This window comes from Arthrobacter bambusae (assembly GCF_030812595.1).
GTDB lineage: Bacteria > Actinomycetota > Actinomycetes > Actinomycetales > Micrococcaceae > Arthrobacter > Arthrobacter bambusae_B.
The window spans coordinates 1-57,671 of sequence record NZ_JAUSSZ010000006.1; the positions used below are offsets into that span (position 1 = coordinate 1).

The following is a 57,671-nucleotide window of genomic DNA, read 5'->3' on the forward strand; positions in this document are numbered from 1 at the left end:
CCGTTGGTTTACCGGCTCCTTCTTTAAAGACGACACGGTCGTTGCAACTCCCAAAAAATTCTGGGTGTTGCAACGACCGCTAGAACCAGCCGTGGAAGGTGACCGGCCGTCGTCGTACTTAAGGCCGTGCGGTTTTGACTTAGATGTTGAAGCCGAGAGCCCGCATCTGGTCTTTGCCGTCGTCCGTGATCCGCTCGGGACCCCATGGCGGCATCCATACCCAGTTGAGGCGCCAGTCGTCCACAATGCCGTCGAGGGACTGGCCGACCTGCTCCTCAAGGACGTCGGTCAGCGGACAGGCCGCCGTCGTCAACGTCATGTCGATGAGCAGAGCGCCGTCATCCTCGGAGTACTTCAGGCCGTAGAGCAGGCCAAGGTCCACCACGTTGACTCCGAGTTCGGGGTCGATGACATCCTTGAGCGCCTCCTCGACGTCCTCGAGGCTGGTGCGAGCCGCGTTGATTTCGGTCATGGCGGGAGTCCTAACTAGGCCTGTGCTGCTGCGGCAGCAGCGATGGTGGCTGCCCCGGCGCCCTTGGCGTAACGGTCGTAGCCTTCTTCTTCGAGGCGGTCGGCCAATTCAGGGCCGCCCTCTTCGACAACCTGGCCATCAACAAACACGTGGACGAAGTCCGGCTTGATGTAGCGCAGGATGCGGGTGTAGTGGGTGATGAGCAAGGTACCCATGTTTCCCGTGGCGTGGGCGCGGTTGACGCCTTCGGAGACGACCTTGAGCGCGTCGACGTCCAGGCCGGAGTCGGTCTCGTCAAGCACGGCGAACTTCGGCTTGAAGAGTTCGAGCTGGAGGATCTCCACGCGCTTCTTCTCGCCACCCGAGAAGCCCTCGTTGACGTTGCGCTGTGCGAAGTCGGCATCGATGCGCAACTGCTGCATGGCAGCCTTGACGTCCTTGGTCCAGGTACGCAGGGCAGGTGCTTCGCCGTCGATTGCCGTTTTGGCCGTGCGCAAGAAGTTGGTCATGGTGACGCCCGGAACCTCTACGGGGTACTGCATGGCCAGGAAGACGCCTGCACGGGCGCGCTGGTCAACGCTCATGGCCAGCACGTCTTCGCCGTCGAGGGTGATGGTGCCCCTCGTGACGTTGTAGCGCGGGTGGCCGGCAATGGTGGACGCCAAGGTGGACTTTCCCGAACCGTTGGGGCCCATGATTGCGTGGGTCTCGCCGGTCTTGATGGTCAGGCTGACGCCCTTCAGGATCTCCTTGGTGCCCTGCTCCGTCTCGATGCTGACGTGCAGGTCCTTGATCTCAAGAGTAGACATGCTCTTCTTTCTTTCGTAAGTCTTTAGGCACTTGGCGCTCAGTAGTTCTGTACTGAGGCACCGTTCACAACGTTGGTCACGTCCACGTAGACGTCGTCGCCGTCGATGGTGACGGCGAAGACGGGGACGGGGTCATAGGCAGGGAGCTGCAAAGGCTGTCCGGTGCGCAGATCGAACTGGGAACCGTGGCCCCAGCATTCGATCGCGCAGCCTTCAACTTCGCCCTCGGCGAGCGAGATGTCCGCATGCGAGCAGGTGTCGCCGATGGCATGAATCTGTCCCATCGAGTCCTTGACGATGGCTACCGGGTAGTCATCGATCAGGATGCGCAGCGCCTGCTTGACCTGGATCTCGTTGGCGTTGCATACCAGTTCGCCTTGTGGCTGATCGCTCATAGTCTGCTTTCCCTGCTTGGCTTGTATTAGTTGTCGCTCGCGGCGAGCTCACGCTCAACAGCTTCGGTGAGGCGCTCTTCGAGCGCCGGTACCTTGATCTGCTGGATGATCTCGTTGAGGAAGCCGCGGACCACCAAACGGCGGGCTACGTCTTCCGGGATGCCACGTGCCATGAGGTAGAACAGGTGCTCATCGTCGAAGCGGCCGGTGGCGCTGGCGTGGCCGGCACCCTCGATCAGGCCGGTCTCGATTTCCAGGTTCGGAACCGAGTCGGCGCGTGCACCGTCCGTGAGGACCAGGTTGCGGTTGGCCTCGTAGGTATCGGTGCCTTCGGCTTCCTTGCGGATCAGGACGTCGCCAACCCACACGGTGTGCGCGTTGCGGCCTTGCAGGGCACCCTTGTACAAGACGTTGGACTTGCAGTTGGCCACGGCGTGGTCAACGAACAAGCGCTGCTCAAGGTGCTGGCCGGCGTCGGCGAAGTACAAGCCGAACATCTCGGCTTCCGCGCCCGGCGCAGTGAAGCGCGTGGACGGAGTCATGCGCACGACGTCGCCGCCGAGGCTGACCACGATGTGCTTGAACTTGGCGTCACGGCCCAGCTTGGCCTGCTGCGACGACGCGTGGACGGCGTCGTCGTTCCATTCCTGGAGCGAGATGACCGTCAGCTCGGCACCGTCCTCGACGAGGATTTCGACATTCTCCGAAACAATCGCGCTGCCCTGGTGGTCAAGGACGATCCGCGACTTGGAGAAGCGCTCTGCCACGATCACGATGTGCTGGGCGGAGGCTTCCGTGGAGGTGCCTGTCAGCAGGACGGACACTTCCCCGTCGAGCTGAAGTTCGGCGGCCACCGTGATGACGGTGGCCTCGGTGAAGTTCTCCCAGGCATTGGCGGACACCCGGTCCTCCGGAATGGCCGCCGAGCCGATGCGGCGGTCATCCCGTCCAACGGTTTCGACGACGACGCCGGCGGGAGCGGTGACGTCCACGGACGGCGCCGTACCGGAGAGGACCTCGGTGTGCAGGCCGCGAAGCCGCTTGAGCGGGGTGAAGCGCCAGTCTTCCTCGAGTCCCGTCAAGGGCTTGAAGTCAGCGAGCTTGTACGAGGTCAGGCGACCTGCGCGCGAGCTGTCGGGGATGCCGACACCGCCGCCGTGCGAGTGGCTCTTGGCTGAGGCCCCGGCAAGGGGGCCGGCCGACGGCGCCTTTTCCGGGGCCGTCGACGTTGCGGTTCCGGAATTAAGCGGCGAGAGGTTCTCGCCCTCCTCAGTGAAGCCGTCGATAAATGGCTGTGCCGAGGGCGCGCCGATGCGCGCCTTTTCAGTAGTGATTTCAGTCATTGCTAACCGACGGATCCTTCCATCTGCAGTTCAATCAGGCGGTTCAGTTCAAGGGCGTATTCCATGGGCAGTTCACGCGCGATCGGCTCAATGAAGCCGCGCACGATCATGGCCATGGCCTCGTCCTCGGGCATACCGCGGGACATCAGATAGAAGAGCTGCTCTTCGCTGACCCGGGATACGGTGGCCTCGTGACCCATCACGACGTCGTCCTCGCGGATGTCGATGTACGGATAGGTGTCGGAACGGGAAATCGTGTCCACGAGCAACGCATCGCAGCGCACGGTGTTGGCCGAGTGCTTGGCGCCCTCGCGGACCTGGACCAAGCCACGATAGGCCGCACGTCCGCCGCCGCGCGCCACGGACTTCGAGATGATCGAGCTCTTCGTGTTCGGAGCGATGTGCACCATCTTGGAACCGGTGTCCTGGTGCTGGCCTTCGCCGGCAAAAGCGATGGACAGGGTCTCACCCTTGGCGTGCTCGCCAACGAGGTAGACAGCCGGGTACTTCATGGTCACCTTGGAGCCGATATTGCCATCGATCCACTCCATGGTGCCGCCCTCTTCGCAGACGGCGCGCTTCGTGACCAGGTTGTACACGTTGGTGGACCAGTTCTGGATGGTCGTGTAGCGGACGCGGGCGCCCTTCTTCACGACGATTTCCACTACGGCCGAGTGCAGCGAGTCCGAAGTGTAGATCGGAGCGGTGCAGCCCTCGATGTAGTGGACGTAGGAGTCCTCGTCCGCGATGATCAGGGTGCGCTCGAACTGGCCCATGTTTTCCGTGTTGATACGGAAGTATGCCTGCAGCGGAATGTCCACGTGGACGCCCTTCGGGACGTACACGAACGAACCGCCGGACCATACAGCAGTGTTCAGCGAGGCGAACTTGTTGTCGCCCACCGGAATGATGGTGCCGAAGTACTCCTGGAAGATCTCCGGGTGTTCGCGGAGCGCGGTGTCGGTGTCGAGGAAGATAACGCCCTGCTTCTCCAGGTCCTCGCGGATCTGGTGGTACACGACCTCGGACTCGTATTGCGCTGCGACGCCTGAAACAAGGCGGCTGCGCTCGGCTTCCGGGATGCCCAGTTTCTCGTAGGTGTTGCGGATGTCCTCGGGCAGGTCTTCCCACGTGGCAGCCTGCTTCTCGGTGGAGCGCACGAAGTACTTGATGTTGTCGAAGTCGATGCCGGAGAGGTCTGCACCCCAGGTGGGCATGGGCTTGCGATCGAAGTACTTCAGGCCCTTCAGGCGCAGGTCGAGCATCCATTCCGGCTCATTTTTCTTGGCCGAAATGTCGCGGACTACCTCTTCGTTGAGACCACGGCGTGCGTTGGCGCCGACGTCGTTCTTGTCAGCCCATCCGTACTCGTAGTTGCCGATACCGTGCAGCTCGGGATTCTTCTCCAGAATCTCCGAGATCACAGCACCGTCAGCTAGCGCTTTCTCTGCTGTTCCTTCAGCTAATTGACCCGTCATCACGGCCTTTCTTACTGATTGTTGGATTCGACATGGGGCGCGACCGGCACCTTCGGAAGCCCAAGGGCCTCCTTGGTGGATGGCCTGCCGGTAGGAATGTGGGTGGTGCAGACATGTCCGCCCTGCGCGAGGGTGGAGAGCCTGCGGACGTCGACGCCGACCAAACGGGAAAACAGTTCGGTCTCAGTGTCGCAAAAAACGGGAAATTCCGCGGCGAGCTGCTGGATGGGGCAATGCCCTTGGCACAGCTGGACGCTCGAGAGGGAAGCGGGCAAGGGCGCCTTGGTCTCTATCGACGCAGCCGAGGCGACGTATCCATCCCTGCTCAGGGCCCTGGAAAGTGCCACAGCGCGAGCCGCGATGTCGGATCCCGCTTGGTCGATTTCGGGCGCGTAGCGCTGTTCCATCTCAGCGAAGCGCTCCGCCGCGTAGTCCCTGACAGCTTCTTCGCCTGCGACGTCCCTCAGCCGCCGCAACGCGGAACTGGCGATGTTCAGGTAGTCATCCCCGAGCTTCGACTGCCCTTGGGAGCTCAGGACGTAGCGACGGGCCGGCCGGCCTGCGCCGGCACCCGCTTTCGCGACGCGCTTTACCTCTATGACTCCGGCGCGCTGAAGGTGATCAAGATGCCGTCGGACAGCTGCGGGGGTGAAACCCAGCATGTCGCCAAGCTCAGCCGCACTGACGGGTCCGTGCTCCAATACCGCGTTGAGAACACGGTTCCGAGTGCGGTCTTCCGCATCAGCCACGCCGACGGCTGTGCCACCGGGCACAGGCAAGACCGCGCTGGACCTTGCAGGCATGGAAACAGAACTCCTCATGGAATACACAACACAATCATGTCGTAATTTAGTCCGGGCATCCAGTAAGGCAAGGCTGGCCTGCCAGCACCCTGCCCGCCGCACCCCTACTACTTCACGTAGAATACTTTGGTGCGATCCCCCGAATCCCCTGTCCTCACCATCGATGGACTCATCAAGGACGTTGGCCCGCTGGCCTCCCTTGACGGCAAGATGCTCCGGGTAGTCAGCGGCCTGTCCATGTTCGCAGAACGCGGCCAGATCACCGCCTTGCTCGGCGCCAACGGCGCTGGCAAGACAACGACGCTCGAATGCGCGCAAGGCCTCCAAAAGCGTACCGGCGGCCGTATCGGCCTCCTCGGCGAGGACCCGGACACGGCCGGCGCGAGCCTTCGTTCACGGGTCGGCGTGATGCTCCAGGACGGCGGCCTCCCGCCGTCGGCCCGTCCCATCCCGTTGTTGCGGCACATTGCGGGCATGTACCGGAACCCGCTTCCCTTGGACGGGCTGGTAGAGCGTTTAGGCATCGACACCTTCAGCCGCACCGGCGTCCGGCGCTTGTCCGGTGGCCAGAAGCAACGGCTCTCTCTTGCCGCAGCCCTGATCGGCAACCCCGAAGTCCTGTTCCTGGACGAGCCCAGCGCAGGGCTAGATCCACAGTCCCGCCAAATCGTCTTTGAACTCATCGCCGAGCTGCGGGATGCCGGCATGGGCATCATCCTCACCACGCACCTCATGGATGATGCCCAAAGGCTTGCGGACTATGTCTACATCATCGACGCTGGTCACAATGTCGCAGAAGGCACCGTCGCCGAACTGTTGAGCCACGGTCACGATGCAGTGGACGGGGTGGCTGAACGCACCCTGTTCTTTGATGCCCCGGCAGGCCTGGACATTGCCGCGGCCATCGGCGACGGACTGACCATCACCGAGAGCCGGGCGGGGAGCTACTCCATCGCGGGCACCCTGACACCGCAGCATCTGGCCAAGCTGACGGCCTGGTGGGCAGAGAAGGGCATCATGCCGGCCTCCCTCCGCTTGGAGGCGCGCAGCTTGGAAGATGTTTTCCTGGACATTTCCGGAAGGGATATCCGATGACCAGTACAACCCCCGCGCTCACCGCACCCCATGCCGGACCGGCACCCTTGGTGCGAAGGATCCTGCTGCAGGGCCGCTATGAAACTTTGACCATGGTCCGGAACGGCGAACAGCTGATCCTCGCGGTGATCATGCCTTTGCTGGCCTTGGTGGGGCTCACCGTCACACCTTTGCTCGATGGCTTGGGCGCCAGTCGGGTGGACATCGCGACCCCGGGCGTCCTCGCGCTGTGTGCCATGTCCACGGCGTTCACCGGCCAAGGCATCGCCACCGGCTTCGACCGCCGCTACGGGGTGCTCCGCTTCCTCTCGACCACTCCCCTGGGCCGGACTGGCCTCATTGCAGGCAAGATCATTGCCGTCCTGGCCGTCTTGGTCCTTCAGGTCCTGGTCATCGGCGCCGTCGCCGCGTTGCTCGGCTGGCATCCGCGTCCCGAAGGGTGGCTTCCCGGCCTGGGACTTCTGGTTCTCGGTGCTGCAGCCTTCACTGCGCTCGGGCTGCTGGTCGCCGGCACCGTGCGGCCGGAGGCAACCCTCGCCATTACGAACCTCCTCTGGATCCTGCTGGGCGCCCTCGGCGGAATCGTGGTCCCTGCCGAGCGCTTGCCGGAATTGGCGCAAAGCATCGTGCACTTCCTGCCCTCGGGCGCCCTGGGACAGTCACTCAGGGACGCTTTCCTCCACGGCAGCGTCTCTCCGCAATACGTGCTTGTGCTGTTGCTGTGGACCATCGTCCCTGGCGCGGCCGCCGTCCGATGGTTCAAATGGAACTGAGCGTCCCCGCCGTGGAACCGAACCGTCAGCGTGAAATTGAGTACCGAGAATTGAGAAAACTGTGAGCACGGCTTCCCGCCTCCCGAAGTCCATCCAGCAGTTGACCGCCAAGCTCCCTACGGAAGTCAACAGCACCATCCGCAGGCTGGCGATGTTGTCACTGATCGGCCAGGTGGTCCTCGTTGTCACCGGCGGCGCGGTCCGGCTGACATCCTCGGGGCTGGGCTGCCCGACATGGCCGCGCTGTACCAGCGGTTCCCTGGTGAATACGCCGGAGATGGGTATCCACGGCTTCATCGAATTCGGCAACCGCACACTGACGTTCGCCTTGGCCGCCGTCGCCGTCCTGATGCTGGTGTACTTGTGGAACCTCCGCAACGATCGTCGCGACCTCTTCCTCCTGGCTGTGGGCCTGCTGGCCAGCATTCCCGCACAGGCCATCATTGGCGGAATCACTGTGCTGTCCAATCTGAACCCCTGGGTTGTCGGACTGCATTTCCTGGTTTCCATGGCCCTGGTTGTCTTCTCCACGCTGCTGGTAAACCGCGCATACGGCCGGACCGGCCGCTTCATGAAGCGGCCGTTGGCAGCGATTCCTGGCGCAATGAGTCCCGTCATGACCGCCGTGGCGTTCTTTTCGGCAATCGCCGTTTGCCTCGGCGTCGTCGTCACCGGCGCCGGACCGCATGCCGGGGACGCTAACGCTCCGCGGAATGATCTCGACTGGGACCTCTTTTCGCACATCCACGCAGTTCCGGCGTACCTCATCACCGCGGGGGCCGTCTTCGCCGTCTACTTCGTCCTCCGCAAGGGAATCACCGGACTGTTCCGCTCAGCGACCCTCCTGCTGCTTGCCGTAACGGTCCTGCAGGCGGTCATCGGCTTTACCCAGTACTACAACGGCATCCCTGCCCTCCTGGTGGGCGCGCACATGTTGGGTGCCGCCCTGCTCATGAGTGCCGCCACGAACGCGGCGGATGTGGCCCGGTTCAGCCCGAAGCTCTAGGCGTTCCTCCTTCGACGACTGCCGCCGTCGTACCTCAGCAGGTGTGGGAATAACCGCACATCAGGCTTCGGCGGGGTGGAGGACTACCTTGGTCCACGGTTCACGGTCAGGTTGGGATGTTCGGTTCCGCCAGGGTCGTGGGCCCGGTAGCCGACGCATTCGCAGCCCCGGTCTGCCCCGAACCCCATGGTCTTGTCCTTGACGAATTCAACAGGGCCCACCTCGGCATCGTTAACAGGGATGGCACCGATCTGTTCCGCCCGTAAGGCGGTACCGGATCACCGGAGCCTGAAGCGTAAGGTCTGGTTTGATCGTGCAGCACCACGAAAAAGACCCTCCTCCACATCATGGGACGTGAAGGAGGGTCTTTCGTTTTCCCGCTAAAGCTGCGCGGGCGTTTGCGGATGAGCCCCTATAAGTGACCGGGCGTTTGCCGATGAGCCCGTACGTCAGCCGCCGACGATCGGGGAACCGATGAACGGGTCCACCGCGAGGGCAATGAAGAGAAGCGTCAGGTAGCTGATGGAGCCGTGGAAGACCTTCATGGCTCCCTTGTTCGAGACGTCGCCGCCCTGCGCCCGGTTGTAGAGGGCGTGGGACTCGTACAGGAACCAGCCGCCCGCAAGGACGGCGGCAATGGTGTACACCCAGCCCGCGCGGCCCACCGGCACCAAAAGCAGCGAACACGCAACCATGGCCCAGGCGTACAGGACCACCTGGACGGAAACCACCTTGGCGCCGGCGATGGCGCCCAGCATGGGGACGTTGGCGTTGCGGTAGTCCTCGCCGTACCGCATGGACAGCGGCCAGTAATGCGGAGGAGTCCACAGGAAGATGACCATGAAGAGTACGACGGCGGGCCACTCGACAGTGTTTGTCACCGCCGCCCAGGCGATCAGCACCGGGAAGCAGCCGGCCGCGCCGCCCCAGACGATGTTCTGTGCCGTGCGGCGCTTGAGGATCATCGTGTAGATGACAACGTAGAAAACAATCGCACCGAGCCCGAGCCACGCCGAAAGCGGGTTGGCCCCGAACCACAGGATGGCGATGGAGGCAGCACCAAGGATCCACGCAAAGACGAGGGCTTCGCGTGGGGTGACTTCGCCCGTCACGAGGGGCCGCTTTTCGGTGCGGTGCATCAACTTGTCGATGTCGCGGTCGATGTAACAGTTGAAGACCCCCGCGCTGCCGGCGGCGAAGGCGCCGCCAACCAGCGTGGCCAGGATCAGCCCGATCGAGGGAAAGCCCCGCTGAGCGAAGATCATGGTGGGCAAGGTGCTGACGAGGAGCAGCTCGATCACGCGGGGTTTGGTCAGAGCCAGGTACGCCTTGAACTTACGGGACATTCCATGCTTCCCCACAGCCGGGGAAGCATTGATGGGCGTATCTGTTGTGCTCACGTTGGCAGTCACTCTGTTCTTTGCTCTGGTGTTCTCGCAGCGGCGGCGCCTGTCGAACCTGGCACCCCTGCATCCGGGCACGGGTGAACGTGCATTCGATCGGCGCATCCGATCCGCTTTGGCTCAATGCATTCAATCGATGGCGCACTCGCCGCTGGTGGCCTCCAGATATCATACCGTGGCCTGTCCGACGCCACGGCACCCGGAACTTTCCCCTGTTTCCGAAAGTTCACCGGCACTTTGGCGTCGCGGTGATTCATAAAACGGAATTTGCGTCCATTTTTTGAGATTCCCACCGTTTCGCCCCGGGAACCGGGCTAAGCTGTCTGGAGATCAGTTCACGCAGGTTTTCGAGAAAGCGTATTCTCAGACGTGCATGTCTGGATGATAGATCAACGTTTCAATGGTGAACGGCTGGTAAAACTTCGCAGCGGGCGCCATCCTGTGCCCAGCGCTTGCCATGTCCGCATCACCAGCCGTCAGCACAGAGAGGGGCTCGGTTTACGTGCCACATTTGGAAGAGCAAGAACTGACTTGGACAAGCCTGGACCAGCGCGCCGTGGACACCGTCCGCGTTTTGGCCGCTGACGCCGTCGAGAAGGTCGGCAATGGTCACCCCGGCACGGCCATGAGCCTTGCACCGGCCGCATACCTTCTCTTCCAGAAGCTGATGCGCCACGACCCGAAGCACCCGGACTGGATCGGCCGCGACCGGTTCATCCTTTCCCCCGGGCACACCTCGCTGACCCTGTACATCCAGTTGTTCCTCTCCGGCTACGGCCTGGAACTGAAGGACCTTGAGGCCCTGCGCACCTGGGGATCGCTGACCCCCGGCCACCCGGAGTACAAGCACACTGCCGGCGTCGAAATCACCACCGGTCCGCTGGGCCAGGGCCTGGCCTCCTCGGTAGGCTTCGCCTACTCCCAGCGCCGCCAGCGCGGCCTGTTCGACGCCGATGCCCCCGCCGGCGAGAGCCCGTTCGACCACACCATTTGGGTCATTGCCTCCGACGGCGACCTCCAGGAAGGCGTCACCTCCGAGGCATCTTCGCTGGCCGGGCACCAGGAACTGGGCAACCTCGTGGTGATCTACGACGAGAACCACATCTCCATCGAAGACGACACCGATGTGGCATTCACCGAAGACGTGCTGAAGCGCTACGAGGCCTACGGCTGGCACACCCAGCGGGTCGACTGGACCAAGACCGGCGAATATGTCGAAGACGTCCAGGAACTGTACGCCGCACTGCTCGCCGCCAAGGCCGAGACCTCCAAGCCGTCGATCATCTCGCTGCGCACTATCATCGGCTACCCGGCCCCCAAGAAGCAGAACACCGGCAAGATCCACGGTTCCGCCCTCGGCACCGAGGAAGTCGCGGCCCTCAAGGAAGTCCTGGGCTTTGACCCCGAGCGTTCCTTCCAGGTTGACGAGGACGTCCTTGCACATGCCCGTGCAGTCGTCGAACGCGGCGCAGCCGAGCGCAGCGAATGGCAGGCCTCCTTCGAAGCGTGGCAGACCGCCAACCCTGAGGGCGCGGCACTGCTTGAGCGCATCGAGGCCAAGAAGCTTCCTGTTGAGCTCGACGCCGCGCTGCCGGTGTTCGAAGCAGGCAAGGAAGTCTCCACGCGTGCAGCGTCGGGCAAGGTCCTGAACGCGATCGGGCCGGTCCTTCCGGAACTGTGGGGCGGCTCCGCCGACCTCGCCGAGTCCAACAACACCACCATCGAAGGCTCGCCGTCGTTCATTCCGGCCTCGCGCTCCACAGGCGCCTGGAAGGGAAACCCGTACGGCAGGGTCCTGCACTTCGGTATCCGCGAGCACGCCGCCGCGTCGATCGTGAACGGCATCTCGCTGCACGGCCGGACCCGGGCGTTTTCCGGCACCTTCCTGATCTTCAGCGACTACCAGCGTCCTGCGATCCGGCTCGGCGCCCTCATGGGTGTGCCGTCGCTGTACGTCTGGACCCACGACTCCATCGGCCTGGGCGAAGACGGCCCCACCCACCAGCCGGTAGAACAGCTGTCCACCCTGCGCGCCATCCCGGGCCTGGACGTTGTCCGCCCCGGCGACGCCAACGAGGTCTCCGCAGCATGGAAGACCATGCTCGAAAACCACGAGAACCCGGCCGGCATCGTACTGACCCGCCAGAACATCCCGACCTATGCACGCGGCGAGGGCGTCGCCGAGGGCGATACCTTCGGCTCCACCGCAGGCGTCGCAAAGGGCGGCTACGTCCTGGCAGAGGCTTCGAAGGACGGCGCCACGGTTCCGGCCGACGTGATCCTGATCGGCACCGGTTCCGAGGTGCAGCTCGCTGTGAACGCCCGCGAAGCGCTCCAGGCCGAAGGAATCGCCACCCGCGTTGTCTCCATGCCGTGCGTCGAGTGGTTCAACAAGCAGGACTCCGCGTACCGCGAGTCCGTACTCCCGGCCGCCGTCAAGGCCCGCGTCTCGGTGGAAGCCGGCCTGGCGCTGGGTTGGAAGGACTTCGTCGGCGACGCAGGACGTTCCATCAGCCTCGAGCACTTCGGCGCCTCGGCAGACTACAAGCGCCTCTTCAAGGAGTTCGGCATCACGGCAGAAGCAGTCGCCGCCGCCGCAAAGGACTCCCTCGCGGGTCTCAGTAGCTGACAACGCGCCTGAGACGAATCCGACTGCAAGCAATAGATTTCCAAGGAGATTAAAGAAATGACTACGACTCCCACTCAGCAGCTTTCCGACGCCGGCGTATCCATCTGGCTTGACGACCTTTCCCGCCAACGCCTTTCCAGCGGGGGCCTGCGCAAGCTCATCGAAGAGAAGAACGTCGTTGGTGTCACCACCAACCCGTCCATCTTCCACGCCGCCATCACCGCCGGCAGCGACTACGACGCCGTCATCGCCGAAAAGGCCGCCCAGGGCGCATCCGTCGAAGAGACGGTCTTCGAGATCACCACCACCGACGTCGCGGATGCCTGCGACCTCTTCGCCCCGGTCGCAGCAGCGACCAAGGGTGTGGACGGCCGCGTCTCCATCGAGGTTGACCCCCGCCTGGCGTGGGACACCGAAGGAACCATCGCCGAGGCCAAGCACCTGTACAAGAAGGTCAACAAGGACAACGTCCACATCAAGATCCCGGCAACCCTTGAGGGCCTCGCCGCCATCACGGCAACCCTGGCCGAAGGCATCAGCGTCAACGTGACCCTGATCTTCTCCCTTGAGCGCTACCGGGCCGTCATCAACGCCTTCCAGTCCGGCCTTGAGCTGGCCAAGGAAAACGGCCACGACCTCTCCAAGATCCACTCGGTCGCCTCGTTCTTCGTCTCCCGCGTGGACACCGAGATCGACAAGCGCCTGGACGCGATCGGCACCGACGAAGCCAAGGCCCTCAAGGGCAAGGCCGGCGTGGCCAACGCCCGCTTGGCCTACCAGGTCTACGAAGAGCTCTTCTCCACCGAGCGTTGGGCAGTCCTGGCCGAGGCCGGCGCGCTCCCGCAGCGCCCGCTGTGGGCTTCCACGGGCGTCAAGGACCCGTCCTACCCTGACACGCTTTACGTGACCGAACTGGTCGCCGCCGGCGTCGTCAACACCATGCCGGAAAAGACCCTCGACGCCACCTTCGACCACGCCGTGGTCACGGGCGACACCATCTCCGGCACCTACGAGGAAGCAAACGGCGTCCTCAACGCTCTTGAGGGCCTCGGTATCTCCTACAACGACGTCGTCGCAATCCTCGAATCCGAAGGCTTGGACAAGTTCGTCGCCAGCTGGAAGGAACTTCTGGCCGACGTCGAAGGTGCCCTCGCCTCTGCACGGAAGGCTTCCTAACCCACATGAGCACTCTCAGCTACGACGCCAGCGGTGCTGCGCAGCAGGCCATTGAGCAGCACATCCCGGCACTTGTCGAGGACCGTATTGCCACCAGGATTTTCGCGAAGGACCACACCTTGTGGGGTCCGGATGCCGAATCCGAGGCCGCGATCCGTCTCGGATGGGTGGAAGCGGCAACGGTTTCCCAGCCTTTGGTCGGGGAGATCCTGGAACTCCGGGACGCTCTCCGCGCCGAAGGTGTCTCCCGCATTGTGCTGTGTGGCATGGGCGGCTCTTCGCTCGCTCCCGAGGTCATTGCCGGTACCGCTGGCGTCGAGCTGACCGTGCTGGACAGCACCGACCCCGAACAGGTCGGTGCTGCCCTCGCGGACCGCCTGGCCGAGACCGCGATCGTGGTCTCGTCCAAGTCGGGGTCCACCGTGGAGACCGACTCGCAGCGACGGGTATTCGAGCAGGCCTTCACTGAGGCCGGCATCGATGCCAAGAGCCGCATTGTCATCGTGACCGATCCCGGTTCCCCGTTGGACAAGGCGTCCCGTGAAGCCGGCTACCGTGCCGTCTTCAACGCCGACCCGAACGTCGGCGGCCGTTTTTCGGCGCTGACGGCTTTCGGGTTGGTCCCCAGCGGCCTCGCCGGAGTCGACATCCAGGCATTCCTGGATGAGGCCGAGGAAGCTGCGGAGATCCTCAACGAAGACTCACCCGAAAACATCGCGCTCCGGCTCGGCGCCGCACTTGGCGGCACGAGCCCGCTGCGCAACAAGATCGTCATCGTCGAGGACGGTTCCGGCATCGTCGGCTTCGCCGATTGGGCCGAACAGCTCATTGCCGAGTCCACCGGCAAGCTCGGCACGGGCCTCCTGCCGGTAGTTGCAGGTCCTTCCGCACCCGAAGTCAGCAGCGGTGCGCAAGACGTCCTGGTGATCCGCCTCGTCGGGGCCGAGGCCGACGTCGAGCTCGGCGAAAACGAAGCGGCCATCGCCGGTGGCCTCCCCACCCAGATGTTTGTCTGGGAGTTCGCCACCGCCGTCGCAGGGCGCCTCCTGGGCATCAACCCCTTCGACCAGCCCGACGTCGAAGCGGCCAAGGTTGCCGCGCGCGGCCTCCTTGACGCTCGTCCCGAGCCGACCCCGGCGAACTTCGTCGACGGCGCGATCGAGGTCCGCGGGGGCGCGTGGCTGGGAGACGCGGCAACGGCCGCCGACGCCGTTCAGGCGCTCCTCGGTGAACTCGGCACGGATGGCTACCTGAGCGTCCAAGCCTATTTCGACCGGATCGCCTTCGCGCAGCTGGAAGGCATCCGCGACGAACTTGCCGCTATCAGTGGCCGTCCGGTCACTTTCGGCTGGGGTCCGCGCTTCCTGCACTCCACGGGACAATTCCACAAGGGCGGACCGGCCATCGGTTCGTTCCTGCAGGTTACGGCTGCCGCGACCGGCGACATCGCAATCCCGGAACGGCCGTTCACTTTTGGTCAGCTGATTGCCGCCCAGGCGGCCGGAGATGCCCAGGTTCTGGAGGACCACGGCCGTCCGGTCCTGCGGCTGCACCTCACGGATCGAGGAGCCGGCGTTGCCCAGCTCCAGGAAATCGTCGCCGCATTGGCCGACCAGGCCAGCGCGCTCGAAAGCTAAGGCACAAACGCAAACATGCCAGAAACTGAAATCGCATACAGGTCAACGGCAAAGGCAGGCCACCGCAATCCCCTCCGGGATCCTCGGGACCGTCGCCTGAACCGCATCGCAGGGCCTTCGTCATTGGTGTTCTTCGGAGTCACCGGTGACCTTGCCCGCAAGAAGCTCATGCCGGCGGTCTACGACCTCGCCAACCGCGGACTGTTGCCGCCGAGCTTCGCGCTCGTCGGCTTCGGCCGGCGGGACTGGAGCAACGAGGACTTCGCGGACGAGGTCAAGGAGAGCGTCAAGGCACACTCCCGCACCCCGTTCGACGACACGGTCTGGAAGCAGTTGTCCGAAGGCATCCGCTTCGTCCAGGGCGAGTTCGATGACGACCAGGCATTCAAGCGCCTCGGCGCCACGCTTGACGAACTCGACGAGAACCGCGGCACCCGCGGAAACCATGGTTTCTACCTGTCCATTCCGCCCAAGGCCTTTGAGCAGGTCTGCCGCCAGCTGTCCAAGCACGGACTGGCTCAGGCCGGCGAGGGCCAGTGGCGCCGGGTGGTCATCGAGAAGCCGTTCGGCCACGACCTGGAGTCCGCGCGCAAGCTCAACGACATCGTGGAGTCCGTATTCCCGCAGGACGCGGTTTTCCGAATCGATCATTACCTGGGCAAGGAGACGGTGCAGAACATCCTGGCGCTGCGCTTCGCCAACCAGCTGTTCGAGCCTTTGTGGAACGCCAACTACGTTGACCACGTCCAGATCACCATGGCAGAGGATATCGGCACCGGTGGCCGCGCCGGGTATTACGACGGCGTCGGCGCGGCACGCGATGTCATTCAGAACCACCTGCTGCAGTTGCTGGCACTGACCGCCATGGAGGAGCCCATCTCCTTCAACGCCGACGACCTGCGTGCCGAGAAGGAAAAGGTCCTCGCGGCGGTCAGGCTCCCCGAGGACTTGTCCACCCACTCGGCCCGCGGCCAGTTCACCGGCGGTTGGCAGGGAGGCGAGCTGGTGCAGGGATACCTTGAGGAAGACGGCATTCCGCCCAACTCCAAGACCGAAACATATGCGGCGATCCGTCTGGACATCAACACCCGGCGTTGGGCCGGGGCGCCGTTCTACCTCCGGGCCGGAAAGCGGCTGGGCCGCCGGGTCACGGAAATCGCCGTGGTGTTCAAAAGGGCGCCCAATCTGCTCTTCCGCGGCCACGGCGAGGACGACTTCGGCCAGAACGCCGTGGTCATCCGCGTCCAACCCGACGAGGGCGCAACCATCCGCTTCGGTTCCAAGGTTCCGGGCACCCAGATGGAAGTCCGCGACGTCACCATGGACTTCGGCTATGGACACTCCTTCACCGAGTCCAGCCCGGAGGCCTACGAACGGCTCATCCTGGACGTGCTGCTGGGCGAACCTCCGCTCTTCCCCCGGCACCAGGAAGTCGAAGAGTCCTGGAAGATATTGGACCCCTTCGAAGAATACTGGGCCGGACTCGACGAACAGCCCGAACCCTATGCTCCCGGCAGCTGGGGACCAGCCTCGGCCGACGAGCTGCTTGCCCGCGACGGACGAACCTGGAGAAGGCCATGATCGTAGATCTTCCCAACACCACCACCTCCAAAATCTCGAAGAAGCTCACGTCCCTGCGTGAGCAGGGAGGCGTGATCGCCCTCGGACGGGTTCTGACCCTTGTGGTCGTCACCAAGTCCGGCCTCGAGGAAGAAGCCATTGAGGCAGCCAATGAGGCCAGCCGGGAACACCCTTGCCGCATCATCGTCCTCGCGGACGCCGGCAGCGAGGCGCCGACCCACCTCGACGCCCAGATCCGGGTGGGCGGGGACGCCGGAGCATCTGAGGTCATCGTTCTGCGCGGCTACGGTGAACTCGCGACGGAGAGCGAATCCCTCGTTGCGGCACTGCTCCTGCCCGACGCGCCAATCGTGGCCTGGTGGCCGCACGGAGCCCCCGAGAACGCTTGCGAGACCTCGATCGGAAGCATCGCGCACCGCCGTATCACGGATTCCGCCAACGAGGCCGACCCTGCTGCGGCACTCGCCCGGATCCGGGAAACCTACCGGGCCGGCGACACCGACCTCGCCTGGACACGCCTGACCAAGTGGCGCCTGCAGCTCGCGGCAGCACTGGACCAGGTAGACGAATCACCCGTCACGGCCATCGTCGTCGAGGGTGCTTCGGACTCGCCCAGCACCCTGTTATTGGCCGCATGGCTCGCGCTGGACCTCGACGCTCCCGTGCAGATTGTCGCCGACCCGGCAGGGACAGGCATCCGCAGGGTACTGCTGAGCCGCGCCACCGGCGACGTCCAACTGTTCCGTCCTGGCCTCACCGTTGCGGAACTGACCCAGCCGGGCCAGCCTGCCCAGCGGATTTCACTGCCGCGCCGGAGCCTGCGGGATTGCCTTGCCGAAGAATTGCGTCGCCTGGATCCGGACGATGTCTTCGGAGAAGTGATTACTATGGGACTGCCCCGAACCAATAGCAAGGAGTGACCGTCCCAGTGAGCGCTGACCCCAGAGTAAGCATCCATCCCGACTCCGCCGTCCTTATGGCCGCGATCGCAGCAAGGCTCATCACGAAGCTGGTGGACGTCCAGGACAAGCACGGCGAAGCTACGGTGGTCCTCACTGGCGGAACCGTAGGCATCGGCACCCTGAAAGCGGTTGCCGACTCGCCCGCGGCCCCGGCCGTGGACTGGTCCCGGGTGAACTTCTGGTGGGGTGACGAGCGCTTCGTTAGCAAAGACAACCCCGACCGCAACACGGTGCAAGCGCGCGAGGCACTGCTTTCCAGCCTGCCGGTGGACCCGGCCCGCGTTCATGAACCGGGATCTTCGGACGAGTTCGCCACCGCGGAGGAGGCGGCCGCGGACTACGCGGCCCGGCTTAAGGCCGCAGCCGTTGCCGAGCACGCCGCCGACACTTCGGACAGGCGACCCGAGGAGGCCGCCGAGTTGCCTCGTTTCGACATCCTGCTGCTCGGTGTGGGTCCGGATGCGCACATTGCATCGCTCTTTCCCGAGCAGGCCGGTATCCGTGTGAAGGACCGTACGGTCGTGGGGGTCGAGAACTCCCCCAAGCCGCCGCCGTCGAGGATTTCGCTGACCTTGCCCGCCATCAACTCCGCTGAGGAAATCTGGATGGTTGTGGCAGGCGAGGACAAGGCCGGGGCAGTGGGACTCGCCCTTGCCGGGGCCAACCCGGTCCAGGTTCCCGCCGCCGGTCCCAGCGGCCGTTCGAGGACCCTGTGGCTCATCGACGAGAATGCAGCCTCACGTGTCCCCCAGCAGCTCGTCCGCAAGGACCCCGCGGGCGCGTAGCCGCTTGAGCGCTCCAGCCAGGACCACTTCCGCGTCCTGGCTGGAGCGTCTTTCTTTAACGTAGTCCAGGTGGCTCTTGAAGACTTCTTCGTCCGCACGTTCCATCGTGGCCTCGCCCTGTTCGCGGACGGCAACCAGGCCGCATTTCGGGCAGTCCCATCGGATCGGGATTTGATCTTCCGGGAGCTTAACGAAAACAAGCCGCGTTTCGTGTCCCTTGGCGCACCAATAGGGAACACAAATACGCGGCAAGCTTTCACCGGCTGCAGATTCGGTCTGGTTTCCCGGGGCCGATCCGACTGTCACGCCGGCCCGTGTGCCCCGGAATCCTGAAGTACCATGAACCATCGTCGATCCCCCTGAGAGTTCGGCTGCATGGCGCTGAAGGCCACGCACCCCATTCTAGTGAGCGGATCCGCCCAGCGCGAGGATCCGACAGCGGCGATGTGCACTCCGGGCGGGCAGGCTCCGCCCGAAACGCAAAGGCGGGACTTTAGTGGTCTCCGCCGGCTGTGAAGCGCATGATGAGGCCGAGTCCGATGATCACGACGCCCCAAGTGCAGCCCAAGACGATGGTGAAGCGGTTGAGGTTTCGCTCTGCGACACCTGAAGAACTCAATCCTGAGCTCATTCCGCCGCCGAACATATCGGACAATCCGCCACCACGCCCCTTGTGGAGGAGGATGAGCAGTGTCAGCAGAAGGCTGGTGATGCCCAGCAGGATCTGCAGAATGACTTGAAGAACGTCCACGACGGCCTTTCAGAAGAACGGATAACGGGAGCGGAACCTAAACCGGACTAAGCCGCGCTGAGGTGGCTCTCGAACCTGACAATGTTAGCAAACTCGGCGGGGTCCAGGCTCGCGCCACCCACCAGCAGTCCGTCGACGTCGTTTTCGGCCATGATCGCCGCCGCGTTGTTGGCCTTGACCGAGCCGCCGTAGAGGAGGCGGGTCTTGGCTGCCACAGCCTCGTCGAACAAGGATGCAAGCTCTGAACGGATCGCGGCGCACATCTCCTGTGCGTCTTCGGGACCTGCCACTTCGCCCGTCCCGATGGCCCAGACCGGCTCGTAGGCGACAACCAGTTCGCCTGCCTGGTCCGCAGAAAGGCCTTCGACGCCGGCGCGCAGCTGGGCCAGCGTGTGCTCCACGTGGTTGCCGGCCTGGCGGACCTCGAGGCCCTCTCCGACGCACAGCACCGGCGTGAGCTCGTGCCGGAAAGCCGCCTTGACCTTCGCGTTGAGGAGCTGGTCGTCCTCGTTGTGGATGGTGCGGCGTTCGCTGTGTCCCACCAGGACATAGGTGCAACCGAGCTTGTTGAGGAACTGGCCGGAGATATCCCCGGTGTACGCTCCGGAGTCGAACTGCGAAAGGTCTTGTCCGCCGTAGACGACCTCCAACTCGTCACCCTGAACGAGGGTCTGCACACCGCGCAGGTCGGTGAACGGCGGGAAGACCGAAACCTCGACCCGGCTGTAGTCGTGCTTGGCGTCAGACAGCGTCCAAGCCAGCTTCTGCAGCAGGGTGATGCCTTGGACGTGGTCCATGTTCATCTTCCAGTTGCCGGCAATGAAGGGCTTGCGGACGAAGTTTCCGTTGGCAGAAGTTGTCACGAGTGCTCCAAAGATGCGTTGAGAGAGGGAAGCCGGCGGGACGCATGCCTTCCAGGCAGGGCGTCCCGCCGGCCGTGTGGCCTTAGCGGTCCAGAACGCTCAGGCCAGGAAGGTCCTTGCCTTCAAGGTATTCCAGGCTGGCGCCGCCGCCGGTGGAAATGTGGCCGAACTGGGAGTCCTCAAAGCCGAGGGTCCGAACGGCTGCCGCGGAGTCGCCGCCGCCCACCACGGTGAACGCCGGCGTCTCGGTCAAAGCCTGGGCAATGGCACGGGTACCGCCGGAGAAGGCTTCGAATTCAAAGACGCCCATCGGGCCGTTCCAGAACACGGTCTTGGCTGCCTTGATCTGCTCCGCAAAAGCCGCTGCCGATACCGGTCCGATGTCCAGGCCAATGCCCGAGGCACCAAATGAGCTGTCTTCGATGGCGTCCGCGGCGACCACTTCGTGTTCGGCGTCGGCGGCGAAGCGGCTGGCCACCACCACGTCGGTGGGAATGACGAAGGCGGTACCGGCATCGGAGGCACGCTTGAGGTAGTCCTGGACGACGGAGATTTGATCAGCTTCGAGCAAGCTGCCCGCGACCTTGTGGCCAACCGCGGCAAGGAATGTAAAGAGCATTCCGCCACCGACGAGGATGGTGTCGGCCTTGCCCAGGAGGTTGTCGATCACAGCGAGCTTGTCAGAGACCTTGGAGCCGCCGAGAACGACGACGTACGGGCGCTGGGTATCCGTGGTGAGTTTGCGCAGGACCTCCACCTCGGTGCGCACGAGGTCCCCCTGGTAGGAAGGAAGTTTGGTGGCCACGTCGTAAACGCTGGCGTGCTTGCGGTGGACAGCGCCGAAGGCGTCATCCACGTATGCACCGTTGTCACCGGTCAGCGCTACGAGCTCATCCGCGAAGGCGCCCCGCTCGGCGTCGTCCTTGCTGGTCTCGCGGGCGTCGAAGCGGACGTTCTCCAGGACCAGGACGTCTCCTTCGCCCAAGGACCTGGCCAGCTCCTTGGCGGACTCCCCTACGGTGTCTTCCGCGAGCTGGACTTTGAATGGCGCGAGCTCCGCAAGCCGCGCTACTGCGGGCTTGAGCGAGTACTTTGCCTCGGGAGCGCCCTTGGGGCGTCCCAGGTGGGCCGTGACGAGCACGCGGGCACCGGCGTCCGAGAGCTTTTCGATGACCGGGAGGGAGGCCTTGATGCGGCCGTCATCGGTCACTGTAGAGCCGTCGAGCGGCACATTCAGGTCACTTCTGACAAGAATGTACCGCCCGCGGACACCTTCAGCGATCAGTTCGTTGAGGGTGTGAAATGTCATGTGTCTACCCTAGCCCAGCTTGGATGCGACGAGCTCCGTGAGGTCAACGAGGCGGTTGGAGTAGCCCCATTCGTTGTCATACCAGGAAACAACCTTGACTTGGTTGCCGATGACCTTGGTGAGGCCGGAGTCGAAGATCGAAGAAGAGGAATCACCGACGATGTCCGAAGAGACGATCGGGTCCGCCGTGTAGCTGAGGATGCCCTTGAACTGCTCGGTCTCGGAAGCTGCCTTGAGTGCGGCGTTGACTTCCTCAACGGTCACTTCGCGGGAAACCGTGACGGTCAGGTCGGTGGCGGAACCAGTGGGCACCGGGACGCGGATGGCGTAGCCGTCGAGCTTGCCCTTGAGTTCCGGAAGGACGAGGCCGATCGCCTTGGCAGCACCCGTGGAGGTGGGAACCATGTTGATCGCTGCGGCGCGGGCACGGCGAAGGTCGCTGTGGGGGCCGTCCTGCAGGTTCTGGTCTGCCGTGTAGGCGTGCACCGTGGTCATGAGGCCGCGCTCGATGCCGAAGGCGTCGTTGACGACCTTGGCCAGCGGGCCGAGGCAGTTGGTTGTGCATGAAGCGTTCGAAATGATGTGGTGGGCAGCGGGGTCGTAGAGCTCGTGGTTGACGCCCATGACGATGGTGATGTCTTCGTCCGAGGCGGGAGCGGAGATCAGGACCTTCTTGGCACCGGCGTCGATGTGCTTCTGTGCCGCGGCGGCCTTGGTGAAGAAGCCCGTGGACTCGATGACGATGTCAACGCCCAGTTCGCCCCAAGGGAGGTTCGCGGGATCGCGCTCTGCGAGGACCTTGATGATGCTGCCGTCGACAATGAGGTTGCCCTCCTTGACTTCAACCGACTGGGTCAGGCGACCGCCGACGGAGTCGTACTTCAAGAGGTGGGCAAGCGCCTCGGGACTCGTGAGGTCGTTGACCGCAACAATTTCGAGGTCCGCACCCTGGGCGAGTGCTGCGCGGAAGTAGTTGCGGCCGATGCGGCCAAAGCCGTTGATACCAATACGGGTGGTCACTATTCAGTCTCCTTGGTGCTCTTGCAAGCACACCTAGTGAGTCGGATCTTGATTCCAACTAACAATTCCCGCACATCATTGGGCAGAAGTGATTATCAGATCGGAGGGCGACCAGCCACGTTGCTGAAGGCTAACCGCCTTCCGTGACCCATCTTACGTTTAACTACGTCTGCCCCCGCAACTGCGGGGGCAGACAATCCGGTATTTGGGCGAAATTCACCTGAATGTGAAGTTTGTTACATCCTCATGTATTCCGCGTCACGCACCGAGGTGGCACGAGCCTTGCTAGAGAACGATCAGCCCTGTGGCGTTCGCGCGGGCCGCTTCGAAGCGCTTCGCGACGTCTGCCCAGTTGACGATGTTCCAGAATGCCTTGACGTAGTCAGCCTTGACGTTGACGTAATCGAGGTAGAAAGCGTGCTCCCACATGTCCAGCATGAGCAGGGGCGTGGTGCCGACTGCGACGTTGCCCTGCTGGTCGTAGAGCTGCTCGATGAGGAGGTTCCCACCGATGGGCTCGTAGGCGAGGAAGCCCCAACCGGATCCCTGCAGGCCGAGCGCGGCTGCCGAGAACTGGGCACGGAAGGCATCGAAGGAGCCGAAGGCGTCGTCGATGGCCGCGGCCAGCTCGCCCTCGGGCTTGTCGCCGCCGTCCGGGGAGATGTTGTTCCAGAACACGGAGTGGTTGATGTGGCCGCCGGTGTGGAACGCGAGGTCCTTGGAGAGGCGGTTGATGTTGGCGAAGTCGCCCTTGTCGCGAGCCTCGGCCAACTGGGCCAAAGCGTTGTTGGCGCCTGCTACATAGGCAGCGTGGTGCTTGCTGTGGTGCAGCTCCATGATCTTCGCCGAAATGTGCGGCTCAAGTGCTGCGTAGTCGTAGCCGAGCTCGGGCAGTACGTACTCTGTCACGAAATCCTCCAATGCAGTGGACCGGGGTCCGGTTGGTAACTCTCGTTTTGTTCATCCGACCGGCGAAGCGGCCGGAAATCTACACCCTCACGATTCTAGGACGGGAGCTTTATTCGTCCATCATTTCGGGGGTCACATTTGCCTCGGTGCCCGGGATCCCCAGGTCGCCGGCCTTTTTGTCCGCCATGGCAAGGAGCCGGCGGATCCGCCCCGCGATGGCGTCCTTGGTCATGGGCGGGTCGGCAAGCCGGCCCAATTCATCCAGGCTGGCCTGCTTGTGGGCCACCCTGAGTTCACCGGCGTACTTGAGGTGGTCCGGAACGTCGTCGCCCAGGATTTCCAGCGCCCTGTCCACGCGGGCGCCGGCGGCGACGGCGGCCTGGGCTGAACGGCGCAGGTTGGCGTCGTCGAAGTTCGCCAGGCGGTTGGCCGTCGCCCGGACTTCCTTCCGCATGCGGCGTTCCTCCCACACCATGAGGGCGTCATGGGCGCCCATCCGGGTGAGCAGCGCGGCAATCGTGTCACCGTCACGGATCACCACGCGGTCCACGCCGCGCACCTCCCGCGCCTTGGCCTGGATTCCGAGGCGCCGGGCGGCGCCTACCAGGGCAAGTGCCGATTCCGGCCCGGGACACGTGACCTCAAGCGAAGAGGACCGGCCAGGTTCGGTGAGGGATCCGTGAGCCAGGAACGCGCCGCGCCACACAGCTTCCGCATCCGACGCCGAACCGTTGACGACGGCGGAAGGCAAGCCACGTACAGGCCGTCCCCGGCCGTCCAGGAGCCCGGTCTGGCGGGCCAGGGCTTCGCCGTCGCGCACGACTCGGACGACATAGCGGCTACCCCGCCGGAGTCCCCCGCCGGAGACGACAATGATCTCGCTCTGGTGCCCGTAGACTTCGGCGATCGCGGCGCGCAGCCTCCGCGCCGTGGCGGCGAGGTCAACCTCCGCCTCGATCACGATTCGGCCCGAAATGATGTGCAGCCCGCCGGCGAAACGCAGCATGGCCGAGACTTCGGCCTTGCGGACGGACGACTTCTTGATGTCCAGCCGGGAAAGTTCTTCCTTGACCGATGCGGTCAGTGCCATCGTATGTTCCTAACTATTCCCGAAGATATCGTGATACGCCGATGCCAGACGCAGCGGGTCGTGGACTGGACGGCGGCTCGACGCCCCCACTTTACCCAAGACCACCTCCGCACCGATCATCCCGGCAGCCCGTTCGAATTCCTTGAGGTCCGATATCGAGGAGGGATCGGCCAGGACAACGTCCACACTGAACTCCGGCGCGTAGTGCCGCAAGGCATCCAGGTGGTCCGCTGCGGACATGCCGGAGGTTTCCTTGGTGTCCATTGCAAGGTTCATGGTGAGGCAGCGTTTGGCGGGAGTGTCGCACAAGGCCTGGCGCATTTCGGGCAGCAGCAAGTGCGGCAACACGGACGTGTACCAGGAGCCGGGGCCCAGGATGATCCAGTCCGCAAGCTCGATGGCAGTCAACGCTTCGATGCAAGCGCGCGCGTCTTCCGGACGCAGCCTGACGTTTTCGAGCGATCCCGCGACAGCGCACTTGGCCTGGCCTTTGACGGCCTGGAACTCGTACCCGCCCCCGGGCAACGGCACACGGACGTCGCCCTCGATGTTCAGCGGCTGCGTGGACATCGGGAGGACCTGGCCACGCGCGCCCAGCAGGGCGCCTGCCCATTTCAATCCGGCCACGGCGTCGCCGAGAAGCTCCCAGAGGGTGACTATGAGCAGGTTCCCCATGGCATGGTGGTCCAAGGAGCCTGGGCGACCGCTGGGAGTCTTGAAGCGATGCTGCATGACGTCCCGCCAGGTGCGCCCCCAATCGGTGTCATCGCAAAGGGCGCTCAGCGCCATTCTAAGGTCGCCCGGCGGAAGGACGCCGTACTCCTCGCGCAGCCGCCCGGAGGATCCGCCGTCGTCGGCAACGGTGACAATCGCAGTGAGCTCCGTGGTCAGCAGCCGCAGCGCCGACAGCGATGCGGAAAGCCCGTGTCCGCCGCCGAGCGCCACGACTGTGGGGCCCTTGGCAGGCTGGCTGCCCTGGGTGCCCTTCGGTGGAACCAACGGCAGGGGTCCGGTCAGGACCCCCATTACTCGCGACCCAGATCGCGGTGGCTTGTGGTGACGGTGACCCGGGGGTATTGCGCCAGCCGTTTGGAAAGCTCGACGGCGACCGCGACTGAACGATGCTTGCCGCCCGTGCAACCAACGGCAATGGTTGCGTAGTGCTTGTTTTCCGTCCGGTAGCCGTCGAGGACGGGCTCCAAGGCAAGGACGTAGCGGTCAATGAAGTCCTTGACTCCGTCGGCACCCAGCACATAGTCGCTGACATCGGCGTCGAGCCCCGTGTGCGGACGCAGTTTCGGAACCCAATGGGGGTTGGGGATGAAGCGTGCATCCGCCACGAAATTGGCGTCGACGGGCAGGCCATATTTGAAGCCGAAGCTCATGACGTTCAAGCGCAGCGCCACGGGGCCTGTGTCGGTGAAAAGTTCGGTGATGGCGGTAGCCAGGCCGTGGACGTTGTACGTGCTTGTGTCCAGGACCACGTCTGCCGACTCCCGGAGTTCCTTCAGGACGTCGCGTTCCGCCGAGATGCCGTCGAGGATACGGCCACCCCCCTGCAGCGGATGCGGGCGCCGGCCCTGTTCGAAGCGCCGCACCAGCACGTTGTCGCTGGCATCCAGGAAGAGGAGGCGGAAGGTGATTCCGCTGGCGCTGAGTGCTCCGAGCGCCGTCCGGATATCGGTGAAGAGCCCTTTGCTGCGCACGTCCACGACGACCGCGAGCTTGGGAATGGACTGGGGCGCGTGCGAGACGATTTCAGCAAGCGTCCCCAGCATCTGCGGCGGCAGGTTTTCAACAACGTACCAGCCGTGGTCCTCCAGGGCGTCAGAGGCGGTGCTGCGGCCGGCTCCGGACATGCCAGTCACCACCAGCAGTTCCGCTTCGACAGGCTTGACGGGGATGAGGCCGTCCTGCTCCGCGCCGGATTCTGCTGTTGCCTCTGACATCAAGTTTCCCCGTTTCTGAGATGGTCCAAAGTTTCTGGCATGATCCGAAGGCGCTCCGCCTTGCGCAGGTGCCCGCCTCTTACCCTAGCTAAATTTCAAGGATTTCGCCGGTGGTCATGTTCACGGCAGGAGCGGCCTCTCCAGCGGCGCCGGCTGCCGCCAAGTGACTGACGACGGCTTCCGCCAAGGCAGGGCCGATCCCCTTTGCGGCAGTGAGCTCGAGGGCCGTTGCCGCTTTGATCTTCTTGAGGGAACCGAAATGCGCCACGAGCGCCTTCCGTTTGGCTTCGCCGAGGCCAGGAACGCCATCGAGCGCGGACACCGTCATCGCCTTTCCGCGCTTTTGCCGGTGGAAGGTGATGGCAAAACGGTGGGCTTCATCGCGGATACGCTGGAGCAGGTACAGTCCCTGCGACGTGCGGGGCAGGATCACCGGGAAGTCGCTATCCGGCAACCAGACTTCTTCGAGCCGCTTGGCCAGGCCCACGACGTAGACGTCGTCGATCCCCAGTTCCGCGAGTGCCCGCGCGGCGGCGTTCACCTGGGGTTGCCCGCCGTCGACGACGACGAGGTTGGGCGGATAGGCGAATCTCGCCTTGGCACCCGTGAGGGCGGCATCGTCCGACGGTTCCCCGCTGCCGGGGTTCGGAACTTCTCCGCTCTTGGGCAGCTGGGCGGACTTGTCCTGCAAGTAGTGCCTGAAGCGCCTGGTAAGGACGTCGTGCATCGCAGCGGTGTCATCGCTGGCCGCCGCGCCGGTGATGGAGAACTTCCTGTAGTCGGCTTTCTTGGGGAGGCCGTCCTCCACCACCACCATGGACGCAACCACGTTGGTGCCCTGCACATGGGAAATGTCGTAGCACTCGATCCGGAGCAGCGGCACGGGAAGCTCAAGCGCTTCCTGCAGTTCCTGGAGCGCCTGGGAGCGGACGGTGATATCGCCTGCCCGACGGACTTTGTGGAGCTTCATCGCGTGCTCGGCATTTTCGCGGACAGTGGACATGAGGGCGGCTTTGTCTCCGCGCTGCGGCACCCGGATATCCACTTTCGCGCCCCGAAGGCCACCGAGCCATTCAAGCAATTCATGATGGTTGCTCGGAATCTCCGGCACGAGTACTTCGCGCGGAATGCGGCCCTGGTTGTCGCTGTCTTCTCCATAGACCTGCTGCAGGAGGTGCTCGATGAGTTCCGGAGTGGTGACGTCTTCGACTTTTTCCACGACCCAGCCCCGCTGGCCGCGTACCCGGCCACCCCGGACGTGGAACACCTGCACGGAAGCCTCGAGGTCGTCGTCGTAAAGGGCGAAGACATCCGCGTCCGTGTCTTCGGAAAGCACGACGGCGTTGCGTTCGAAGACTTTGCGCAAAGCCGCGATGTCGTCGCGGATCCGTGCCGCGCGTTCGTAGTCGAGTTCCGCCACGGCAGCCGCCATGTCTTTTTCGAGGCGCCGGATAAACTTGCCGGCCTCGCCGCCCATGAAAGAGCAAAAGTCCTCGGCCAGGGCACGGTGTTGTTCAGGAGTGACGCGCCCCACGCACGGCGCAGAGCATTTGTCGATGTAACCGAGCAGGCACGGCCTGCCGCTGGCCTGCGCCCGCTTCAAGACACCCGGGCTACAGCTCCGCACCGGAAAAACCCGCAGCAAGGTATCCATGGTTTCGCGAATCGCCCCGGCAGTGTAGGGGCCGAAATAGCGCGTGCCTTTGCGGCGTTCGCCACGCATGACCTGGACCCGGGGAAGCTTCTCCCCCATAGTGACCGCAAGGTACGGATAGGTCTTGTCGTCACGGAAGACGACGTTGAAGCGGGGCTTGAATTCCTTGATCCAGGTGTATTCGAGCTGGAGGGACTCGAGCTCGCTGCCCACCACAGTCCATTCGACGCTGCTGGCCGCGTGCACCATCGCATGCGTCTTCGGCAGCAGGCCCGCAGGGTTGGCGAAGTAGGAATTCAGCCGGGAGCGGAGGTTCTTCGCCTTGCCCACATAGATGACACGGCCGTGCGCGTCCCGGAACCGGTAGACGCCGGGAGTGACGGGGATTTCTCCGGTCTGGGGTCGATAACTCGCTGGATCTGCCACAGATCCAGTCTAGTAAGGGAATCGGGCTCCCCCGTACGGACCGAGCGCCCGGCCCGGGCATCCCGACTACTCGGCGGACTTGCTCTGGTTGTAGCTCGTGGAACGTTCCTGGCCGCTCAATACGGCAATGGCATCCATGATCTTGTCCGTGACTTCGCGCCGGGCAGGAAGGGAATGGTCCGGGCCGGTTTTTTCGAAGTACAGCGGCTCGCCCACCTTCATGGTGAAGTGCTGGGGGCGGACGGTGTTGCGGTCCACGGGTTGCAACTTGTCGGTTCCGATGAGGCCCACCGGCACCACGGGAGCCCCGGTGGTCAGGGCAAGCCAGCCGACGCCGGTACGGCCGCGGTAGAGCAAGCCGTCACGCGAGCGGGTCCCCTCCGGGTAGATACCGATGCCCCTGCCGTTCTCCAGGATGTCCAAGAGGGTCTTGAGCGCCTGCACACTTGCCGCTTGCTCTCCGCGCTCCACGGGAATGGATCCGACAGCCTGGAAGAACGCCTTCATCGCACGGCCCTTGAAGCCCTTGGTGGTGAAGTATTCGGCTTTGGCGAAGAAGCCCACCGGACGCGGCATCAAAGCCTGCACAATCACGCTGTCCAGAAATGACAAATGGTTCGGGGCCACAATGAAGGGCCCTTGCTTGGGCACATTTTCCAGCCCGATGACCGTGGGCCGGCAGGTGCCGGAGATCAGTCCGCGAGTGGTCCAGCGGATGACATCAAAGGCTTCCATCGTTCTGCACCTCGCTCAGGGCCGCCGCGCGGACAGCGTCAAGTTCTTCGATCTTCTCCAGCAGCTGTGCCGTGGTGTCCACGACGGCGACGGCGCCGGCTTCTTGAAGTTCGCCGTCGGACGCGAACCCCCAACTGACCCCGATGCAGTCGAGTCCGTTGGCCATGGCGCCGGCAACATCCTGGTGGCGGTCCCCGACCATCACCGCAGGCTGGGAATCCAACGCGGCCAACGCGGCACCAACGATCGCCGCCTTCCCCGGAGCCGTGTTGGCGGCCCTTGACTCGTCGTCGGGGGCGCCGCAGATGGAGGCAAAGAAACCGGCAATGCCGTGGTGCTCCAAAACGATGCGCGCCAAGCCTTGGGGCTTCTGGGTAGCCACTGCCACAGGCCGTTGCGACTCCGCGAAGAACTCCAGCAGCTCACGCATACCGGGATATAGCCGGCTTTGGCCGATTCCCACCGAACGGTAGTAGCTGCGGTAAAGCCCGATCACTTCGTCAACTTTTCCCGCGGGCACCCCTGCGATGTGTTCCAGGGAATCGCTCAGCTTGGGTCCGACCATGGAATCCAGCACGCCCTGTTCCGGCACACGGAGGCCCATTTCGCCCAGCGCCGCGGCGATGCCACCGGTTATGCCGCCTGCAGGATCGACAAGGGTGCCGTCCAGATCAAAGATTACGGGCACCATTGTTTGAGTCACCGGGTTAGTTTCTCACGAGTTGAGGCATGCCTGAAACTCACATGCCGGCAAGGGAATACTTCGACCGCAGCCGTGATATTCCCTTGCCGTTCACGCAGGACTAACCGAGAATCTCCGCCAAGAAGGTGGCGGTGTGGCTTTCCGTGGACTTGGCAACCTGTTCGGGCGTGCCCGTTGCAACGACGCGCCCACCGCCTGAACCGCCGTTGGGGCCCAGGTCCACAATCCAGTCTGCGGACTTGATCACGTCGAGGTTGTGCTCAATGGTGATGACCGTGTTGCCCTTGTCCACCAACCCCTGCAGCACCATGAGCAACTTGCGGATGTCCTCGAAATGGAGGCCCGTGGTGGGCTCGTCCAGGACATACACGCTCCGGCCATTCGAACGCTTCTGCAGCTCCGACGCGAGCTTCACGCGCTGCGCCTCGCCACCGGAAAGGGTGGTGGCGGGCTGCCCGAGCCGGACATAGCCGAGCCCGACGTCGACGAGGGTCTTCAAATGCCGGGCGATCGGGGTGAACGCGGCAAAGAACTCGGCACCCTCCTCGATGGGCATGTTGAGGACATCCGCGATGGTCTTGCCCTTGTAGTGGACTTCGAGGGTCTCGCGGTTGTACCGCGCACCATGGCACACCTCGCAGGGAACATAGACGTCCGGCAGGAAGTTCATTTCGATCTTCAGGGTGCCGTCGCCCGAGCACGCCTCACAGCGGCCGCCCTTGACGTTGAAGGAGAAGCGTCCAGGCTGGTATCCGCGGACCTTGGCTTCGGTGGTTTCCGCGAAGAGCTTCCGGATGTTGTCGAAGACGCCGGTGTAGGTTGCCGGGTTGGACCGCGGGGTGCGTCCGATCGGGCTCTGGTCCACGTGGACCACCTTGTCGAGGTGCTCAAGGCCCGCCACGGAGCGGTGCCGGCCGGCAACCTGCTTTGCGCCGTTGAGCTTGTTGGCGAGGACCTTGTAAAGAATCTCGTTCACCAGGGTGGACTTCCCTGAACCGCTGACGCCCGTGACCGCAGTGAAGAGGCCAAGCGGGAAGCTGGCGTCGACGTTGTTCAGGTTGTTTTCGCGGGCTCCGATGACTTTGAGCTCGCGCTTCTTTTCATACTTGCGCCGCTTGGCCGGGATGTCGATCTTGCGTCGCCCGGACAAGTAGTCGCCGGTCAGCGAGTCCGTGTTTTCCAAGAGCTCCTTGTAGGAACCGGAGTGCACCACCTGGCCACCGTGCTCGCCGGCGCCAGGTCCGATGTCCACTACCCAGTCGGCCTCATGGATGGTGTCTTCGTCGTGTTCGACGACAATCAGCGTGTTGCCGAGATCGCGCAACCGGGTGAGCGTCTCGATGAGGCGGCGGTTGTCCTTCTGGTGCAGCCCGATGGACGGCTCGTCCAGGACATACAGGACACCGACCAGGCCGGAGCCGATCTGCGTGGCGAGTCGAATGCGCTGGGCCTCACCGCCGGACAAGGTCCCCGAGGGCCGTTCGAGATTCAGGTACTCGAGCCCCACATCGAGCAAGAAGGTCAGGCGTGCCTGGATCTCCTTGAGCACCTGGTGGGCGATCTGGGCCTCGCGGTCGGTCAGCGTGAGGCTCCCCAGGAAATCGGCGCAATCACGCATGGGAAGGGCCGCTACTTCTGCGATGGACTTGCCGTTGATCAGCACGGACAGCGACGCCGGGTTAAGCCTGGCACCGTTGCACGCAGGGCAAGGAACCTGCCGCATGTACTCTTCGTAGCGGTCGCGTGCCCAGTCGGAGTCAGTTTCGCCGTGCTTGCGGTGAACGTACTGGATGGCGCCTTCGAAGCCAGTGCTGTACTTGCGCTCCCGGCCGAACCTATTACGGTACTGGACGACTACCTTGTGGTCCTTGCCATGCAGCACCGTCTGACGAACTTCCTGCGGCAGCTTCTCCCACGGGGTATCCATGGAGAAGCCGAGTTCCTGGGCAAGGCCTTCCAGGAGCCGGTTCCAGTACTCCGTGGTGGCAGTGCCCAACGACCAAGGCGCGATAGCCCCTTGGTTCAAGGAAAGTTCGGGGTTGGGGACCACTAACTCTTCATCGACCTCAAGCCTGGTGCCGATACCGCTGCACACGGCACATGCGCCGAAGGGGTTGTTGAAGGAGAAGGAGCGTGGCTCGATTTCGTCGATGGCCAACGGGTGCTCATTGGGGCAGGCAAGGTTTTCCGAGAAGGCCCGGATCCGCGCGGGGTCCTCGGCGTCGAGATCCACGAACTCGACCAGCACCCGGCCTTCCGCAAGTCCGAGCGCGGTTTCGATCGAGTCGGTCAGCCGTTGGCTGATCCCTTCCTTGACCACCAGGCGGTCCACGACCACTTCAATGGAGTGCTTGAATTGCTTGCCGAGTTTGGGCGGATCGCTCAGTTGGACGAGTTCTCCGTCCACCCGGGCGCGTGAGTACCCCTTGGCGGTGAGCTCTTTGAAGAGTTCGACGAATTCGCCCTTGCGTCCGCGGACCACGGGGGCAAGAACCTGGAAGCGGGTGCCGGATTCGAGTTCCAGCAACTGGTCGACTATCTGCTGCGGCGTCTGGCGCGTGATGGGTTCGTGGCACACCGGGCAATGTGGCCGGCCGACACGTGCCCAGAGGAGGCGCATGTAGTCGTAGATCTCAGTGATGGTACCTACGGTGGAACGCGGGTTCTTGCTCGTCGATTTCTGGTCGATGGAGACCGCCGGGGAAAGACCCTCGATGAAATCCACGTCCGGCTTGTCCACTTGCCCCAGGAACTGGCGGGCGTAGGCGGACAACGACTCAACGTACCTGCGCTGGCCCTCAGCGAAGATGGTGTCGAAGGCCAAGGACGACTTACCCGAGCCTGACAAGCCCGTGAAAACGATCATGGCGTCACGGGGAAGATCGAGATCGACGTTGCGGAGGTTGTGTTCACGGGCTCCCTTGACCACGAGCCGTGACAGGTCATGTCTTACGGTTGTGGCGGGTTGCTGCACGGAAACGCTTGCGAAGGATTCGACGGCGGGGACTTCAGCTACGGCTTTAGGCACCCACTAATGCTAATCGAAAACTTCTTCGAATTTCCATGTGGCCTCCAGCACCCTACCGACGGGTATCAATCGGCGTCATAGGCGGCTGCCAGAAGCTGGACGGCTTCCGCGAAGCTGGCGCCCTGCGCCTTGGCCGCCGCCGAGTAGCTTGCAGCCACCGCTGCCAAAGCGCTCCAGCGGTCATCGCGCGCGCACACGATTGTTCCGTTGCGGCCACGGGTTGCGACTACTCCCGCAGCCTCAAGCTCCTTGTAGGCCCGGGCCACGGTGTGCGGGGCGACATCCAACTGCTCGGCCAGGCTGCGCACTGCGGGAAGTTTGGTACCCACGGCCAGGGTGCCGCCGTCGGCCAACTCGATGATGCGGAGCCGAAGCTGCTCGTACAGCGCGACGGTGCTGGACTGGTTGGGACGCCATGAACCGGGAAACTCAAGCGGGCTCATGATGCTTCCATTTCCCCTTGACCGGCGCGATGCTTGGCGGACCTCACCGGCATTGCGGCGAGTTCGCCCACTCCGGCGGCAAATTGCGCTTCATGCAAGCGGGCGTAGTACCCGCCCCTTTCCAAGAGCGAGCGATGTGTGCCGTGTTCAACGATCCGTCCGTGGTCCATGACGAGAATTAGATCAGCGTCGCGGATAGTGGACAAGCGGTGCGCAATGACGAATGATGTCTTGTTGCTCCGCAGCCTGTGCATCGCTTGGCGGATGAGGACTTCCGTGCGGGTATCCACCGAGCTGGTCGCCTCATCCAGGATCAGGATGGGGCGGCCCGAGAGCCGTGCGCGCGCAATGCACAACAATTGCCTTTGGCCCTGGCTGAGTGGTTCTCCTCCGTTGCTGAGCATGGTTGAGTAGCCGTTGGGCAGCGAGCGGACAAAGTGGCCAACGTGGCTCGCTTCGGCTGCCGCCACGATCTCTGATTCGCTGGCGCCCGGGAGTCCATACTCGATGTTCTCCCGGATAGTGCCCGAGAAAATCCATGGATCCTGGAGAACGACGCCGAAGTTCCGGCGGAGTGCATCCCGTCCCATGCCGGCGATGTCCACGCCGTCGATGGTGATCCTTCCGGAACCGAGTTCGTGGAAGCGCATGAGGAGGCTGACAAGGGTGGTCTTCCCCGCTCCGGTGTGCCCCACGATGGCCACTGTCTGTCCCGGTTCCACATGGAAGGACAGGTCCTCGATGAGGGGTGCATCCGGCCGGTAGCTGAAGGAAATGTGCTCGAAGGCAACGCGCCCTGTAGGCGAATCCGAAGGGAGCCCCAAGGGTCCGTCAACGCCTCGTCCGGCGTCTGCGCGGCCGACGCCGCCCGGTTCCGCCGGTTCAGCTGTCAATTCGGCGGCGTCCAAGAGCTCGAAGACCCTGCCGGCGGATACTGCGCAGGATTGCAGGACCTGGGCCATTCCGCCGATCTGTCCCAGGGGCTGGCTGAATAGCCGGTTGAATTGGATGAAGGCCTGGATGCCGCCGATACTCATCGCCCCGGCGAGGAACTGGAGGGCACCAACAATCGCAACCCCCACGTAGCTGGCGTTCGACACGAAACCCATCAGGGGAGCCATCAACCCCGAGGCGAACTGTGCCTTCGAACTGGCGGCATACAAGCCCTCGTTGTGGTCGGCGAAACGGACCGCCATCGCGGACTGGGCGTTGAAAAGCTTGATGGTCTCGTGGCCGGTGGCTGTCTCCTCCACAAGGGAGTTCACGTCTCCCGTGGCCTCCCACTGCCGGACAAAGTATTTCTGCGAGCGTCGGGTCACGACAATCGACGCCAATGCCGATAACGGAACAGCCATGAGGGACACGACGGCGAGGAGTGGCGAAAGCAGCAGCATCATCCCGAGGGCTCCGATGACCATCAGCGTCGAGGTCAAGAGCTGGGAGAGGAGCTGGTTGAGCGTCTGCGACACGTTTTCGAGATCGTTTGTCGCCCGGCTCAGGACCTCGCCACGGGAGCGGCCGTCGTAGTAGGCCACGGGCAGCCGATGCAGTTTCGCTTCCACGGCTTCCCGGAGGTCATATGCGAGCCTTTGCACGGCGAGGGCGTTGAGGCGTCCCTGCGCCCAGCTGAGCAGCGACGTGACGCAATACATGCAGGCGGCCACGAGCAACAGGAAGACGAAGCGGCCGGGATCGAACCGGGCGCCGAACACCGCGGCCGCGACGACGTCCGTGGCGTCGCCGAGTACCTTGGGGGCGCTGACGTTGAGCGCGACAAAGCCGCAGATGCACAGGATCGCCGCGGCCATGACCGCCCGGGCGGGCTTCATCAAGCCCACCAGGCGGAGCAGCGACCGTGATGGGGTCCCCGCAGGGGAGAGCTGTTCGCCTTCGCCGCTCACGCGGCCTCTTCCGTTTCCAGCTGGGACGCTACGATTTCCCGGTAGGTTCCAGATGACTTGAGAAGTTCATCATGGGTGCCTTTTGCCACCAGGCGGCCCTCGTCAATGAGCAGTATCTGGTCCGCCGACACTACGGTGTTTATGCGCTGGGCAACGATGATGACGGTTGCCCCGCGGAGTTCCGGCTCGAGCGCGGCACGGAGCTTTGCTTCCGTTACTGTGTCCAGCGCCGAGAAGCTGTCGTCAAAGAGGTAGACAGACGCAGGGCGCAGAATTGCGCGGGCGATGCATAGGCGCTGCCGCTGGCCGCCGGACAGTCCGGCGCCGCCCTGGGACAACGTGGTCTCCAGTCCTCGGGGCAGCTCTCTCACGAAATCGGCCGCCTGGGCCGCCTCGAGGACGTGCCACAACTGGGAATCCGTCGCGGACGGCAGCGAAATCCGCAGGTTCTCGGCAATGGTTCCGCGGAACAGCCAGCTCTCCTGGGGCACGACGCCGAGCTGGTTGCGCAAGGCATCGAGGGGAACAGCAGCGATGTCCCGGCCATCAAGGGAGATCGTTCCGCTGCTCACGTCGAGCAGTCTCGGCACAAGGCTGACGATGGTGGATTTGCCGCTTCCGGTGGAGCCGATGACCGCCGTCGTGGTTCCCGGAGGCGCGTGGAACGTGATGCTTTCCAAGACGGGCGTCTCGGCTCCCGGGTAGGCGAAAACGACATTGTCGAAGCGCACGCCTTCCGCCGAAGGACGGACTGCCACCCCGTCAGGGGTAGCTGCCGACAAGACCCTTTCAGAGTCCGTGTTGAGCACTTCGGTGACGCGTTCAGCGCTGACCGCGGCCCGGGGCGCCGTGCTCAGGACGTACATTGCCATCATGATCGCGAGGAGGATCTGCATGATGTAGGCAATAAATGCAGTGAGCGCACCCAGCTGCATTTCTCCCGCAATAATGCGGAGGCCGCCGAGCCAGACCACTCCCGCGGAGGAGAGATTGACCACTGTCATGACCAGCGGAAGCATGGCAGCGACGATCCGGGCAGAGCGGAGATTGTTCTTTGTCAGGGCGTCGTTGGCTGCCTCGAACCGTTTCATCTCGAACGACTGGCGCACAAAGGCACGGATGACCGCGGTCCCCAGGATCTGTTCGCGGAGCACGCCGTTGATCCGGTCCACCAGCCCTTGTCCCTCGCGGTACAGGGGGACCAGCTTGCGGACAATCACCAGCATGATGAGCAGCAACACAGGAACGATGGCGAAGACGATCCAGGAAAGGGCAACGTCCTGCTCGACTGCCAGGATCACGCCTCCGATGCCCATGACGGGTGCTGCCACCAGCATGCTGAAGACGAGCACCGTGATGTTCTGCAGTTGCAGGACGTCATTGGTGGTCCTGACCACCAGGCTTGCCGGTCCGAAGGCTACGACGTCCTGGCCCGGCATGGAATGAATCTTGTCGAAGAGTTCCTGCCGCAGCCCGCGGCCGACCCTCATCGCGACAACCGCGCCCAGGTAGCCGGCCAGCACGGCGGCAAGCACCTGGATGACCGTGAGAAGCAGCATCCAAGCACCAAGGCGCAGGATCACCTCGCTGTTCCCGGCGACGAGGCCGTCGTCGACGATCTTGGCGTTGAAGGTGGGAAGGAGGAGTGCGGCAGCAGTCTGGACAAGCTGCAGGAGAACAATGGCCAGGACGTGGGCTTTATAGGGGGCCAGACGCTGAAACAGCAATGATGCCAGCACATTGCCTCCATTCGTTGGACTCCGGAGCCGCGGATTCCACACGATGCCGCCCCTAGATCGCGTTGCCATTGTAGTTCAGATCACAGTGCGAATCCTTGTCATCGGGGCACTTCCGGAGCCGTTCCTTTCGTGCCGGGCTGCCTCATCCCTGCTTTTGTGCCACCGCAAAAATCCGGCGGAAGGCAAACACAGTGCCGTGCCGCTCCGTTGGATAGGCCTCGCGGAGCGCTGCGGCGTATTGCTTTTCAAAGGCGCGCGCTTCTGCGTCGGAAAGGGCAGCGAGCACTGGACGCAGGCCGGTCCCCCGAACCCACTCCAGCACGGGATCAGCTCCCGGCAGAAGTTGCTGGTACGTGGTTTCCCAAGCGTCGGCGTCGCATCCGGCGTCGAGCATGATCCGCAGGTAGTCGGCCGGTTCCCCGACAGCGTCGTCGTGGCGGAGCACACCGGACAGCTTTCCGGACCACTCCGGCGACGCCGCCAATTCGCGCATGAGCACGTGGGATGGGGCATTGAAGTTTCCGGGGACCTGGAGCGCAAACCATCCACCCGGCTTCAGCGCTTCAAGCCAGGCGGCGAGCATCGTCAAGTGGCCCGGGACCCATTGCAGCGCCGCGTTGCTGACCACGACGTCGGTGTTCGCTTCCGGCGTCCACCCGGCGATGTCGGCGTGCACGAACGAAAGACGAGGTTGCGCGGCAGCGAGGAATTGGGCTTTCGCCAGCATTTCGGCCGAGGAGTCCAGCCCGACGACGACGGCGCGGGGCCAGCGGGCCGCAAGGGTCGCCGTCAAGTTCCCCGGCCCGCAGCCCAAATCCACGACCTGCCGCGGGTCCTCGGCCGGAATCCTCGAGGTCAGGTCAAAAAACGGCCGGTCGCGGTGATTGCCGAACTCGATGTACTTGGCTGGATCCCACTTCAATGCATCCTCCGTCGTCGCTCTCCGCGGTCTGCTCCACCCCACACTAAGCTGGAAGGCAATGAAACTTCTTGAGCAGCTCCCGACACCAAGCAACGCCGGAGCAAGCAACGCCGGACCGGGCAGCGCCAGCGTTGACCCGGACGAAATCTACGCACGCTTCGTCGAATGGACGCAGAGCCGGGGGCTTCAGCTCTACCCTGCCCAGGACGAGGCAATCATGGAACTCGCCTCCGGTTCCAATGTCATCCTGGCGACCCCTACCGGTTCCGGGAAGTCCCTTGTGGCGATCGCCGCGCACTTCGAAGCGATGTCCCGGGGCACGCGCAGCTACTACACAGCCCCCATCAAGGCCTTGGTCTCCGAGAAATTCTTCGCCCTCTGCGACATTTTCGGAGCCGAGAACGTCGGCATGATCACCGGTGATTCCGGGGTCAACCAGGATGCCCCGATCATCTGCTGCACCGCCGAAATCCTCGCCAACATCGCTTTGCGCGAAGGCAAGGACGCCGATCTCGGAACCGTCATCATGGACGAATTCCACTTCTACTCCGATCCCCAACGCGGTTGGGCGTGGCAAGTGCCGCTCCTGGAACTCCCCCAGGCCCAGTTCCTGCTGATGTCGGCCACCCTGGGAGACGTCAGCCGCTTCGAAACCGGCCTGAGCGCACTCACCGGGCGGCCCACCACCACGGTCAGTTCGGCCGAACGGCCCATCCCGCTGCACTATTACTTCCAGGAAACGCCGGTCCACGAAACCCTCGAGGAACTGCTGAGCACCAAACAGGTTCCCGTGTACGTGGTGCATTTCAGCCAGGTCGAAGCCATCGAGCGGGCCCAGAACCTCATGAGCGTGAACATGTGCACCCGCGAGGAAAAGGACAAGATCGCCGAGCTGATCGCCGGTTTCCGGTTCGCCGCGGGCTTCGGGAAGACCCTGAACCGGCTGGTCCGCCATGGCATCGGCGTCCATCATGCCGGCATGCTGCCCAAGTACCGCCGCCTCGTGGAGCAACTGGCACAGGCAGGACTCCTGAAGGTCATCTGCGGCACCGACACTCTGGGGGTCGGAATCAACGTTCCCATCCGCACAGTCCTCCTGACGGCTCTCAGCAAGTACGACGGCGTCCGCACCCGCCTCCTGAACTCCCGGGAATTCCATCAGATCGCGGGCCGCGCGGGCCGCGCAGGCTATGACACTGCCGGAACAGTCGTGGTGCAGGCTCCCGAACACGTGGTGGAAAACGCGAAGGCTATGGCAAAGGCCACCGCCAAGTTCGGCGACGACCAGAAGAAACTGCGGCAAGTGGTGCGGAAGAAGCCGCCGGAAGGTTTCGTCTCCTGGGGCCAGCCCACCTTCACCCGTCTGGTGGAGTCCGTGCCGGAACCGCTGACCTCGAGCTTCACCGTGACGCACGCGATGCTGCTCAACTTGATGGAACGCCCCGGCGACCCGTTTGCCGCAGCCCGCCGTCTCCTCACCGAAAACCACGAGGCCCGGCCCGCGCAACTGCAGCTCATGAAGAAGGCCTTGGGTATCTACCGTGAGCTGTTGGCAGCCGGAGTCGTGGAACGCATTCCCGAGGCCGAGCAGGAGGAAGAAGGCCGTTCCGTCCGTCTGACCGTCCACCTGCAGGCGAACTTCGCACTGAACCAGCCGCTTTCGCCGTTTGCCCTCGCCGCGCTCGAACTCCTGGATCCGGAGTCGCCGTCGTACGCCCTGGACGTCGTGTCCGTCATCGAAGCGACCCTCGAGAAGCCCCGCCAGATACTTTCCGCGCAGCAGAAGAAGGCACGCGGCGAGGCCGTCGCGGCGATGAAGGCCGATGGCATTGATTACGACCAGCGCATGGCAATGCTTGAAGAGGTCAGCTACCCGCAGCCGCTGGCGGAAATCCTGGGCGAAGCGTTCGAGGTGTACCGGAAGGCCGCGCCTTGGGTGGGCGACTTTGAGCTGGCTCCCAAGTCCGTGGTCCGGGACATGTATGAGCGCGCCATGAATTTCGGCGAGTTCGTCCAGTTCTACGGGCTGGCGCGCTCCGAAGGGATCGTGCTGCGGTACTTGGCCGACGGGTTCAAAGCCCTGCGTCAGACCGTGCCGCAGGATGCGCTCCGCGAAGACCTCCAGGACCTCATCGCCTGGCTGGGTGAACTGGTCCGCCAAGTCGACTCCAGCCTGCTCGACGAATGGGAAGAGCTCACCTCCGGGGCGGCTCCGACGCCGCACGACGCTCCGCCTCCTCCGCCGCCGTCGCTCACGTCCAATGTCCGCGCCTTCAGGGTCATGGTCCGCAACGAAATGTTCCGGCGTGTTGAGTTGTTCGCGGACGAGGATGCGGCAACCTTGGGCGAGCTCGACGCCGCCAGCGGCTGGGATGCTGAGCGCTGGGAAGACGCTTTGGACGACTACTTCGACGAACACGACGACATCGGAACCGGCCCAGACGCCCGGGGCCCGGGACTCCTCATCATCACAGAGGAACCCGGCATCTGGCGGGTCCGGCAGATTTTCGATGACCCGGCGCGTAACCATGACTGGGGCATTTCCGCCGAAGTGGACTTGGCGGCATCCGACGAGAGCGGCACCGCCGTTGTCAGGGTGACCGCGGTCAACCGCCTCTAGGCGCCTAGTAAGCTCGAAATATGAGTGTTGTCCGCCCTGCCACAGTGTCCGATGTCCCCGCGATCCTGCAGATGATCCATGAGCTTGCGGTCTACGAAAAAGAGCCCGATGCCGTGAAGAACACGCCGGAAATGCTGAGCGAGGCACTGTTCGGCGAGAGTCCGCGGGTGTTTGCGCACATGGCGGAAAACGCAGCCGGAGACGTTCAGGGATTCGCCTTGTGGTTCCTGAACTACTCCACGTGGGAAGGCGTCCACGGGATCTACCTGGAAGACCTCTACGTCACCCCCGATGCACGGGGCGAGGGCCATGGGAAGGCGCTCCTGAAGCATCTGGCCGCCACCGCCGTCGAACGCGGCTACGCACGGGTGGAATGGAGCGTCCTGGACTGGAACGAACCGTCCATCAACTTCTACCGCAGCCTCGGTGCGGTGCCCATGGACGGCTGGTCCACGTTCCGGCTGACCGGCGAAGCCCTCGGTGCCTTCGGCAGCGATGACAAGGCCATGGCTCGTGGCTGAGCGGGTGGTTGAGGATACGGCGCACACCATCCGCGCACGCCACGAATTCCGCGGTGTCCGCACCACCGAGCACTTGTTCACGGTCCCCCTCGACCATTGGGGCACCGGGGCTGACGGCACCGCGGAAACGATCACCGTCTTCGCCCGCGAGTTCGTCTCCGCTGAGCACGCGGAAGAGGAAGCAGCGCGGCTGCCCTGGTTGCTCTACCTCCAGGGCGGGCCCGGCGGACGCGGAATCCGGACCACGTCCTTGTCCGGCTGGATGAAGGCTGCCGCGAGGAGTTTCCGCATCCTGATGCTGGATCAACGGGGCACGGGCCTGTCAACTCCGGCGGACCGCAAGACCTTGCCGCTTAGGGGAGATGCCGCGGCGCAGGCGGCCTACCTCACGCATTTCCGGGCGGACTCGATCGTGGCCGATGCCGAGCTCATCCGGGAGGCCCTGGGCTCCGGGCCTTGGACCGTTCTTGGCCAGAGCTTCGGCGGTTTCTGCGCCCTGACATACCTGTCCTTCGCGCCGGAAGGCTTGAGGGAAGTCCTGATCACGGGAGGGCTCGCGCCGCTGGAAGGTCCAGCCGAGCGCGTGTACCGGGCCACCTTCCAAAGGGTTGCCGAACGTAACGCGGAATACTTCGCGTGGTATCCGGAGGACCGCGAGCTGGTCACCAGGATTGCCCGGCATCTGGAATCCAGGGAGGAGCGGCTGCCCGGCGGAGAACGCCTCACGACGGAACGGTTCCAAATGGTGGGATCGTTCCTGGGCGGGAACGCCCGCGTGGATGCCCTGCACACTCTCCTGGAAGATGCCTTTGTGCCCTCCCCGGACGGAGAGCGCCTCTCCGACGCGTTCCTGGAACAGGTCCACGGGCTCGTCTCCCGGGCATCCAATCCCCTGTATGCGGTCTTGCACGAGTCCATCTACGGCCAGGGGCAGGCCACCGACTGGGCGGCGTGGCGGGTTCTCCTGGAATTTCCTGAGTTCCAGCCGGAGGCAGCCGAGCCGCTCCTGACCGGAGAAATGGTCTACCCCTGGTATTTCGAACAGGACCCGGCCCTTGTACCCCTGAGGGAAGTAGCCGCGCTGTTGGCCGGCAAGCAAGACTGGAAACCCCTTTACGACGTATCCCGCCTGAACGCGAATACCGTCCCCGTCGCGGCTGCCGTCTATCGTGACGACATCTACGTGGACTTCCAGCTCTCCATGGAAACCGCGGCCGCGGTCCGCGGACTGCAGGCCTGGACCACAGGGGACTTCCACCACGACGGCATCGGCGAAGACGGCGAAGGAATCTTCAACCGGCTCTTGGGGATGGTGCGCGGGACGAACTGAGCCCCGGCCACAACGATGGCCGGGGCTCCGAAGTCGTGCCCGTAGTTGTCAGTGGCCGCTGACCTTGTTCGTGCTCTTGCGGGAATCTTCCTCGAGCCGGGCGTCCAGTTTGGATTTGCTGGCGGCCGGAGTCAGGAGGCTCGCGATCACCGCCACCACGATCGTGCCGATGATGACCGCCAGCGACACATAGGTCGGGATCTCCGGAGCCCATTCAACATGGTGGCCGCCGTTGATGAAGGGCAGTTCGTTCACGTGCATGGCGTGCAGTACCAATTTGACGCCGATGAACGCGAGGATGACCGACAACGCGTGCTTGAGGTAGACCAGCCGGGTCATGAGGCCGCCAAGCAGGAAGTACAGCTGGCGTAGGCCCATGAGGGCGAAGATGTTGGCTGTGAAGACGATGAAGGCGTTCTGCGTCAGTCCGAAGATGGCCGGAATGGAATCCACGGCGAACAAGAGGTCCGTCATGCCGATGGTCACGAAGACGATCAGCATGGGCGTGAACAGCTTCTTGCCGTCAACCGTGGTGCGCAACTTCCCGCCGTCGAACTTCTCCGACATCGGGACGACTTTGCGGATGCGGCTAATGATCGGACTTTCGGCGGCATCCTCCTCGTCTTCGCCGTGGTCCGTGGCCTGCTTCCACGCGGTCCACAGCAGGAACGCGCCGAAGATATAGAAGACCCAACTGAACTGCTCGATCACCACCGCACCTAGGGCAATGAAGATACCCCGCAGGACCAGGGCAATGATGATGCCCACCATGAGCACTTCCTGCTGGTACTTACGGGGCACCGAGAACCGGGCCATGATGATGATGAAGACAAAGAGGTTGTCGATACTCAGGCTGTATTCGGTCACCCAGCCGGCAATGAACTGGCTGCCGTGCTCAGGGCCGGCAAAGAGGAACAGCGCGCCGGCGAACACCAAGGCGAGGCTGACGTAAAAGGCGACCCAGAGGCCCGCTTCCTTCATGGAGGGTTCGTGCGGACGCTTGAGCACCAAGAGGAGGTCGACGAGGAGGATGATTCCGAGAACGACGAAGGAGCCGATCTCAAACCAGGCGGGGAGTTGCATCTAAAATGCCTTTCGCAGGTACGCCAAAAAGGCGTAAGTCTCTCCGACCTGCCTGCGTCTCCATGCCTCAAGGCAATCGACGCTCAAACGGCGATCCGCTAGGCCCGGCGAGGCGTCTGTGCCTGGCGTGTTGACGGACTTAGCGCTTGGGATACTCCCCTACGTAGGCCCAACTTTACCTTAGGCGTGGCCCGCGGACTGCATCTGGCGAAGTTCGCGCTTGAGCTCGCCCACCTCGTCACGGATCCTCGCAGCGATCTCAAACTGCAGTTCGACGGCGGCCGCGTGCATCTGTTCGGTCAGCTGTTCGATGAGACCGACCAGGTCTTCCGCCGGCGCCGCGGCCAGGCCATCCTGCCGGACCTTCGAAGCGCCCTTGCCCTTGCCGGTCCGGCCGCCCTTTCCGGTTGCGGCCAGCAACTCGCGGGTGTCGGCGTCCTCGCGGGCAAGCTGATCGGTGATGTCTGCAATCTTCTTGCGCAACGGTTGCGGATCGACACCGTTCTCCGCGTTGAACTTGACCTGGATTTCCCGCCTTCGGTTGGTCTCCTCGATCGCGTGGGCCATGGAATCGGTAATCCGGTCGGCGTACATGTGGACCTGCCCGGAGACGTTGCGGGCCGCGCGCCCGATGGTCTGGATGAGGGAAGTGGCCGAGCGCAGGAAACCTTCCTTGTCGGCGTCGAGGATACTGACGAGTGACACTTCGGGCAGGTCGAGGCCCTCACGAAGCAAGTTGATGCCTACCAGGACGTCGAAGCTGCCCATGCGCAGTTCGCGGAGCAGTTCCACGCGCCGGAGGGTGTCGACGTCGGAGTGCAGGTATTGCACCTTGACCCCGTGGCCCAGGAGATAGTCTGTCAGGTCTTCGGCCATCCGCTTGGTCAACGTGGTCACCAGCACGCGTTCGTCGCGTTCCACCCGTGTCCGGATTTCGCCAAGGAGATCGTCGATCTGGCCCTTGGTCGGCTTCACGATGACTTCGGGATCGATCAGTCCGGTCGGACGGATGATCTGCTGGACGAATCCGTCGGCCTTCCCCAGCTCGTACTTCCCGGGGGTCGCCGAAAGATAGACGGTCTGGCCCACCCGCTCCAGGAATTCGTCCCATTTGAGCGGCCTGTTGTCCATGGCGGAGGGAAGCCGGAAGCCGTGGTCCACGAGGGTGCGCTTCCGCGACATATCACCCTCGTACATGGCTCCGATCTGCGGAACCGTGACGTGGGATTCGTCGATGACCAGCAGGAAATCGTCCGGGAAATAGTCCAGGAGGCAGTGCGGTGCTGTGCCGGAGCCGCGGCCATCGATGTGGCGTGAATAGTTCTCGATCCCGTTGCAGAAACCCATTTGCTGCATCATCTCAAGGTCGTAGGTGGTGCGCATGCGCAGCCTCTGGGCCTCGACCAGCTTGTTCTGGCCTTCGAGGACCTTAAGCCGCTCCGCGAGCTCTTCTTCGATGGCAGTGATGGCGCGGGACATACGCTCCGGCCCGGCAACATAATGCGAAGCCGGGAAGATGTACATCTCGGTTTCCTCGCGGATGACGTCGCCCGTGACGGGATGGAGGGTGTAGATGTTTTCGATCTCGTCACCGAAGAACTCGATGCGCACGGCAAGTTCTTCGTACATGGGGATGATCTCCACGGTGTCTCCGCGGACACGGAAGGTGCCGCGGTGGAAGTCCATGTCATTGCGGGTGTACTGCATCGAGACGAATCTGCGCAGGAGATCGTCCCGGTTCATTTCGGCGCCCTTGGTGAGCGTGACCATCCCGGCGATGTATTCCTCCGGAGTACCCAGGCCGTATATACAGGACACGGTGGCCACCACCACAACGTCGCGGCGGGTCAGCAACGCGTTCGTAGCGGAGTGCCGCAGCCGCTCGACTTCCTCATTCACGGAGGAGTCCTTTTCGATGAACGTATCCGTTTGGGGAACGTACGCTTCGGGCTGGTAGTAGTCGTAGTAGGAAACGAAGTACTCCACCGCATTGTTGGGCAGCAGTTCCCGGAATTCGTTGGCAAGCTGGGCCGCCAGGGTTTTGTTCTGGACCATCACCAAGGTTGGCCTCTGCACCTGTTCGATCAGCCAAGCGGTGGTTGCACTCTTGCCCGTACCGGTGGCGCCGAGCAGCACGACGTCTTTTTCGCCGTTGTTGATGCGTTCGGTCAGCTCCGCGATAGCGGCCGGCTGGTCACCAGCCGGCTTGAACTCGCTGATGACCTCAAAAGGCGCGACGACACGGTTGATCTCCTGGGCAAGACTCATGAATCCAATGTACCCCCGCCCGCGGACAGCTACTGTCCGCTTTTCGAGCCTTGCGCCACAGAGTACGACGGCGGTTGCCACCCGCTGCTTCTGGCCCACGCATCCATGAGTGGCCACGCGACCTCGGTGAACCACGGCTCCTTGGCTTCGGCATACCCCAAAGTCCGGCCGTCGCCCGCGTGTTGCTCGGCAAGCTCCTGTTTGAGGGCCGCATACATTGCCCGCGCGTCGGCGTCGGCGCGGAGCCAATCCCGGAACAACAGTGCATAACGCCAGCCCGGACTCCCCAGTACCCGGACATGGACGTTGGCGGGCCGGCCGGGGTCTGCGTTGCAATGGAAGCGCTTTTGCCATGCCGACGGGTCAAGGTCCGGCGGCTTGGGAGTGTCGCGGACAGAGGCGTCCCGCAACGGGAAACCGGCCTCACCCAGGGCCCCTGCTATCCGGTCTGCGGCCTCCAGCGAGGACACGTTGACCTGCAAGTCGATGATGTCCTTGGCCGGAAGGCCGGGTACCGAGGTCGAACCGATATGGTCGGCTCCCAATACCTCCGGAGATGCGCGACGAATCCGGGCAAGTAGCCGCCCGGCTCGGGCCGGCCAGTCGGGATTTGGCGGGCACAATACTGGGCCGCCGGATCTTCTTGCCGGGCGCCCCGCCGCGAGATTGCGGGCAAACGGCGCCAGGCGCTCTTCCCACAGGGTTTCCACGAACTGCGTAAGATCCTCAACGCTTCCGGAGTTCTCCAACACTATGTCGGCCGCAGCCAACCTTTCATCCCTGCCGGCCTGGGCAGCCATGCGGGACACGGCGTCCTCGACTGTCATCCCGCGGATCTCCGTCATGCGCCGGATCCGTTCTTCGTCCGGGGCATCCACCACCAGCACCAAGTGGAAATTGCTGCCCTGGCCGGTTTCCACGAGGAGCGGGATGTCCTGGACCACAATGTCGCCCGGTTTCGCGGTGGCGAGCATTGCGGCAGCCTTCTCCCTGACGCGCGGATGGATGATCGCGTTGAGCGCTTCCCGGCGATCCGGCTCGGCGAACACAATCGCGCCGAGGCGTGCCCGGTCGAGGCGCCCATCGGCGTCGACGATGTCTTCACCAAACTCGGCCATGACGCCCGCCAAACCCGGCGTGCCCGGCTCCACAACCTCACGGGCCAGCGCATCGGCGTCGATCAAGACAGCACCCAGCTCCCTCAGCCGGGCGGACACGAGTGATTTGCCGGAGGCGATCCCGCCGGTAAGTCCAATCTTCAGCACCCCTCCACACTAGACTGGGTCGGTGGCAGAACAGGACGAAAGCCGGGCGACCGCGTACACAACGTTGGTGCTTGGAGACGATTTCCGCCACGAACTCGAGATCAAGCGCTCGCGCTTCATCACTGTGCTGCGCCGCGCCTCCGACGAGGATGCCGCCCGCGCCCTGGTTTCTGAACTCCGCAAGGAATTCCACGACGCCCGGCACCATTGCTCGGCATTCGTCCTCGGCCCGGACCGGAGCATCCAGCGATCCAACGACGACGGCGAGCCCTCCGGAACTGCAGGGACCCCCATGCTTGAGGCGCTCATCAGACGCGAGACACAGCCCGGGATGACCGACCTCAGCGACGTGAGTGCCGTCGTCGTGCGCTATTTCGGCGGGATCCTCCTCGGTGCCGGCGGACTGGTCCGTGCGTACTCCGAGTCAGTCTCGTCGGCGCTGGATGCCGCTCCCCTGGTTCAGCGGCGCCGCTTGCGGATTTGTGAGATCGCCGTGGCCCACCACACGGCCGGAAGGCTGGAAAACGAGTTGCGCTCCGCAGGCTACGTGATGGGCGGGACAAGCTACGAACCCGCTGAAACCATCCTGCGCCTGGCCTTGTCCGATGACCCGGCAGCAATCGACGACGCCGTCGAGCGCCTCGCGGCCATCACCGCCGGTGCCGCGGTACTCCAACTGCGGGGAACGGAGTGGGTGGACCTCCCGGACTGAGCTTCCCACAGGGACATGCCCTCCCCTGACCCCGAGCAGTGGACATAGTGGGCATATGCCCGGTCCATGTTGCCGACGAGGGGCATGTCCGTGGGTGAAAGTCGGATCGCGCCGTGCGGGGTGGAGAATCCATGCTTGGATTAGCCTTGGACCGGCAAACGGCCTATTTCCGATTGTGGTCATTCGGCGATGCAGTCATTCCGTCTGAGCCAGGCGGGAGCGGCCTGGATCATGCCCTTCGGAACAGCTTGATGACGTAGACCGTGATGATGGCCAGGGCTGCCAGCAAGAGGAAAGCCAGCGGAGCAAAAGAAAGTACTGCCTCAGGAAAAGTAGGAACCAAGGGGTTCATAAGCCTGATCACACCCATCCGCACGAGACTACTCCGGGGCCGTCGGTTACCAATCGGAGATTAGCGGATCCTGAATAGCGGGTGGGACATATCCGATAGATCGTTATCAGTTATTTACCGCTAGCACGCTGGTAAACAACGCGGGGTCACTTACGGCCCATCCGAAGCACCGGAACGGGCCGTAAGTGACCCCGCGTTTGGACCGGGGACCTCGGAACCCCACTGGGGGGGAACGGAGTGGGTGGATCCCGGGCTGAGCTTCCAACAGGGACATGCCCTCCCCTGATCTCCAGCACTGGACATAGTGGGCATATGTCCAGTCGTCAAAGCGAACGAGGGGCATGTTCCCCGCTGACCCACGCGAACGCCTAAGGCACATGCTCTCCTCTGACCACCACCGCTGGACATATGACTGCTATGTCCAGTCCTTGCTACGAATGAGGGGCATGTCCCGTGGAAACAGGGCGGCAGGGCAGCCGGGAAACAGGTTAAGCAAAAAGCAGCCCCCGCGATTCGTGAATGAATCGCAGGGGCTGCTTCAATGAGGCCTGGGAAACCCGGGCCAGTGGCAATTAGTTGCCGGTCAGCTTCTCGCGCAGAGCTGCGAGGGCCTCGTCGGATGCCAGGGTGCCCGCGTTGGACTCGGTGGCAGCCGGCTCGGAGGAGTAGCTGGTGGCACCGGAGTCGCTCTCGCCGGAAGCGGCAGCAGCGGCGTCGTCAGCAGCGTGCTGGGAAACCTGCTTCTTGTGAGCTTCCCAACGTGCCTGGGCGTCAGCGTACTGCTGCTCCCAAGCGGCGCGCTGCGTCTCGTAGCCCTCGAGCCATTCGTTCGACTCGGGGTCGAAGCCCTCGGGGTACTTGTAGTTGCCCTCTTCGTCGTACTCAGCGGCCATGCCGTACAGAGCCGGGTCGAACTCGGTGCTGTCAGCGTCAACGCCCTCGTTAGCCTGCTTGAGGGAGAGGGAGATGCGGCGGCGCTCGAGGTCGATGTCGATGACCTTGACGAAGAGCTCGTCGCCAACGGAGACGACCTGCTCAGCAAGCTCAACGTGGCGGACAGCCAGCTCGGAGATGTGAACGAGGCCTTCGATGCCGTCTTCGACGCGAACGAACGCACCGAACGGAACCAGCTTGGTGACCTTACCCGGAACAACCTGGCCGAGGGCGTGGGTGCGGGCGAAGGTCTGCCACGGGTCTTCCTGCGTGGCCTTGAGGGACAGGGACACGCGCTCGCGGTCCAGATCCACTTCGAGAACCTCGACGGTGACTTCCTGGCCAACCTCGACAACCTCGGACGGGTGGTCGATGTGCTTCCAGGACAGCTCGGAAACGTGAACCAGACCGTCTACGCCGCCCAGGTCCACGAATGCACCGAAGTTGACGATGGAGGAAACGACGCCGGGACGAACCTGGCCCTTTTCCAGCTTGTTGAGGAACGTGGAGCGAACCTCGGACTGGGTCTGCTCGAGCCATGCACGGCGGGAAAGAACAACGTTGTTGCGGTTCTTGTCCAGCTCGATGATCTTGGCTTCGATCTGCTGACCGATGTACGGAGCGAGGTCGCGGACGCGGCGCATCTCGACGAGGGATGCGGGCAGGAAGCCGCGCAGACCGATGTCGAGGATAAGGCCACCCTTGACAACCTCGATGACGGTACCGGTGACAACACCGTCTTCTTCCTTGACCTTTTCGATGTCGCCCCAGGCACGCTCGTACTGAGCACGCTTCTTGGACAGAATCAGTCGGCCTTCTTTGTCTTCCTTGGTGAGCACCAGGGCTTCGACCTGATCGCCAACGGAGACGACGTCCCCGGGGTCAACGTCGTGCTTGATGGAAAGCTCGCGGGAAGGGATGACACCTTCGGTCTTGTAACCGATGTCGAGCAGGACTTCGTCGCGGTCAACCTTGACGACGATACCTTCGACGAGGTCTCCGTCGTTGAAGTACTTGATGGTGGCGTCGACAGCTGCGAGGAAGTCCTCAGCGGTACCGATGTCGTTGATCGCGACTACGGGGGTACCGGGCTTCTCGGTGGAGGTGATGGTCATGTAGTAGGGGCTCCGTTGTGGATAGAGTATCGGTCAGGCAAACCGCCCGCTTTCCGTTGCCGGTCCGCAGGACACGGCAAAACGCCGGGTCATCCTGAATTGTGGATTGTAAATTTGCGCGCACGTAGTATGCGCCCGTTCATTCTAGTCGCTCGCCTCAAGGAGGGTCAAAGCGGCAGCGTGTCACCGAGGCGCGCGAACGTCACTCCACGATCCAGCAGGCCCGGGAGGGCGCGTGCGTATCCCTCCGCGGTGCCGCTGCCCGGCTGGTTGAAGTGCGAAATCACAATCTGCCCCGCACCCCGGCCGGCCGCGATTTTGCCGACTTCCCCCGCGACCGTCGGGGCCGGGAAGGTTGCTCCCCCGTCGCCATTCAGCGTGAAGCTCACCGGGACCAATCCGAGGGCATTGGTGATGGCCGCCGCGACGTCGTCGTAATAGGCGGTTCCGGCCCTGAAGAACCGCGGGGATTTGCCACAGAGCCGCTCCATGGCCTCCTGGTTGCGCATGATCTCGTCATAGACCTCGCCCGCGTTGGCCGTGCCCGGGATGCCATACGCTGAACGCCCGTTGACGGAGAGCGGCTGGTGCTGGAAGCCGTGGTTTCCGAGTTCGAACAAAGGATCAGCCGCGAGATCGGCCGCCAGGCCGGGGTTGGCTTTGATCCAGCGGCCGTTGACGAACAACGTGGCGGGGACGTTGAGCTTGCGCAAGGTCTTGAGCAAGCGTTGATCGCAGTCCGAGCCGTGCGGGCCACCGCAGGCATCAAAGGTCAGGACGGCGTGCGGCGACGCCGTCTTCGAAACGACCCCAGTGACGTCAAGCCCCCATGAGACGGGCTTGCGAGCGGAGAATTCGGCCACAACCTGCGACTTCGACGGCGGCGCCGGCCGCGTTTCGGGTACGACCGGAAGCTGGCTGGCTGCCTCCATGACCGGCGTCGAACCCGGTGCGGGGCGAGCCGCGGGCGAGCTTGCCGGTTGTTCGGCGCATGCGGCCAAGCCGGCCACCGCGAACCCGGCGGCAATGGCCAGCAATGACCGCCGACCGGGCAGCCCTTTTTGGCCGGAGGAATGGCCCCCCGGCTGGAATTCCGTCATGGAATCCTTCTTCTGTTCGAGATCCTGCGTGTGGGTTTTGCCTAGAAGTGCGTCAGGCAGTGGGCGGGACGTTCGACGGCGAACATGTGCTGGGCAGCCAATGCTGCTCCGGGCGAGTGCTCGCGGATCCGGCCTGCCGAAGCCAAGATTACAGGACTGACGGCACCCAAATAGACCGACCCGAGGTCCGTGACATCCATGCTCAAGTCCGGGTTCCCGCCAGGCACCTCAGTGACGGTGACGAGGCCGCCGTCGGACGCCAATTCCCAAGTACCGTCCGCAAAACCGAGCGCATCATGGACCTGCAAGACCAAGCGTCCATCTGCGCCGTAGCGCCGGGCCGACAACGCTGCCGGGACGTCCAGGACGCGCAGCCACAACATGTCGCGGTAGTCCGATGCCGTGACGCAACGCCCGTCCACGAGTGCCCACGCAAGGGGATCTTCAACGGGGGCGTCGGCCCAGGACACCTGGTCGACGAGGTCGATGCTGCCCAGGAACTGCCACAGTTCCAGGTAGGCCTCGTCCGTCGAGGCGACAAGGTCAACGACCTCCACCGTGTATGGCTTCGTGTCCCAGCCGGCGAACTTGTAGGAAACGTAGCCGTCGATGGTGGCATTCGGTCCATAGTGGAGCGCGCATTTGATGGCCTTGTCCTCAGCGCCCTCGCGGTTCATCGCACCGGACACCTGGTGGCGGTAGGCGTCCTGCCTCACGATGGACCCCGGCGTGCGGTGGTGAACGCGTTCGAAAACCTCGGGCGCGAGTTCGAGGAGCACTCTTGGATCTGCGATCTCCACCCGGCCAACGGGTTCGTGACGGATGCGGAATTTCGGACCGGTGTCTACTTTGATGCTTCGCTCAAAGGTTGCGACCCCGAATCCGAAGCGGCCGTAGATCGAAGCCTCGGATGCGGTCAGGGCGGCCATCGCGAAGCCATCGTCCTTGGCATCGGCGAGATCGGCCGTCATCATCCCTCGCAGGATGCCGTGGCGCCGATGCGTTCCGCGGACAGTGACAGCGGTGATCTGGCGCGTTGGCAGTTCCCGGCCGTAGCCGACATTCAGTTTGTTTTCCAGCGTTCCGAAGGTCGCCACCGGAAATCCCGGGTTGAGCGCGTGCAACGGAGGTTCATCATTGACGTAAACGCCCGTCAGCTCACGGTTGTCCGCTTGGTACATCGCGAGGATCTTGTCGATGAGCTCATCGCTTCGTTGCTCGTCGTGGAATCCAAAGCCAACGGCGCGGAGCCACTCGCGTGCTTGTCCGTAGTCCGGATCCTCCTTGCCGACCGAACGAAAGCGCTTGATGGTGTATTTTTCGGTTGTTTCCCTGGGATCAGCCACGTCCCGAGCCTAGCCAGACCGCACGGGCCACGCCACCATCACGGCGGCGTGGCCCGGATCGGACGAAGGCTCCGGCCCGGGAACGGCCAGGCGCGGGCCGTGGCGCGCTAGTGGCCCGCCTCGTACCAGCTTGATCCGACGCCGATCTGCACGTCGAGCGGGACCTTGAGGTCGGCGGCGCCACTCATCTGCGTAGCCACAAGCTTCTCCACGACCTCCCGTTCTCCGTGTGCGACTTCCAGCACCAATTCGTCGTGGACTTGGAGGAGCATGCGGGACTTGAGGCCCTGGCTTGCCAATTCCGCCGAGACACCGAGCATGGCCCGCTTGATGAGGTCGGCCGCGGATCCTTGGATGGGCGAGTTCAAGGCAATGCGTTCGGCGGCCTCGCGCGCCTGGCGGTTGGTGCTGGTCAGGTCCGGCAGATAGCGCCGGCGTCCTTCGATGGTGGCGGTGTAGCCGTCGATCCTGGCCTGGTCCACCACTCCGCGAAGGTAGTCGCGCACGGCACCGAAGCGGTCGAAGTAGTCCTTCATCAGCGTCCGTGCTTCGTCCACGGAGATCTCCAACTGCTTGGAGAGTCCGAACGAAGTCAAACCGTAGGCGAGGCCGTACGACATTGCCTTGACCTTGGAGCGCATCGCGCTGGTCACCTCTTCGGGCGCCACGTTGAAGATACGCGAACCCACGTAGCGGTGCAGGTCCTCACCTTCCTTGTAGGCCTGGATGAGGCCCGCATCGCCGGAGAGGTGGGCCATGATGCGCATTTCAATCTGCGAGTAGTCGGCCGAGAGCAGGCATTCAAACCCTTCGCTCACCACGAAGATGCCGCGCACCCGGCGCCCTTCCTCGCTGCGCACGGGGATGTTCTGCAAGTTCGGATTGTTGGACGAGATGCGTCCCGTAGCCGCGATGTTTTGGGCGTACGTGGTGTGGATACGCCCGTCCTCCGCAACCGACTTCTTGAGCGTCTCCACCATCTGGGCAAGCTTGGACGACTCCCTGTGGGCCATGAGCTGCACAAGGAACTCGTGGCCTGTCTTCTCCAGCAGGGCCTTCAAGGAGGCGGCGTCCGTGGTGTAGCCGGACTTGATCTTCTTGGTCTTGGGGAGGCCCAGCTCCTCGAAGAGGACGGTCTGAAGTTGTTTGGGCGAACCGAGGTTCACCTCGTGCCCGATGGCGGCGAACGCCTGCTCCTGGGCGTTGTCGATGACCTTGGCGAGGTCAGCCAGTTGTTCGTTCATCCGTTCGATGGAAACGCCGATGCCGGACATTTCCATGTGCGCCAGGACGCGGGCCACCGGAAGTTCCAACGTGGTCAGGAGCGCCTCTGCTTTGCGCCCGGCGAGCTCGCTTTCGAAGTGCTTGCTCAGCGCGTGCACGACGGCGGCATGCTGGACGAGCGCCGCAGCCGCCTGGTCCGGTGTGCCTCCGAGTTCGAATTCAAGTTGACCCGTCTGCGCAACAGGGGTGGCAACCGAGATCTTCAGGTGGTGCTGGGCGAGCTCGGCGAGTTCATAACTGCGGCGATCCGGCTGGATCAGGTAGCCCGAGATGGCAGTGTCATCGACCACGCCTTCAAGACCCAGTCCACGGTTGCGCAACGCCTTGAGGGCGTCCTTGAACTCGTGCATGACCTTGGCTTCTTCTGGATCCTGCAGCCAGTTGGCCAGCACGGACTCGGCCGCCGCGTCGAGGCCGGAAAGCTCGACGTAGCCGGCACTGTTGTTGCGCACGATGGCCAGGGCTGCGGCGTCGTCGCCGATCCTTCCCGGGACGAGCTGCACGGCAAGGGCGGAGCGCAGTCCGGCTCCGGCCGCGAAGAAAGCTTCCAGGCTCTCGGCATCCGTGAGGGTGGCGAATGCCGGGGCTTCGATGGTGTCCGGAGCCGTTCCGGCGGTGTCGTCGCCGTACAGGTCGAAGAGGCGCGTCCGCAGGGTCCGGAATTCAAGCTCGTCGAACAGTTCCTCCACGGCCTGCCGGTCCGGGCGCGGTTCGTGGAGGTCCTCAAGGGTGACGGGGAGGTCCAGGTCCCGCAGGAGCTGGTTCAACCGGCGGTTCCGCTTCACGTTCTCCAGGTTCTCCCTGAGCGCGCCGCCCACCTTCCCGCCGATGGCGTCAACGTTCTCCAGGATGCCCTCCAGCCCGCCGTAGAGGTTGATCCACTTGGCGGCGGTCTTGGGTCCCACACCTGGTACGCCCGGGAGGTTGTCCGCCGACTCACCCACCAGCGCGGCGAGGTCCGAGTAGTAGGAAGGAGCCACGAAGTACTTCTCCTCGATGGCGGCCGCATCAAGCTTCGGGATGTTGCTGACGCCTTGCTTGGGGTAGAGCACAAACACGTTGTCATTGATCAGCTGGAACGAGTCCCGGTCCCCCGATACGAGCAGGACCTCGTATCCGGCGGCGTCGCCCTGGGCGGCCAACGTGGCCAGGATGTCGTCGGCTTCATAGCCGGGGAGGGCGATGGTCCTGATGCCCCATGCTTCCATAACCCTGGCAATGAGGCCGATCTGGCCCTGGAACTCAGGCGGCGTCGCGTTCCGTCCGCCCTTGTACTCGCTGTACTCCGCCTTGCGGAACGTGGTGTCGTCCGAAACGTCGAATGCCACAGCCACGTGCGTGGGCTTTTGGTCCTTGATGAGGTTGATCAGCATGGACGTGAAGCCATGTACAGCGTTGGTGTGCTGCCCCCTTGCGGTGGAGAAGTTTTCCGCCGGGAGGGCGTAGAAGGCACGGAAGGCCATGGAGTGGCCGTCCAGGACCAACAACCGGGGCCGGCCCTCACCAGCTGTGCTTGGTGCAGCGGTTGCTGAGGGGGTGGGTGCCGTTGCGATGGCTGTTGTTGCTGCCCTTGGCACTGACGTTGGAACCGGGTCCGGTTTGGTTGTTTCGCTCACAGGTGCCAGCCTAGTTCCCATGATGGACAATTTCACGCCGGGCCCGTTCACTGACGAACTCAACGCCGCCGGGGTTCCGCCGGAGTTGCACGGCTGGCTTTCCCGCTACGGCGTGGGCACACTCGTGGCGAAAATGGGCATCACGTTCCTTGAACTGGGCGCCGAACGGGCTGTCGCGACCATGCCGGTGGAAGGCAACACCCAGGTTGCCGGCATCCTCCACGGCGGAGCCCACGTGGTGCTCGCCGAAACCCTGGGCTCCTTCGCAGCGGCCTTGCATGCGGGAGAGGGACGCCACGTGGTGGGAATCGAGGTGGGCGCAACCCACCATCGCTCGGTTGCGAGCGGCCTGGTCACCGGCACGTGCACGGCCATCCACCTGGGCGGTACGCTCGCCACCCATGAAATTGTCATGACCGATGAACACGGCCGGCGGTTATCAACGGCCCGGATTACCAACATGATCCGGGAGAACAGGACCCGCTGACCCGGCACGTGCGGGAAAGCGGTAGCGCAACTCGACTGCCGCGCCGCCGAGGGTGCGGGACGAGATCAACTCAAGCGGCGCCGTCGGGCTCTCCACGGGCAGCAAGCCCTTACCGGAACCCAACGCGACAGGAATCAGGCTGACGATCATCTCGTCGAGCAGGCCCGCCTTGGCGAACTGGGCAACCAGGTTTCCACCGCCAACCAGCCACACGTTCTTCTCGCCGGCATCGGCTTCCAGGTCCGGCACGAATTCCTCGACGTCGCCGCGGACGAACGTAACGTCCGCGCCGGGCGGTGCTGAATATTCGCGGTGGGTGAAGATCCAACAAGGAACACCCGGATAGGGCCATTTGCCTGGTTCGTGTTCCACGAGCCAACGAAAGGTCTGCCCGCCCATGACAATGCAGCCGATACCCGCCATGAAGTCTTCGTAGCTTTCAGTGACGCCCTCGGCCTCTTCGAACTGGAGCAGCCAGCCGAGATCGTCTTCTTTCGTGGCGATGAAGCCGTCGAGCGAGGATGCCACGTAGTACTGGAAGTCCGCCATGGCCCCACCCTACTCATTACGCAGCGGGGTGCCCAGCTACTTCGTGAAGTAAGGAACGATCAGGTAGATGCCGAAAAGCACGGCGATTCCGCAGGCCGCAAAGCACAGGTAGGCAAAGGACCGGACCATGGCGGGCGACTTCTGCCGGACGTCGCCCGCGATGGCCGTGAGACGGACGCCGAGCGAATACAGCACTACGAGGAGGACTGCCGCCACGAGTGTCGCACCGGCTACCTGCAGCAGATCCAACCATTTCATGCCTTGATGTCCTTACTCGTGCTCTTGCTCAGGCTTTTTCCCTTGGAGCCCTTCTTGCGAAAGCGGACGGCGGTGCCGGCTTCTTCGACTTCGACGGCGTTGTGGTGGCCCACGTGCGACTTCCTCGAGGAGATGAACATATAGGCGACGACGGCGGTGCCCACAACTGCTGCGATGACCACGCCGGCCGTGCCGGTGCCGATGAGGAACGCGGTCAAGGCGCCCACGATCGCAGCGGCAGGAAGGGTAAAGATCCAACCGGTAGCGATGCGCCCCACCGTTCCCCAACGCACCGAGGTGCCTTTGCGTCCGAGTCCCGAGCCAATGACCGACCCGGAGGCCACCTGCGTGGTGGACAGCGCGAAGCCGAGGTGGGAGGAAGCGAGAATGGCCGAAGCGGTGCTGGTTTCCGCAGAGAAGCCTTGGGCCGGCTTGACGTCTGTCAGCCCCGAGCCCATTGTCCGGATGATGCGCCAGCCGCCGGCGTAGGTGCCGATGGCGATGGCGAGTGCGCAGGCTCCGATGACCCAGAGCTGCGGTCCGCTGCCGGCCGGTTGGGTTCCCGCTGCGATCAGGACGAGGGTGATGATGCCCATGGTCTTTTGCGCGTCGTTGGTACCGTGGGCGAGTGCAACGAGGCTGGAAGTGAAGATCTGGCCGGTACGGAATCCGCCGCGCTTCTGGGTCAGCTTGTCGCCGGTTTCAGGATCGTGCCGGGAAGTCAGGGCATAGGCGAGCTTGGTGCACACATAGGCCACGACACCGGCGAGCAGCGGCGAGAAGATAGCCGGAAGAATGACCTTCTGGATAACAGTGTCGAAGTTGACCGCGCGGAAGCCGATGCCAACGATCGTCGCGCCGATAAGGCCGCCGAAAAGCGCGTGCGAAGAACTGGACGGCAGCCCTTTGAGCCACGTGAACATGTTCCACAGGACTGCGCCCATCAGCCCGGCGAAGATGATCTCGGGAGTGATGTGGATGCCGTCCGTACCTTCGCGGATAAGGCCCCCCGAGATGGTCTTCGCCACTTCGGTCGAGAGGAA

At 63.6% G+C, this 57,671-nt stretch carries 50 protein-coding genes (1 of these 50 running past the window's edge); 14 read left to right on the forward strand and 36 right to left on the reverse strand.

The window, feature by feature from the left end; translation table 11 throughout:
* Nucleotides 1–139: 139 nt before the first annotated feature.
* The 6 genes from J2S96_RS09590 to J2S96_RS09615 are packed head-to-tail and all read right to left on the reverse strand — an operon-like array spanning nt 140 to nt 5,300.
* Nucleotides 140–472 carry a metal-sulfur cluster assembly factor gene (locus J2S96_RS09590; RefSeq protein ID WP_234749426.1) on the reverse strand — a complete coding sequence of 111 codons (333 nt, stop codon included), beginning with the start codon at nt 470–472 and terminating at the stop codon, nt 140–142.
* Between the two features lie 14 nt (nt 473–486).
* Nucleotides 487–1,281, reverse strand: coding sequence for a Fe-S cluster assembly ATPase SufC (gene sufC / locus J2S96_RS09595; protein ID WP_306862324.1), 795 nt, complete (start codon nt 1,279–1,281; stop codon nt 487–489).
* 38 nt (nt 1,282–1,319) lie between these two features.
* On the reverse strand, nt 1,320–1,676 hold the full coding sequence (locus J2S96_RS09600) for a non-heme iron oxygenase ferredoxin subunit (RefSeq protein WP_306862327.1): 357 nt from the start codon (nt 1,674–1,676) through the stop codon (nt 1,320–1,322).
* 26 nt (nt 1,677–1,702) lie between these two features.
* Entirely contained in the window at nt 1,703–3,019 is a 1,317-nt protein-coding gene (gene sufD / locus J2S96_RS09605; RefSeq protein ID WP_306862330.1) for a Fe-S cluster assembly protein SufD, read from the reverse strand.
* Between the two features lie 2 nt (nt 3,020–3,021).
* Nucleotides 3,022–4,497 (reverse strand): Fe-S cluster assembly protein SufB, encoded by a 1,476-nt coding sequence (gene sufB / locus J2S96_RS09610; RefSeq protein WP_306862332.1) that lies wholly within the window; start codon nt 4,495–4,497, stop codon nt 3,022–3,024.
* Nucleotides 4,498–4,508: 11 nt separating this feature from the next.
* Nucleotides 4,509–5,300, reverse strand: coding sequence for a helix-turn-helix transcriptional regulator (locus J2S96_RS09615; protein WP_306862334.1), 792 nt, complete (start codon nt 5,298–5,300; stop codon nt 4,509–4,511).
* 129 nt (nt 5,301–5,429) lie between these two features.
* On the opposite strand from J2S96_RS09615, the gene J2S96_RS09620 reads away from it, so the two are divergent.
* From J2S96_RS09620 to J2S96_RS09630, 3 genes are all read left to right on the forward strand, one after another.
* The gene (locus tag J2S96_RS09620; RefSeq protein ID WP_306862337.1) at nt 5,430–6,395 is read left to right on the forward strand and encodes an ABC transporter ATP-binding protein; all 966 of its coding nucleotides are present in this window, start codon (nt 5,430–5,432) and stop codon (nt 6,393–6,395) included.
* Nucleotides 6,392–7,168: an ABC transporter permease gene (locus tag J2S96_RS09625; protein ID WP_306862340.1), complete on the forward strand. Its 777-nt coding sequence runs from the start codon at nt 6,392–6,394 to the stop codon at nt 7,166–7,168. The genes J2S96_RS09620 and J2S96_RS09625 overlap by 4 nt, the downstream gene beginning before the upstream one ends.
* A 61-nt stretch (nt 7,169–7,229) precedes the next feature.
* Entirely contained in the window at nt 7,230–8,174 is a 945-nt protein-coding gene (locus J2S96_RS09630) for a COX15/CtaA family protein (RefSeq protein WP_306862343.1), read from the forward strand.
* Nucleotides 8,175–8,257: 83 nt separating this feature from the next.
* Here J2S96_RS09630 and J2S96_RS09635 read toward each other — a convergent pair whose 3' ends face one another.
* Both J2S96_RS09635 and J2S96_RS09640 read right to left on the reverse strand, forming a co-directional pair.
* Nucleotides 8,258–8,395, reverse strand: a complete 138-nt coding sequence (locus J2S96_RS09635) for a hypothetical protein (RefSeq protein ID WP_306862346.1) — start codon at nt 8,393–8,395, stop codon at nt 8,258–8,260.
* 228 nt (nt 8,396–8,623) lie between these two features.
* Nucleotides 8,624–9,586: a heme o synthase gene (locus J2S96_RS09640; protein WP_306862349.1), complete on the reverse strand. Its 963-nt coding sequence runs from the start codon at nt 9,584–9,586 to the stop codon at nt 8,624–8,626.
* A 448-nt stretch (nt 9,587–10,034) separates the two neighbouring features.
* On the opposite strand from J2S96_RS09640, the gene tkt reads away from it, so the two are divergent.
* From tkt to pgl, 6 genes are read left to right on the forward strand one after another with little or no spacing between them, the layout of a single operon-like run.
* A complete protein-coding gene (tkt, locus tag J2S96_RS09645) occupies nt 10,035–12,206 on the forward strand; it encodes a transketolase (protein ID WP_306862351.1) in 2,172 nt (723 codons plus the stop codon).
* A gap of 57 nt (nt 12,207–12,263) precedes the next feature.
* The gene (tal, locus tag J2S96_RS09650) at nt 12,264–13,382 is read left to right on the forward strand and encodes a transaldolase (protein ID WP_306862354.1); all 1,119 of its coding nucleotides are present in this window, start codon (nt 12,264–12,266) and stop codon (nt 13,380–13,382) included.
* 5 nt (nt 13,383–13,387) lie between these two features.
* Nucleotides 13,388–15,019: a glucose-6-phosphate isomerase gene (locus J2S96_RS09655; RefSeq protein WP_306862356.1), complete on the forward strand. Its 1,632-nt coding sequence runs from the start codon at nt 13,388–13,390 to the stop codon at nt 15,017–15,019.
* 15 nt (nt 15,020–15,034) lie between these two features.
* Nucleotides 15,035–16,600, forward strand: coding sequence for a glucose-6-phosphate dehydrogenase (gene zwf / locus J2S96_RS09660; RefSeq protein ID WP_306862360.1), 1,566 nt, complete (start codon nt 15,035–15,037; stop codon nt 16,598–16,600).
* Nucleotides 16,597–17,520: a glucose-6-phosphate dehydrogenase assembly protein OpcA gene (locus J2S96_RS09665; protein ID WP_306862363.1), complete on the forward strand. Its 924-nt coding sequence runs from the start codon at nt 16,597–16,599 to the stop codon at nt 17,518–17,520. The genes zwf and J2S96_RS09665 overlap by 4 nt, the downstream gene beginning before the upstream one ends.
* Before the next feature lie 8 nt (nt 17,521–17,528).
* Nucleotides 17,529–18,347, forward strand: a complete 819-nt coding sequence (gene pgl, locus J2S96_RS09670) for a 6-phosphogluconolactonase (RefSeq protein WP_306862366.1) — start codon at nt 17,529–17,531, stop codon at nt 18,345–18,347.
* On the opposite strand, the gene J2S96_RS09675 is transcribed toward pgl, so the two are convergent.
* The 17 genes from J2S96_RS09675 to J2S96_RS09755 form a co-directional block, all read right to left on the reverse strand.
* The gene (locus tag J2S96_RS09675; RefSeq protein ID WP_370873064.1) at nt 18,300–18,653 is read right to left on the reverse strand and encodes an RNA polymerase-binding protein RbpA; all 354 of its coding nucleotides are present in this window, start codon (nt 18,651–18,653) and stop codon (nt 18,300–18,302) included. The two genes, pgl and J2S96_RS09675, sit on opposite strands and share 48 nt — an antisense overlap.
* A 187-nt stretch (nt 18,654–18,840) precedes the next feature.
* Nucleotides 18,841–19,098 (reverse strand): preprotein translocase subunit SecG, encoded by a 258-nt coding sequence (gene secG / locus J2S96_RS09680; protein ID WP_306862370.1) that lies wholly within the window; start codon nt 19,096–19,098, stop codon nt 18,841–18,843.
* A gap of 47 nt (nt 19,099–19,145) precedes the next feature.
* Nucleotides 19,146–19,961 carry a triose-phosphate isomerase gene (tpiA, locus tag J2S96_RS09685; protein WP_306862374.1) on the reverse strand — a complete coding sequence of 272 codons (816 nt, stop codon included), beginning with the start codon at nt 19,959–19,961 and terminating at the stop codon, nt 19,146–19,148.
* Between the two features lie 82 nt (nt 19,962–20,043).
* Entirely contained in the window at nt 20,044–21,270 is a 1,227-nt protein-coding gene (locus J2S96_RS09690) for a phosphoglycerate kinase (protein WP_306862378.1), read from the reverse strand.
* Nucleotides 21,271–21,279: 9 nt separating this feature from the next.
* Nucleotides 21,280–22,290 carry a type I glyceraldehyde-3-phosphate dehydrogenase gene (gene gap / locus J2S96_RS09695; RefSeq protein ID WP_306862381.1) on the reverse strand — a complete coding sequence of 337 codons (1,011 nt, stop codon included), beginning with the start codon at nt 22,288–22,290 and terminating at the stop codon, nt 21,280–21,282.
* 285 nt (nt 22,291–22,575) lie between these two features.
* Entirely contained in the window at nt 22,576–23,199 is a 624-nt protein-coding gene (locus tag J2S96_RS09700; RefSeq protein ID WP_059389282.1) for a superoxide dismutase, read from the reverse strand.
* A 109-nt stretch (nt 23,200–23,308) separates the two neighbouring features.
* A complete protein-coding gene (gene whiA / locus J2S96_RS09705; RefSeq protein ID WP_306862386.1) occupies nt 23,309–24,289 on the reverse strand; it encodes a DNA-binding protein WhiA in 981 nt (326 codons plus the stop codon).
* Nucleotides 24,290–24,298: 9 nt separating this feature from the next.
* The gene (locus tag J2S96_RS09710) at nt 24,299–25,315 is read right to left on the reverse strand and encodes a gluconeogenesis factor YvcK family protein (RefSeq protein WP_306862388.1); all 1,017 of its coding nucleotides are present in this window, start codon (nt 25,313–25,315) and stop codon (nt 24,299–24,301) included.
* Entirely contained in the window at nt 25,315–26,238 is a 924-nt protein-coding gene (rapZ, locus tag J2S96_RS09715) for an RNase adapter RapZ (protein ID WP_306862390.1), read from the reverse strand. Before rapZ ends, J2S96_RS09710 begins: the two co-directional genes overlap by 1 nt.
* Before the next feature lie 88 nt (nt 26,239–26,326).
* Complete coding sequence (gene uvrC, locus J2S96_RS09720; protein WP_306862392.1) at nt 26,327–28,318, reverse strand: excinuclease ABC subunit UvrC; 1,992 nt, start codon at nt 28,316–28,318, stop codon at nt 26,327–26,329.
* 66 nt (nt 28,319–28,384) lie between these two features.
* Nucleotides 28,385–29,053 (reverse strand): lysophospholipid acyltransferase family protein, encoded by a 669-nt coding sequence (locus J2S96_RS09725; protein WP_306862395.1) that lies wholly within the window; start codon nt 29,051–29,053, stop codon nt 28,385–28,387.
* The gene (locus J2S96_RS09730) at nt 29,040–29,756 is read right to left on the reverse strand and encodes an HAD hydrolase-like protein (RefSeq protein WP_306862397.1); all 717 of its coding nucleotides are present in this window, start codon (nt 29,754–29,756) and stop codon (nt 29,040–29,042) included. Before J2S96_RS09730 ends, J2S96_RS09725 begins: the two co-directional genes overlap by 14 nt.
* Before the next feature lie 100 nt (nt 29,757–29,856).
* On the reverse strand, nt 29,857–32,784 hold the full coding sequence (gene uvrA, locus J2S96_RS09735; RefSeq protein ID WP_306862400.1) for an excinuclease ABC subunit UvrA: 2,928 nt from the start codon (nt 32,782–32,784) through the stop codon (nt 29,857–29,859).
* Between the two features lie 65 nt (nt 32,785–32,849).
* Nucleotides 32,850–33,227 (reverse strand): GntR family transcriptional regulator, encoded by a 378-nt coding sequence (locus tag J2S96_RS09740; RefSeq protein ID WP_306862403.1) that lies wholly within the window; start codon nt 33,225–33,227, stop codon nt 32,850–32,852.
* Nucleotides 33,224–35,035 (reverse strand): ABC transporter ATP-binding protein, encoded by a 1,812-nt coding sequence (locus J2S96_RS09745; RefSeq protein ID WP_370873074.1) that lies wholly within the window; start codon nt 35,033–35,035, stop codon nt 33,224–33,226. Before J2S96_RS09745 ends, J2S96_RS09740 begins: the two co-directional genes overlap by 4 nt.
* Nucleotides 35,036–35,124: 89 nt before the next feature.
* The gene (locus J2S96_RS09750) at nt 35,125–36,867 is read right to left on the reverse strand and encodes an ABC transporter ATP-binding protein (RefSeq protein ID WP_306862409.1); all 1,743 of its coding nucleotides are present in this window, start codon (nt 36,865–36,867) and stop codon (nt 35,125–35,127) included.
* 142 nt (nt 36,868–37,009) lie between these two features.
* The gene (locus tag J2S96_RS09755; RefSeq protein WP_306862411.1) at nt 37,010–37,789 is read right to left on the reverse strand and encodes a trans-aconitate 2-methyltransferase; all 780 of its coding nucleotides are present in this window, start codon (nt 37,787–37,789) and stop codon (nt 37,010–37,012) included.
* A 58-nt stretch (nt 37,790–37,847) separates the two neighbouring features.
* Between J2S96_RS09755 and J2S96_RS09760 the strand changes: the two genes are divergently transcribed.
* The 3 genes from J2S96_RS09760 to J2S96_RS09770 are packed head-to-tail and all read left to right on the forward strand — an operon-like array spanning nt 37,848 to nt 42,260.
* On the forward strand, nt 37,848–40,409 hold the full coding sequence (locus tag J2S96_RS09760; RefSeq protein WP_306862413.1) for a DEAD/DEAH box helicase: 2,562 nt from the start codon (nt 37,848–37,850) through the stop codon (nt 40,407–40,409).
* 20 nt (nt 40,410–40,429) lie between these two features.
* Nucleotides 40,430–40,930 carry a GNAT family N-acetyltransferase gene (locus J2S96_RS09765; protein WP_306862415.1) on the forward strand — a complete coding sequence of 167 codons (501 nt, stop codon included), beginning with the start codon at nt 40,430–40,432 and terminating at the stop codon, nt 40,928–40,930.
* Nucleotides 40,923–42,260 (forward strand): alpha/beta fold hydrolase, encoded by a 1,338-nt coding sequence (locus tag J2S96_RS09770; RefSeq protein ID WP_370873065.1) that lies wholly within the window; start codon nt 40,923–40,925, stop codon nt 42,258–42,260. The genes J2S96_RS09765 and J2S96_RS09770 overlap by 8 nt, the downstream gene beginning before the upstream one ends.
* A 48-nt stretch (nt 42,261–42,308) precedes the next feature.
* Here J2S96_RS09770 and J2S96_RS09775 read toward each other — a convergent pair whose 3' ends face one another.
* The 3 genes from J2S96_RS09775 to coaE form a co-directional block, all read right to left on the reverse strand.
* A complete protein-coding gene (locus tag J2S96_RS09775) occupies nt 42,309–43,343 on the reverse strand; it encodes a TerC family protein (protein WP_306862419.1) in 1,035 nt (344 codons plus the stop codon).
* A gap of 180 nt (nt 43,344–43,523) precedes the next feature.
* On the reverse strand, nt 43,524–45,611 hold the full coding sequence (uvrB, locus tag J2S96_RS09780) for an excinuclease ABC subunit UvrB (protein ID WP_306862422.1): 2,088 nt from the start codon (nt 45,609–45,611) through the stop codon (nt 43,524–43,526).
* A 29-nt stretch (nt 45,612–45,640) separates the two neighbouring features.
* Nucleotides 45,641–46,876 carry a dephospho-CoA kinase gene (gene coaE / locus J2S96_RS09785; RefSeq protein WP_306862426.1) on the reverse strand — a complete coding sequence of 412 codons (1,236 nt, stop codon included), beginning with the start codon at nt 46,874–46,876 and terminating at the stop codon, nt 45,641–45,643.
* A gap of 22 nt (nt 46,877–46,898) precedes the next feature.
* Between coaE and J2S96_RS09790 the strand changes: the two genes are divergently transcribed.
* Nucleotides 46,899–47,588 carry an IMPACT family protein gene (locus J2S96_RS09790; RefSeq protein ID WP_306862429.1) on the forward strand — a complete coding sequence of 230 codons (690 nt, stop codon included), beginning with the start codon at nt 46,899–46,901 and terminating at the stop codon, nt 47,586–47,588.
* Between the two features lie 229 nt (nt 47,589–47,817).
* Here the strand turns inward: J2S96_RS09790 and J2S96_RS09795 are convergent, their stop codons facing one another.
* The 5 genes from J2S96_RS09795 to polA form a co-directional block, all read right to left on the reverse strand.
* Nucleotides 47,818–47,958, reverse strand: a complete 141-nt coding sequence (locus J2S96_RS09795) for a hypothetical protein (protein ID WP_306862432.1) — start codon at nt 47,956–47,958, stop codon at nt 47,818–47,820.
* 554 nt (nt 47,959–48,512) lie between these two features.
* Entirely contained in the window at nt 48,513–49,988 is a 1,476-nt protein-coding gene (rpsA, locus tag J2S96_RS09800; RefSeq protein ID WP_306862435.1) for a 30S ribosomal protein S1, read from the reverse strand.
* Between the two features lie 167 nt (nt 49,989–50,155).
* Nucleotides 50,156–51,088 (reverse strand): polysaccharide deacetylase family protein, encoded by a 933-nt coding sequence (locus J2S96_RS09805; RefSeq protein ID WP_306862438.1) that lies wholly within the window; start codon nt 51,086–51,088, stop codon nt 50,156–50,158.
* Between the two features lie 41 nt (nt 51,089–51,129).
* A complete protein-coding gene (locus tag J2S96_RS09810; protein ID WP_306862441.1) occupies nt 51,130–52,434 on the reverse strand; it encodes a GNAT family N-acetyltransferase in 1,305 nt (434 codons plus the stop codon).
* A 107-nt stretch (nt 52,435–52,541) separates the two neighbouring features.
* Nucleotides 52,542–55,181 carry a DNA polymerase I gene (gene polA / locus J2S96_RS09815; RefSeq protein WP_306862805.1) on the reverse strand — a complete coding sequence of 880 codons (2,640 nt, stop codon included), beginning with the start codon at nt 55,179–55,181 and terminating at the stop codon, nt 52,542–52,544.
* Between the two features lie 172 nt (nt 55,182–55,353).
* Between polA and J2S96_RS09820 the strand changes: the two genes are divergently transcribed.
* A complete protein-coding gene (locus tag J2S96_RS09820) occupies nt 55,354–55,821 on the forward strand; it encodes a hotdog fold thioesterase (RefSeq protein WP_306862444.1) in 468 nt (155 codons plus the stop codon).
* On the opposite strand, the gene J2S96_RS09825 is transcribed toward J2S96_RS09820, so the two are convergent.
* The 3 genes in view from J2S96_RS09825 to J2S96_RS09835 are tightly spaced (at most 36 nt apart) and all read right to left on the reverse strand, a layout consistent with a single transcriptional unit that may run on beyond the window.
* The gene (locus J2S96_RS09825; protein ID WP_306862446.1) at nt 55,774–56,370 is read right to left on the reverse strand and encodes a dihydrofolate reductase family protein; all 597 of its coding nucleotides are present in this window, start codon (nt 56,368–56,370) and stop codon (nt 55,774–55,776) included. The two genes, J2S96_RS09820 and J2S96_RS09825, sit on opposite strands and share 48 nt — an antisense overlap.
* A 36-nt stretch (nt 56,371–56,406) precedes the next feature.
* Complete coding sequence (locus J2S96_RS09830; protein WP_306862450.1) at nt 56,407–56,628, reverse strand: hypothetical protein; 222 nt, start codon at nt 56,626–56,628, stop codon at nt 56,407–56,409.
* On the reverse strand, nt 56,625–57,671 hold the 3' portion of the coding sequence (locus tag J2S96_RS09835) for an inorganic phosphate transporter (protein ID WP_306862453.1). 168 nt of this gene lie beyond the right edge of the window; the window shows 1,047 of its 1,215 coding nt (coding positions 169–1,215); the start codon falls outside the window, past its right edge — the gene reads right to left on this strand; its stop codon occupies nt 56,625–56,627. The genes J2S96_RS09830 and J2S96_RS09835 overlap by 4 nt, the downstream gene beginning before the upstream one ends.

Excerpts from the sequence above, each read along its gene's own strand:
- J2S96_RS09590 (WP_234749426.1), bottom strand. The coding sequence starts at position 472 with ATGACCGAAATCAACGCGGCTCGCACCAGCCTCGAGGACGTCGAGGAG.
- sufC (WP_306862324.1), bottom strand. The coding sequence starts at position 1,281 with ATGTCTACTCTTGAGATCAAGGACCTGCACGTCAGCATCGAGACGGAG.
- J2S96_RS09600 (WP_306862327.1), bottom strand. The coding sequence starts at position 1,676 with ATGAGCGATCAGCCACAAGGCGAACTGGTATGCAACGCCAACGAGATC.
- sufD (WP_306862330.1), bottom strand. The coding sequence starts at position 3,019 with ATGACTGAAATCACTACTGAAAAGGCGCGCATCGGCGCGCCCTCGGCA.
- sufB (WP_306862332.1), bottom strand. The coding sequence starts at position 4,497 with ATGACGGGTCAATTAGCTGAAGGAACAGCAGAGAAAGCGCTAGCTGAC.
- J2S96_RS09615 (WP_306862334.1), bottom strand. The coding sequence starts at position 5,300 with ATGCCTGCAAGGTCCAGCGCGGTCTTGCCTGTGCCCGGTGGCACAGCC.
- J2S96_RS09625 (WP_306862340.1), top strand. The coding sequence starts at position 6,392 with ATGACCAGTACAACCCCCGCGCTCACCGCACCCCATGCCGGACCGGCA.
- tkt (WP_306862351.1), top strand. The coding sequence starts at position 10,035 with ATGTCCGCATCACCAGCCGTCAGCACAGAGAGGGGCTCGGTTTACGTG.
- tal (WP_306862354.1), top strand. The coding sequence starts at position 12,264 with ATGACTACGACTCCCACTCAGCAGCTTTCCGACGCCGGCGTATCCATC.
- J2S96_RS09655 (WP_306862356.1), top strand. The coding sequence starts at position 13,388 with ATGAGCACTCTCAGCTACGACGCCAGCGGTGCTGCGCAGCAGGCCATT.
- zwf (WP_306862360.1), top strand. The coding sequence starts at position 15,035 with ATGCCAGAAACTGAAATCGCATACAGGTCAACGGCAAAGGCAGGCCAC.
- J2S96_RS09665 (WP_306862363.1), top strand. The coding sequence starts at position 16,597 with ATGATCGTAGATCTTCCCAACACCACCACCTCCAAAATCTCGAAGAAG.
- J2S96_RS09690 (WP_306862378.1), bottom strand. The coding sequence starts at position 21,270 with ATGACATTTCACACCCTCAACGAACTGATCGCTGAAGGTGTCCGCGGG.
- whiA (WP_306862386.1), bottom strand. The coding sequence starts at position 24,289 with ATGGCACTGACCGCATCGGTCAAGGAAGAACTTTCCCGGCTGGACATC.
- J2S96_RS09710 (WP_306862388.1), bottom strand. The coding sequence starts at position 25,315 with ATGGGGGTCCTGACCGGACCCCTGCCGTTGGTTCCACCGAAGGGCACC.
- rapZ (WP_306862390.1), bottom strand. The coding sequence starts at position 26,238 with ATGTCAGAGGCAACAGCAGAATCCGGCGCGGAGCAGGACGGCCTCATC.
- J2S96_RS09725 (WP_306862395.1), bottom strand. The coding sequence starts at position 29,053 with ATGGAAGCCTTTGATGTCATCCGCTGGACCACTCGCGGACTGATCTCC.
- J2S96_RS09740 (WP_306862403.1), bottom strand. The coding sequence starts at position 33,227 with ATGAGCCCGCTTGAGTTTCCCGGTTCATGGCGTCCCAACCAGTCCAGC.
- J2S96_RS09745 (WP_370873074.1), bottom strand. The coding sequence starts at position 35,035 with ATGGCCGCGGCGATCCTGTGCATCTGCGGCTTTGTCGCGCTCAACGTC.
- J2S96_RS09760 (WP_306862413.1), top strand. The coding sequence starts at position 37,848 with ATGAAACTTCTTGAGCAGCTCCCGACACCAAGCAACGCCGGAGCAAGC.
- J2S96_RS09765 (WP_306862415.1), top strand. The coding sequence starts at position 40,430 with ATGAGTGTTGTCCGCCCTGCCACAGTGTCCGATGTCCCCGCGATCCTG.
- J2S96_RS09775 (WP_306862419.1), bottom strand. The coding sequence starts at position 43,343 with ATGCAACTCCCCGCCTGGTTTGAGATCGGCTCCTTCGTCGTTCTCGGA.
- uvrB (WP_306862422.1), bottom strand. The coding sequence starts at position 45,611 with ATGAGTCTTGCCCAGGAGATCAACCGTGTCGTCGCGCCTTTTGAGGTC.
- J2S96_RS09795 (WP_306862432.1), bottom strand. The coding sequence starts at position 47,958 with ATGGGTGTGATCAGGCTTATGAACCCCTTGGTTCCTACTTTTCCTGAG.
- rpsA (WP_306862435.1), bottom strand. The coding sequence starts at position 49,988 with ATGACCATCACCTCCACCGAGAAGCCCGGTACCCCCGTAGTCGCGATC.
- J2S96_RS09805 (WP_306862438.1), bottom strand. The coding sequence starts at position 51,088 with ATGACGGAATTCCAGCCGGGGGGCCATTCCTCCGGCCAAAAAGGGCTG.
- polA (WP_306862805.1), bottom strand. The coding sequence starts at position 55,181 with ATGGCCTTCCGTGCCTTCTACGCCCTCCCGGCGGAAAACTTCTCCACC.
- J2S96_RS09820 (WP_306862444.1), top strand. The coding sequence starts at position 55,354 with ATGATGGACAATTTCACGCCGGGCCCGTTCACTGACGAACTCAACGCC.
- J2S96_RS09825 (WP_306862446.1), bottom strand. The coding sequence starts at position 56,370 with ATGGCGGACTTCCAGTACTACGTGGCATCCTCGCTCGACGGCTTCATC.
- J2S96_RS09830 (WP_306862450.1), bottom strand. The coding sequence starts at position 56,628 with ATGAAATGGTTGGATCTGCTGCAGGTAGCCGGTGCGACACTCGTGGCG.